This window comes from Bacillus sp. AFS040349 (assembly GCF_002577655.1).
Taxonomy (GTDB): Bacteria; Bacillota; Bacilli; order Bacillales; family Bacillaceae; genus Metabacillus.
Map to the genome: position 1 here is coordinate 1 of NZ_NUMC01000081.1, position 43666 is coordinate 43666.

Sequence of the window (43666 nt, forward strand, 5' to 3'; positions counted from 1 at the left end):
ATCTAATTTATCAAATACATTATTATCTACTTTCATTTTTTCAGCTCCCTCTTAATATTTATTCCCGATGTGAAGTTCATAAAACACTTGCTCCGACAAATAAAAAACCTCCCCATTTTCCAAAGAAAACTGGGAGATTATTTTACTATTCTATAAAACTTTGCTATCCTCTTTAATAAAATTCTCAACCGCAAATGCAGAGACTCCAAGTACAGTAGAGTACTGTTCAAGCTTTGAAAAGTCTAGCTGTAGCTCATTTTGATGATGAGTAAGTGTATGGTTTTCAATTGTGGTCTTGATTGGTTCTTCTATCCATTCTCTAGCTAAAGCTAATCTGTTTCCGATAATAACCTGATCCGGGTTGAAGGTATTGATGATATTGTTAATTCCAATGCCAAGGTATTTACCGACTTCCTTAAAAAGGCCTTGGGCAGTTTGATCATGATTTTTGGCTAGTTCTAAGACTGTTTCGATGCTGCTTCCAGCTTGTTCTAGTAGTGCATGTTCTGATGCGTAAGCTTCCCAACAACCTTTGCTGCCGCAGTTGCATGGCTTACCGTTCATGTCTATAATCATATGACCCATTTCACCAGAGAATCCGTTTTTACCTTGATATAGCTCTCTATTTAAAAAGATACCTACACCGATACCGATACCTGCACTTATATAGACCATATTTTCGTAGTCTTTTCCTGCTCCGAATTTTTGCTCACAGAATGCTCCAGCGTTGGCTTCATTTTCGACTATTACAGGAACTTCAAATAACTCTTCTAAGTCTTGTTTTAAATCGGAGTTTTTCCAACCTAAGTTAGGTGCAAGAAGGACTGTTCCCTCTTTGTTTACAATTCCTGGAACACCTACACCTATGCCTACAACACCATATCGACTTTGAGGCAAATTAGTCATTAGTGAATGAATCATACTTTTTACAAGATTCATAATAGTAGGGTAGGGAGTTTGGGTGACTGTGTGATTATTTTCAAGAACTATGTTGCCTTTTAAGTCAGTTAATACAGATAATACATAATTTGCACCGATATCAATTCCAATCGAATATCCTGCTACTTTATTAAAATGTAGAATAACAGGACGTCGTCCACCACTGGATTCTCCTGGTCCAGATTCGTAGATAAGTTCTTCTTCTAATAATTCATTCACTAATGATGAAACGGTTGCTTTGTGTAGACCGGATATTTGGGCAATGTCGGCTCTTGAAATAGGTTCTCTGTGCATAATAAGTTGTAATACGAGAGCTTTATTATTTTTTTTCACAAGATGTTGATTCCATGTAATCGTTTCCACTTTTAAAAACTCCTTATCTGATCTTTATTTATTTTACCATTAAACTTAGTTTGTTGGATATACAAACTTAAAATTTGGTGATATAATGACCACAGATATGAGGGAGCTTATGATATAGAAAAATGTAATCGCTTTAATAAGTACATAAGCCATGATCTTTGTTAGTAGATTGTATTTATTTATTAAATTTTTGGGGAGTGGGAACAAAATGCCAAAAAACATGTTTTTTAATGCACATCATTCACCAATCGGAGCCTTTTCAAGTTTCACACTTGGATTCTATGGAAATGGGGGAGGTTTGGATTTAGAACTTGGCCGTTCGCCAAAGAAAAATGTTTATGTTGGTGTTGAGACGATCGATCAGGAAGGGATGTATCAGGCGCTGCCCTTTTATGAAGTAGAAGATGACGAAAGTAAGCGCTATGATATTGAAAATATGGACCCAGATCCAGATAAACCAAGCATCATTATTCCCTATTCAAAAGATGAAATTCAACGTGACTTTCAATTAGGAACAGACACTTGGCGAGCCGGGGACTTATCTTTTACAGTCTATACCCAAGCTCAATCTGTACCCGAGCCATCTTCTGAAACAGATGATGAGTTGAAGAAGACTATCATTCCTGCTGTTTGGGCTGAATTAACAGTAGATAATACAAAAGGAACTAAGAGTCGCCGAGCTTTCTTTGGGTATCAAGGAAGTGATCCTTATAGCTCCATGCGTCGATTAGATGATACATGTGAGGGGATTGCGGGGATTGGTCAGGGGCGTTTAACAGCAATAACATCAGATAACCCTGAAGTAAAGTCAGCTCTTCACTTTAGTATAGAAAATATTTTAACAACTCCATTTACAGAGAACTGGACTTTTGGTTTAGGACCTGTTGGAGCACTAGTAATGGATGTTCCTGCTGGAGAAAAAAGAACATATAAATTTGCAGTTTGTTTCCACCGTTCTGGCTATGTAACAGCTGGAATGGATGCATCTTACTACTACACACGTTATTTTACCAATATTGAATCTGTCGCAACTTTTGCATTAGAAAATTTTGATGAGTATGCTAGTCGTGCAAAAGAGGCTAATAGATTGGTAAGTGATTCTGCATTATCTGAAGACCAAAAATTCATGATGATTCATTCGATTCGAAGCTACTATGGCTCAACTCAATTATTGGATGCTGATGGAGAAGCATTCTGGGTTGTGAACGAGGGTGAGTATCGAATGATGAATACATTCGACTTAACAGTAGACCAAATCTTTTTTGAATTAAAAATGAATCCATGGACAGTTAAAAATGAGTTAGATATGTTTGTGAAACGCTTCAGTTATGAAGATAAAGTTCGCTTTCCAGGTGATAAAACTGAATATCCGGGCGGAATCAGTTTTACACATGATATGGGAGTAGCAAATACAATTTCTAGACCACACTATTCTTCTTATGAGCTATATGGTTTAGATGGGTGCTTCTCACATATGACCTATGAACAATTGGTTAACTGGGTACTATGTGCATCAGTTTATGTGGAACAAACGGGAGACAAAAATTGGTTAAATGATAACTTAAATATTTTTGTTCAGTGCTTTGAAAGTATGTTGAATCGTGACCATCCTGAAGCTGATAAACGAGATGGGATAATGGGACTTGATTCAACACGTGTTATGGGTGGAGCCGAGATTACAACTTATGATAGTTTGGATGTTTCACTTGGCCAGGCTAGAAATAATATATATCTAGCTGGAAAAACATGGGCATCATATGTAGCACTTGAGAAACTGTTTAGAGAAAATGATCTAACAGATGTATCGAAAGTAGCTGGTGATCAAGCTAAAAAGTGCGCAGCTACAATTGTTTCTCATGTTACACCTAACGGATATATACCAGCTGTCATTAAAGAAGGTAATGATTCTAAAATCATCCCGGCCATTGAAGGGCTAATCTTCCCATATTATACAAATAACCATGATGCATTGGATCCTAATGGACGATTTGGAGAGTATATTCAAGCTTTACAAACTCATTTGGAAACAGTGTTAACAGAAGGGATCTGCTTGTTTGAAGATGGAGGTTGGAAAATCTCATCTACAAGTAACAACTCTTGGCTAAGTAAGATTTATCTATCTCAGTTTATTACTCGTGAGATTCTTGGTTGGGAATGGGATGAAACAGGGGAGAGAGCAGATGCTGCCCATGTAGCATGGTTAACTCATCCAACTCTATCAGTTTGGAGCTGGAGCGATCAAATCATCTCAGGTGAAATTGCTGGAAGTAAGTACTATCCACGCGGAGTTACTAGTATCCTATGGCTAGAGGAATCAAAAAAATCTGCTTCATTAGTGAAGACAACACAAGAAGCTTAATAGAAATGTGCCGGTCTCTTGAGCACTTATAAGAGGGATCGGTACAAAATTTTAATAAGGTGAAAAAAAAATTCAAATATCTTAGTTTATCGAATAGACAAACTAAGTATAGAGTGATATAATCTGATTAAAGAAAGGTTACAGATTAATAGATTTAAGAAAATCTGTTGTAAGCATTTACATAATTGCGTGTAACCGATTACTAAACCAACTACTAGGAGGAATAACCCAATGGCTTATTTCGAGACAGTTAACAAAATTCAATATGAAGGTGCAAGATCTACAAATCCATTTGCATTTAAGTATTATAATCCTGAAGAAAAAATTAACGGTAAAACAATGGAGGAAATCCTTCGTTTCTCAGTTGCATACTGGCATACATTTACTGCTGATGGATCTGATCCATTTGGTGTAGGTACAGCAGTCCGCCCTTGGAACCATTTATCAGGTTTAGATTTAGCAAAAGCACGTGTTGAAGCAGCTTTTGAACTTTTTGAAAAATTAGATGTTCCATTCTTTGCTTTCCATGATGTTGATATTGCTCCAGAAGGTAGCACATTAAAGGAAACAAATGAAAATCAAGATGTTATCGTAGCAATGATTAAAGAATATATGAAAACAAGTAAAGCCAAATTGCTTTGGAATACAGCTAACATGTTCACAAATGCAAGATACGTACATGGTGCAGCAACTTCTCCAAATGCAGATGTGTTTGCTTACTCTGCAGCAAAAGTTAAAAAGGGTCTTGAAGTAGCGAAAGAGCTTGGTGCAGAGAACTACGTATTCTGGGGTGGTCGTGAAGGATACGAAACACTACTTAATACAAATATGAAGCTTGAGCAAGATAACTTAGCACGCTTTTTCCACATGGCAGTAGATTATGCAAAAGAAATTGGTTTAGAAGTTCCTTTCTTAATTGAACCAAAACCAAAAGAGCCAACAAAACATCAGTATGATTTCGATGTTGCGACTGGATTAGCATTCTTACAGAAATATGATTTAACAGACCATTTCAAATTTAACATCGAAGCTAACCATGCTACATTAGCTGGACACACATTTGAGCATGAATTAAGAACAGCTCGTATCAACGGAATGCTTGGCTCAGTTGATGCAAACCAAGGTGATACCCTTCTTGGCTGGGATACAGATGAATTCCCAACTGATCTATATACAAATACATTAGCTATGTATGAAATCCTGAAAAATGGTGGCCTAGGTAAAGGTGGATTAAACTTCGATGCGAAGGTAAGACGTGGATCATTCGAAGCTGACGATCTTTTCCATGCTCACATTGCAGGTATGGATGCATTTGCAATCGGATTAAAAGTTGCAAACAAATTAATTGAAGATAAAGTACTTGATAGCTTTGTTGAAGAGCGTTACAGCAGCTTCACTAAAGGAATTGGATTAGAGATTGTTGAAGGAAAAACAAACTTCCATGAGTTAGAAAAATATGCTCTTCAATTAACAGATATTAAGAACACATCTGGTAGAACAGAGCGTCTTAAAGCATTAGTTAATCAATATATTCTTGAAACTCTTTCTGGAGTAACTGTTTAATAAGTAATTTAATGATGAAAAAATGAGGATGTCTCACTAACAGTATAAGACCCTACAAACACATGAATAGGCTTAGTATAAGCCGTTTATGTGGGTGGTCAGGTACTTATGAGTCATCCTCATTTTTATAGAAAAGGATGATACTGGATGAAATACGTTATTGGTGTTGATCTTGGAACAAGTGCAGTTAAAATTTTACTAGTAAATCAAAATGGTGAAGTTTGCCAAGAGGTATCAAAGTCATATCCTCTTATTATTGAAAAATCCGGTTATAGTGAACAAGATCCTGAGGAATGGGTGGATAAAACAAGAGCTGGTTTAACTGAACTGATCAATCAATTTGATGGGGATGTAAAAGATATCGAGGGAATCAGCTTTTCAGGGCAAATGCATGGTCTTGTTTTGCTTGATAAGGAAAATCAAGTGGTTCGTAATGCTATTTTATGGAACGATACACGAACAACGAAACAATGCCAAGAGATTTATGAAGCTGTTGGGACAGAACGTTTATTAGAAGTAACAAAAAACCCTGCTTTAGAGGGCTTCACTTTACCGAAGATTCTTTGGGTAAAAGAGAATGAACCAGAGAATTTTGAACGTTCTAGTGTATTTTTGTTACCGAAAGATTACCTTCGTTTCCGTATGACAGGGGCCTTACATATGGAATACTCTGACGCTGCAGGAACATTATTGTTAAATGTAGCAGAACGCAGCTGGAGTAACGAAGTATTAGACAAATTTAACCTTTCTGGAGAATTCTGTCCTCCGTTAGTGGAATCTCATGCTCTTGTTGGTACTGTAACAGCAGAATATGCACAACAAACAGGACTAGCTGATACAACAAAGGTTTTTGCTGGCGGTGCAGATAATGCATGTGGTGCAATTGGCTCTGGAATCTTATCAGAAGGAAAAACTTTGTGTAGCATTGGAACATCTGGTGTAGTACTTTCTTATGAAGAGAGAAATGACCTGGATTTTGAAGGAAAGGTTCATTACTTTAATCATGGTGAGGAAAATGCCTATTATACCATGGGAGTAACCCTTGCAGCAGGGTATAGTTTAAGCTGGTTTAAAGATACATTCGCAAAGAATGAAGCATTTGAACAATTTTTAGATGGAATTGATGAAGTACCAGCAGGAAGTAATGGACTGTTGTTTACTCCATATATCGTTGGGGAAAGAACTCCTCATGCTGACTCAACGATCCGTGGGAGCTTTATTGGAGCCGATGCTGCTCATGAACGTAAACATTTTGTTCGTGCTGTGCTTGAGGGAATCACGTTTTCATTAAATGAATCTATTGAAATTTTTAGAAACAGTGGAAAGAATATTGATTCAATCATTTCCATCGGTGGTGGAGCGAAAAATGACACATGGTTACAAATGCAGGCTGATATTTTCAATGCGAAAATTGAAAAGTTAACAAGTGAACAAGGTCCAGGAATGGGAGCAGCCATGCTAGCAGCATATGGTTGTGGTTGGTACTCATCCCTAAAAGAATGTGCAGAAGAGTTTATTCAACCATTAAAAACATATCAGCCTATTCCTGAAAATGTAGAAGTCTATCAGAAATTATTTAAAGTGTATCAACAAGTTTATACTCAAACTAAGGGAATGAACGAGCAATTAAGAGAGTTTAGAAAGTGATATGTTCTGAGATGGAACATACCAAATCGTACTGTTGAAAGAACAGTACTGATTACTTTCTTTTTTAACATACTAGCCTTAAGTGGTCATTACAAAATATGGTTTCCTGAAAAATAACAGATGAAAAGCCACTCAAGTTTTTACTTGAAGGCTTTTCTTATTTTACATTCATAGGAAATATCTAGGAGGGGAAAACATTGAAGCTTAAGCAAAATCAAAAACTTCTATTTATTGGAGATTCCATAACAGATTGTGAACGTGTGAAGCCTGAAGGTGAGGGATTGTTTAATGCACTTGGAAAAGGCTATGTATCGTATATTGATGGGCTACTTCAGGCTGTCTATCCGGAGTTAGGTATCCGAGTCGTTAACAAAGGAATTAGCGGAAATACAGTAAGAGATCTGAAAAACAGATGGCAGGAGGATGTACTTGAACAAAAGCCTGATTGGTTAGTTATCATGATTGGGATTAATGATGTATGGCGTCAGCTTGATACACCGTTTATTAAGGAAGGTCATGTGTATCTTGATGAATATGAGGATACGCTTAGGAAACTTGTAACAGAAACCAAGGCTCACGTAAATGACATTGTCCTTATGACACCTTTTTATATAGAAAATAATGAGCAAGATCAAATGAGGCACATGATGGATCAATACGGTCTTGTTGTAAAGGCAATTGCTGAGGAAACAAACTGTCTATTTGTTAATACCCAGGAGGCTTTTCAGGTTGTGTTAAAAGAGCTTTATCCAGCAGCACTGGCTTGGGATCGAGTTCATCCTTCTGCTGCAGGTCATATGGTTCTTACCCGTGCATTTTTAAAAGCAATAGATTTTGATTGGAACCAACATTAGTAGCTGTATTTATAACAATAGCTTACAAATAAAAAGGAGGGGACGTAATTGACTGAAAAATTAATGATTAACGAGGTATCTACATCGGAAAAGCAAATTGCTATTACATTTGACGATGGACCAAACCCATTCTTTACTCCACAAGTATTAGATATTTTTTTGGAAGTAGATGGGAAAGCAACCTTCTTTATGATTGGCGAACAAATAGAGAAGTGTCCAGAACTTGTGAAGAAGGCTTTTGAACTTGGACATGAAATAGGAAACCATACATACACACATCCTAAATTATCACAATTAAGTCGGGAGGATTGCTTTGAGGAGATTGAACGGACCAATAAATTAATAAAGGATTTAGTTGGGCATAAGCCTGTTGTTTTTCGGCCTCCTTACCTGGATTTCAATGATGAAACTGTATCTGTTTTAAATCAAATGGGATATCCAATAATTGGAGCTTTAAATATGGAAGCGAAAGATTGGGAGATGCCCGGTGTAGACTTTATTTTAGAGAAAACAAGGTATTGTGTGAAAAATGGTAGTATTCTTATTTTTCATGATGGCTACGGGGATCGCTCACAAACGGTCGAAGCGGTACGTATACTTGTTTCTGAACTAACGTCTCAGGGATATAAGCTTGTTACGGTTAGTAAGTTATTAAACCACTCATATGCAGAGTAAAAAAGAAATCAATTCCCTTTCGGCTACTATCCATTTTTGTAATATAGTGAACATAGCAACTTTTACAGAGCGAAAATATTTACTATAGTATAGAAAAAGCAAGAAGTAATTCAGGTAATCGAATAAAACTAATATATAATTTTAGTATTTTAATATGTTAACGTTTTCATAAAAATGAGTTATAGTTAGTAAAATGATCTAAAACAAAGGACGATTCAATTATGTTCACAAAGTTAAAAAAATGGAATACGTTACGAAATCAAATATTAGTTGTCTTTTTAGCAGTTATGGCTGTGGTGTTATTGATTGTTAGTCTTTTAACATTTAATCAGGTTTCCACTTTATTAAAAAATAATGCTGATAAACAAATTCACCAAACAGTATCTGAGGCAAATGGGAGATTAGAATCTTTATATAAACAGATAAGTACAGCCTCTAAATTTGTTATGACAAATTATAATATACAGAGGATTTTGACGAAGAGTTTTGAAGGGGAAGAAATTTCTTTTACTGAGCGGCAACAAGTAGAAGGAATTGTTAACACGATTCAAACAAATACAGATGGGATATTTTCTTTTGAACTATATACAAGTGACTTAAAAAGTTTATTACCAATACCAAAAGATAATGCAACTTTATTTTCTAGAATTGATGCAAGATGGATAAATCAAGCAAATGATGCTAACGGGGGATTAGTATGGATAGGTGATGACCCAAGTAATTCTGATAATATTCTCGCTCTAAGAAGAGTGAATCTAATGGGAAAAGACTATGCAAATGGTGGTTATTTACTCATTAGTATTTATCGGGATTATTTTGAATTTGCTAATCAAGAAGAGTCAAATCAATCCAATCAATACTCAATTCTATTAGATCAAGCCTTAAAGCCTATTCTTTCAAACTACCAACATTCTATTAATCCGATTATAAAGAATAACGATCCAACGATCACTTTAGAAAACCAGGAATATATGGTAACAAAGCAGACATCTAATGAAACTGGCTGGACACTAGTTATTTTAACACCTATTAAAGCTTTAACTGAGGGTATCAGTGTGTTGCGCACAGGGATTATCATTTCTGGGGTGATTGGATTTATTATCTTTTTTATCAGCTCCTTATTTCTATCAACGTTTATTACAAGTCCTATTATTAAACTAACAAAAACCATGCAGCAGGCAAGCTCAGGATCTCTGACGATGAATCCTAGTGTAACGACCGTAAATGAAATAAATGAACTAAATAGTACGTATAATCAACTTGTTAAAGAAACAAATCATCTTATTAAAATGGTTTATCAAAAAGAAATTACCCGAAGTCGAAGCGAATTAAAAGCATTACAAGCCCAAATAAATCCACATTTCCTTTTCAATACCTTGGATGCTCTGAAGTGGGAGCTTGAGGATAAAGAGCAGGAAGATTTGGCTGAGTTTGTTGTTGCTATGTCTGAATTGTTTCGATATACCATCACAAAACAAACAGATGGAGATTGGGTAACAATGAAAGAAGAACTTCAGCATATTGAAAACTACATGGAAATTATGAAAATGCGCTTTGGAGACCATGTAAAGTGGATTCTGACAATCCCGAGAGAGCTTGAGCAGGTGAAAATACCAAAGCTATTGATTCAACCTTTAGTTGAGAACGCTGTGTTACATGGGGCAGGAAATAAGCTAGATCCTTGTACGATATCGGTTTCTGTACAACCAATGGAGGACAAGGAATACCTTCAAATTCTTGTGGAGGATGATGGTTCGGGAATAAACAAAGAAAACCTGGCTGCCATTAAACGTACCATGCAATTAGGAGGGGTTTCTTCGATTAAAAAGGGGACAGGAATTGCTATTTCTAATGTACACAAACGCCTTGAATTATATTATCAAGATCGTTTAAAAAGTGGACTTACCATAACGAGTGAGGAAGATACTGGGACAAGGGTTTCATTTATCATACCTGTTAACGGGGAGGAAGTACGATGATTCATTCAAAGACAATTCTAATTGTGGATGACGAACCTAGAACACGTCTTGGGCTACAGAAGAATTTAAATGCTTGGGCAAATGGAAACTATCATGTGTTAACAGCTTCTAACGGGGAAGAGGCAATTGGGATTATGACAAATCAACGGGTTCATATTCTTATTACCGATATTCAAATGCCAGAAATAACAGGCTTAGAATTACTTCAAATTGCAAAAGAACAGGATATCCATCCTGTTATCATTGTGATTTCAGCGTATTCTGAATTTAAATATGCCCAGGAAGCCCTTCGTTTAGGGGTTATTAATTATCTGCTAAAACCAATTAGTAAAAAAGCTTTAATTGAGGCTGTTGAGGATGCTGTACAGACAGTTGAAAAGCAGGAGCGAGCAGGAATGATTGAAAAAGTAGTGGATAAAAAGCTTGTTACTGCGGATACTCAAAACTCAACAAATCCTGAAGCAATTAGGGAGGCAATTGAGTATATCAATCAAAACTTGAAAAATGAATTATCTCAAAAGGAAGTAGCGGATCATGTTCATTTAAATCCAAGCTATTTGAGTGTTTTGTTTAAAGAGCATGTTAAGTTCACATTTAGTGAATATGTCACGAGAAGAAGAATTCAACGAGCAAAGGAATTATTAATTTCTACCAATTTACCTATCTATGATATTGCAGAAGAATCTGGGTATAAAACCCCGAAATACTTTATTAAGATATTCAAGGAACTTGAAGGTATGACACCCAGTGCATACCGAAAAAACAACAATGAAAGGGCTTTCTAAAAATAGTGGTATTTTTCCTAATCGTTGTGACCTATTTTTCAGAATGATCTGACTGTACACTATAAATGTAAGGTAAATAAAACTAAAGTCATAGGGGGTAATTAGTTTGTTTAAAAAGAAAGCGGTTGCAGTTGTTATGTCTGTTCTTATGCTTGTTTCTTTAGCACTTGCAGGTTGTTCTTCCTCAAGTTCTTCAGAAGAAGGTGGTAGTGGTAGTGCAGATGAAAAGAAAGTAATTAAATTTATGCATTTATGGCCAGAAGGAAGTTCAAATGCTCAGTTTTCAATTGTAAAAGATATTATTACTGAATATGAAAGTGAACATGACGTTAAAATTGAAACAGAAATTTTAAATCCTGATCAATACAGAGAAAAGCTAAAAGTTCTTGCTTCATCAAATGAGTTACCAGATATCGGTATGACTTGGTCTGATGGATTCATTCAACCTTATGTAGAAGGTGATATGTTAGCTCCACTAGACGATATCGTTGATAGCAGTAATCTTAAAGATGCTTTTATCCCAGGTGTAAAAGAATCATACGCAGTTGACGGAAAAACTTATGGTCTTCCTTTAGAATTAAATATTTCATATGTTTTCTATAACAAGGAAATCTTTGAAAAGTACAACCTAGAAGTTCCAACAACTTTTGAAGAATACAAGAATGTTGTAAAAACATTAGCTGATAATGGAGTTACTCCTGCTACTGTAGGTGCAAAAGATGGTTGGCCAGCATCATTCTGGTTTATGTATATGGCAGACCGCATTGGTGGTTCTACAATCTTAACTGATGTTATTGATGGAAAAGCAAAATTTGATGATCCTTCAATTGTTAAAGCAGCAGAAGAAATTCAAAACCTTGTAGATATGGGTGGATTTGTAAAAGGTGCTAGTGCGTTATCAAATGATGATGCAAAAGGTTATTTCATGAACGAACAAGCAGCAATGTTCTTAACAGCTACTTGGGAATTACCAAACTATACAACTAGCCCAGATGTAGCTCAAGAGTTTAAAGATAAAATTGGTTACTTCAAGTTCCCAACTTATGAAGGTGGTAAAGGAACTGAAATTAATAGCTATGTAGGTGGTCCTGGTGTTGGATTATTCGTAGCAAAAGATTCTAAGGTTCAAGAAGAAGCAAAAGACTTCACTGCATTCTTAGTTGAAAAATGGGGAGAAAAAGCTGTAACAGATGCTGGTGTTATTCCTGCAACAAAAGTTGATACATCTAGTTTAGATCTTGCTCCAATGTATATTGACATCTTAAAAGATTTAAGCGAAGCATCAAATGTTACAACATATTTTGATACTCAATCAAGCCCAGCTGTGTCTGAACTACACCATGATTTAGTAACTGCTCTATTTGGAAAACAAGTAACTCCGGAAGAATTTGTTAAACAACATGCGGATGAGCTTGCAAAAGAGCAAAAATAATCCGAATCATTGAATTGAAGTAGAGGGCATGTGAATTGCCCTCTATACTGTTTTGAAACTATCTTTACAAACCCTCGAACCTATTGAAAATACTTAGTCTACATTTGATTAAGAAGGGAGTATAAGAAATGAAAAATGTAATGTCGAACAAATTAGTAATCAGCCTTTATGTACTTCCTGCTTTGCTGCTTATTCTTCTATTAATTTATATCCCAATTGTTTTAACTGGCTATTATGGTCTTATGGACTGGAACGGCATAGGTGGAATGACATTTATTGGTTTAGACAACTATATTGAATTAGTAAAAGATAAAATGTTCTGGCAAAGTACCTGGCATTCTATTTTACTAGGGCTCTTCTCTACTATTAGCCTTGTTGGTTATTTAATTTTATCGCTTATTTTAGCAAGTAAAATTAAAGGTGCTAACTTTTTAAGAAAGATCTACCTTATTCCAATGTTGTTATCTTCTGTAGCAATTGGACAATTATGGGCAAAGATGTTTGATCCAACAAATGGAATGATTAATAGATTATTAGTCATGATAGGTGTGGATAATCCACCAATATGGTTAGCGGATGCGAACATTGTTTTATATGCACTCTTTATTCCAATCGTTTGGCAATATGCAGGATTTTATATCATTATCTTCTACGCAGCATTGAAAAACGTTCCAGAGGAACTTATTGAGGCAGCTAAAATTGATGGAGCTACACCAATTCAAATTGCTTATAAAATCAAAGTGCCATTAATTTCAGGTGTTATTAAGGTAATGGTCATTTTAGCAATCGTTGGTTCTTTAAAATACTTTGATTTAATCTTTGTATTAACTGGCGGTGGACCAAACGGTGCCAGTGAGGTTATGGCATCCTATATGTATAAGGAAGCATTTAGTAAATATAACTTTGGCTACGGAAGTGCGATTGGATTTGGTTTATTAATTATCTGTCTTGTGATGACATGGTTGATTCAAAAATTAATTTCTTCAAAAGAAGATATATACTAGGAAAGGGGAGTAATAACAATGTCAAATGTTTTAAATGAAACACAAAAAAATACGACCCTATCTGCTAATTATAAAACAAATAAATCACTTGGAAGAAGAATTGGGTATGGAATTCTTTACTTAATTCTAGGGATCATTGCAATAGTCCAAGTCTATCCGTTAGTCTGGTTATTTATGTTTTCACTAAAAACAAATCAAGAGGTATTTGGAATGTCCCCATTTGCACTGCCACAAGATCCACAATGGGGAAACTATGCGAAGGCTTGGACAACAGGTAATATTGATGTTTACTTTTTTAATAGTGTACTATACACCGTTTTAGCCGTTATTATCACTGTTATTCTTGCTAGCTTTGTAACATTCGCTATTACAAGAATGTATTGGAAATTAAGTGGATTAGTGCTTGGTTTGTTTATGGCTGGATATATGATTCCGCTACATTCAACATTAATTCCACTGTTTAATATCTTTAAATCAGTCAATCTAATTGATAACCCAGTTTCAATTATCTTGTCGTATGTTGCATTTAATTTACCAATTACGATCATGATCTTAACAGGTTTTTATAGATCAATTCCTAGGGAGATTGAAGAAGCAGCTGTTATGGATGGATGTTCTATTCATAGAATCTTCTTCCAAATTACACTTCCAATGACGGTGCCTGTTCTTTCAACAACTGTTATTATTAACATGATTTATAACTGGAACGAATTTGTATTTGTAAATACTTTCTTAAGCTCTGATAAATGGAAAACCATTACAGTTGGAGTAAACAACTTTGTTGGGCAATATTTAACAGATTGGGGAGCAATTGGTGCAACATTAATGATTAGTATTATCCCAGTATTAATTGCTTATTTCATTTTAAGTGATCGAATTGTTGAAGGAATTGCAGCAGGTTCAGTAAAAGGTTAATAGCGGGGCTAACTCGAACAGGAGTTGGCCTTTTTACTGAATAAAAAAGGTATTGAATAAATCACTAAGGCTTCAACAGAAATGTTGAGGTCTTTTTTCATGAAGTTAAATTAATTCTACATTCTTGAGGCAGGTCATTTAAAAGCTATGGAGAACTATTATGGACATGATGTACTATACATATAGGTTTAATGTATAATTGGAAAATATTAGACTGCTACAAAATTATGTATTATTTTCCCTATAAATATATTACGATATACGAAGAGTCATAGAAAGGAAGTTTAAATTGAAGAAGAAAAGGTTATATATTTTAATTGGTATTTTCATTATTGGAATAAGTATTTTCCTTTTAAATTATATTGAATCTAATAGAAATAATCGTGTCAGTGGTTCTTTTTCAAGCCGTACAGTTGAGGAGAAAGTATCAACTAACACAGAAGAAACTGGAGAAAATAGTGAATTTGATCAAAAGGCTAGAGAATTAGTTGAAAATCAATTTTCTTATTTTCAATCAATTGTTAATGGTCAATTTTTTGTTCAGTCTAGACAAAATGGCCCTAAAGATCAGTATTCGGAAGATTGGGTTACAGAGAGTGTTAAGAATGAACTACAACAACGAGTTTCAGAAATTGATGAATTATTGCCTGAACAATTAGATTCCAGTAATGCTGTTGCTCAAGATTTGCTACAAGTATTAATTCGAATAAATCAGGCATATAGTCAATCTGAAAGTCAGAAAAATATATACCACGTTTATAGGATTTTATATGAGCTAAATGGTGAATTAAATGATTATAAACTGGAAGAAGGTATGTTTGATCCAGAAAATGATTGGTCACAGGTATTTAGCGAAGTGGAAGAAGAGCAGAAGGAAGTAAAAAGTGAAGCAGAATTACAGGTAGAAATCGAATCAGCGTTAGAGGCCGAGGATGAACAAACTACAGAGTAATACGTATTAAAGACTCTTATAAACAAACAACAGCTAATAAAGAAAATAAAGCTTCATGGTCGGGATTGAAGCTTTATTTTTTACTCTTCTTTTGTAAGGGGTTTAATCATAAACTTTGTATTTGAAAGTATGACATTCATTATAGATATGTGCAGAAAAAACTAAGTTTTTAAGGAGATCTAAAGTCATGAAGGAAGAATTAAAATACATTGGGCAAAAAATTGTTGAGAATGACTTAGAACTTGCTAAAAAAGTTGTGTTTCAAAAGGATTCCATTCTGATGAAGCAGATTGAATTATCGAAGTTGCCAATAGCAGAACGTATTAAGTATAGAGCCATTCTCATTCGTTATTTTGGTAAGGCTCTTTATGGTAACCTTGATGAGATAAGAGAAAAGGTGATCTGTTGGGGAAGAGAGGCTGCACAAATTGCGATAAGGGATAATATTTCTTTAAGCAGCACATTAAGAGGGATTTATTTATATCGAACTGTAATCTGGGATGCTTTTACTGAAGAGTTGAATAAAAGGGAATTTGCTCCAATTACAATGCTTGATGTTTCTAAAATTATTGATCCGTTATTAGATTTAGTCTGCGAAATTATTGGTGAGGAATTTGAGAAACATAACCAGAAGTTAATGGAGGTGGCTTATACAGCACTTGAGGAACTCTCTGTACCTGTAGTTCCTATTGTAAAAGGTATTGTAGTGCTTCCTATAGTTGGGGCAGTAGATACACATCGTGCAAAATTGATTATGGATATCTCATTACATGAATCTGCTAGATTAGGTGTGTCTTATCTGATTTTAGATGTGTCTGGTGTGCCGATTATTGATACAATGGTTGCCAATCAATTATTTCAAGTTGTAAAAGCATTACAATTAACAGGTGTAGAAGTTATCATAACGGGAATTCGCCCGGAAATTGCTCAAACTGTTGTAAAGCTTGGTATTCATTTTGGAGATATTAAGACTAGGGCCACAATGATGCAGGCACTATATGAACTTGGTATTACAAAATCCTGAAATGATAAGAAAGAGGATGAGCAATTAAGCTCATCCTCTAATTAGACCATATTTCAATTTGTATTAATGATTAGCCGCAAATTCTTTCTTTTGATCTTCTGTTTCATCATCGTTATTTGTTGTTCTCAATGGAATCTCTTTTAGGAAAAGAGTGACAATGAATGCCAATGAAACAATACCAGCAGATACGATAAATACAGTTGTTAAAGAAGTATTTAAAGCTTCTTTTAATAATTGGATAAACTGGTCAAAGAAAGGCGTCATTTCTGCAGGTAATTCTGAGCGAATGGCTTCTAATTGTTCTGTATCCATTAATACTTGTGGATTTTGTAATTGTGCCATGTTTTCAGCCATTTCAGGGGGTGGGGCAGGAACACCTTCTCCTTGAGTACTCGCTAACTCATCTGCCATTTTGTTTCCCATAACAGATCCTAACATAGCAACCCCAATTGTACCCCCTATTTGTCTGAATGTCTGCATCGCTGATGTTGCAACACCAAGGTACTTATGACTTACAGCATTCTGTACAGTGATATTAAACACAGGCATATTGACGCCAAGTCCAATTCCTACAACAATCAATTGAAGAATTAATCGTGTGAGAGTTGATTCAACTTCCAGTGTAGAATTTAACACAAGTCCTACTGCCATGATTATTAATCCAAGAAGGGCAAAAATCTTATATTTTCCTGTCTTCGTAATTAAGTTACCTACAATAATACTCGAGGTAACCATTGAAATGGTCATGACCATTTCAACTAATCCAGAGACTGTCGCTGACTCCCCTTGAACTCCTTGAACGTAGAATGGAACATACATAATTGTACCGAACATTCCCATTCCCATGAGCATTCCCGCTATATTAGATACAGAGAAAACACTGTTTTTAAACAAGTAAAGAGGAAGAACAGGGCTTTTAACTCTTAGTTCAATCATGATAAAGGCAATTAGAGATATGATTGTAAGCGAAAATAAGCCAATTATTTCAAATGAAGCCCATTCATACTTATCTCCTGCCCAGGTAAACCCTAGTAATAATGAAACAATTGTAATTGTTAATGTAATCGAACCAAGAAAGTCGATTGATTCTCTCTCTTTTGCTTTTTGAGATGGATATAATTTAAATATTAAAGCAAAGGCAAAAAATCCGATCGGGAGGAATACCCAGAAAATCCAGTGCCAGTCAAAGTTATCAACAATATATCCACCGAGTGTTGGACCGAATAAACTTGAAAGTCCGAATACGCCACCAAGAAGTCCTTGCCATCTCCCGCGTTCACGAGGGGCGAACAAATCTCCAACAGTTGTGAATGCACAAGACATAATCATCCCGCCACCAAAGCCTTGAAGCCCGCGGTATAAGATTAATTGAACAATATCATCTGCAGTTCCGCATAAAAAAGCACCAATCATAAAGATGGTTATACCAATTAGTATAAATATTTTTCTACCGTATATATCAGACAATTTACCAACTAACATAGCAGTAATTGTAGATGTTAACATATAGACGGTAAATACCCAGTCAAAGTATTCCATTCCGCCTATTTGAGAGACGATTTTTGGTAAAGCAGTACCTACGATTGTCATGTTAACTGCAGCAAAAAACATAGCTGACATAATGGCAATCATAATCATAACTTTTTGTTTGTTTTCTAAGTGTTCCATTAGTTACCTCCTGTATACAACTCAGTTATAAGTGAGCGAAGCTTTATTGTGGTTTGAGTTAGACCTACTTCCTTTTCAAAGTAATGTAAAAGAACATCAATTAAAAAGCTTCGAGGCTTTTGGGCCTTTAATTCATCTTTTAACAGATTAAGAGATGAAGAAAGATTATTTTTTATTTCTTCATTGTTATAGTTACTTATGTATTGTTCGATAATCAAAAATTGTTTGGCAATCTCATCCGTTTTAGAGATAGAGGAACTATTAGTAAGGTTTAAAAAGTGTAAAATTCTTTCCTCTGTTAAAAGTGGATCAGGTCTAGTTGTTAACAAATCATTTACTATTGAATCTAAACGATCAACTATATAGGTTGATATAGCTAAAACGTTAACTTTTTCATTTTTATTGGCAAGGATGGAGAGAAATTCCTTTATTAATCCTTGTAAAGTTATAGTTAGGTCCCAGCAATATAGATTAATATGATTCCCATATGCCTGAACAAGGCACTCCTTTTGCCACTGTGTAATTCTGAATCTCATCTTTTGCATTAATAATCTAAAGTCACTGTTTTCAGAAAGTGGCACATCCTTTAACTGCATGAGGATAAAATCTTTTCGCTCAATAAAGTCTTCAATTTGTGTACTTAATTGCTTGAGTAAGAGTTCTCTTGGTGATAATGATTCATCAGTGGAATAACGAAATGCTTTTTTAAACATCATATTTTGGTGATACTCAAACACCTCTATAAATAATTCTTCTTTAGATGAAAACATCTTATATAAAGATGCTTTTGACATTGAGCATTGTTCCGCAATTTCTTGAACTGATGTTGAAAAATATCCTTTTTTAGAAAAAATTTTAGTTGCAGCATCGATTAATAGCTTCCTCTTTTCGTCCAATATCTACTCACATCCTTTTAGAGAAAACTGAATGGTTTATATAGAAAACTAATGAGTTCATGGTGAATTTTAGAGCAGAGACAAGCTTAAGTCAAGAATAAATATGAAATTATTGATTGCTAATAAAAAAACAGCGAATTCTCGCTGTTATGTTGCCAATGAAAAAGGAAAACTGATAATAAATATTGACCCTGTTTCGTCACTTGTTACTTTCATTGATCCACCGTGACTTTCAATAATTTTCTTTGAAACAGATAAGCCTAATCCAGTGCCATCATCCTTTGTAGAGAAAAATGGATCAAATATATGAGGTAAAAGAGAAGGTGGGATGCCTTTACCATTATCACGAAACAAAATCTGAATATGATGATCAACAACAATAGTTTGAATCGTTATAATTAGAGGTTGATCAGATCTAGCTTGAATAGCATTTATGAATAAATTCATAAACACTTGAAGTAATTCCTCCCGATCTCCTTTAATCATCACTTTTCTGGTTAATGGATCAAGGGTGTAATCCAGCTTTGTGTTATATAGTAATGCCTCACTTTCTAGAAATTTCCCTAAATATTCTTTGAGAAACTGATGCAGGTTGATCATTTGTTTAGTGCTAACTGAAGGCTTTGCAATACTCAAGAAGTCACTAATTATTTTATTTGCTCGATCTATCTCAGGAATGAGAATATCAGAGAATAGTTGTGACACTTCTATGTTGGTTTTATCTTTTAGCAATTGTAAATACCCTCTGACTGTTGTAAGGGGATTTCTAATTTCATGTGCTATGCCAGCAGCAATTCTTCCGGCAAGCGCTTGCTTCTCAGCTTCTTTTATGACGTTAAGAAAATAAAAAGTACCTAATACTCGTTTAATCGACCCGTCTGTATTCCATAAAATACGAGTATTAATAAGCCCGTAATTTACATCTAATACTTCTTTATCTTTCATTTCAATTCCTGTTCGTAACGTTTCAAGTAGTTCGATTTGTTCGTCTGGAAGTTGTAGGAGCTCTCTTATATGTTTACCAATTATTTTATCCCGGTCTACACCTAGATCTTTAGCAGTTTGGAGATTACATAACGTTATGAGTCCATCACCATCAACAAAAACAATATGGTGCGGAACAAAATCAAAAATAGAGGAAAGGAAGAGTTCAGTTTCTGCAAACTGATCGTAAGTGGTTGAAATAATAAATTCATCACGGGTATGTGAATTAGTATTTGCTTTTTGAATAAGTATTTGTTTGGAGTTAACTTTTTTAGCAACTAACTTGCTATGTTGTTTATTTACATATGTAAACGAAAAAGGAAGTTCACTTAGCAGTTCTTTTAGTAAAGCATTTTCGTTTTTTAATTTTTCAATTTCGAGGTCACGCTTATGCTTATCTACCATTTTTTTTCTCCTTGTATGACTCATTTACAATCATTATAAGGTTAGTATAACCTATTGATTTTTTCAATTGTTAGTTATTGCCCATAGCGAATACCATTATCATGGGATTAAACAATTGCATTAACACCCATTCGAACTGACTGTTTGCTGAATAGGATAATAAGGAAACTTTCTAAAGGTGGTCATACAAATGGGAGAGGTTGAGGAGAAGGTACATGAGCTTGAGATGAAAATTCATGAGCTAGAACAACAAATAGAGCATATAGAAGAATTTCATTCGAATTCTTTAGATGAGAATGATGTAAGAGCTGTTGTTGATGGTCTATTAGCTGAAAAAAATATTGCGACACAAGAAGAAATTGAACGTCAACTCAACAAAAGTCATTTATCATTAATTAAATGGATTCTTGGTACCGGATTAAGTGTCGGAGCGTTAGTTGTAAGTATCGTCCGGTTTTTTTAATAGATGAATTGAAAAAAGGGCAACATTTTAGTTGCCCTTTACTATCTATTTTAGTAATGATAATATCCTCTGCCGAAAGGACCGTCATCAAGGACAGCTCCACCTAGAAGCCCTGCACCAAGACCTAGAAGTCCAGTAGTAAGTGGTCCTACACCACCAGCGCCATAACCACCGAATCCAGGACCATATCCAGCACCGTATCCGTATCCGGCACCAGGGTAACCTCCGAAACCAGTGCCATAACCTCCATATCCAGCACCAGGATAACCACCGAATCCAGGACCTGCACCATAACCGCCGTAACCAGGACCTGCACCATAACCACCTGTGAAACTGCCAAATCCACCTGGATAACCAAAGCGTCCATCTGTAAATCTTGCATCTCTATGTCTCATTTCATTTCATCCTTCCCAAATGTTATTTCAGTTTCTCTGTACTATATGTGTTTACCTAGCCACTTGGGAATATGTTTAGCAAGAATGGGCGATTGTCTATTGAATTGAAGTATGAATGTACTCTCTCATATTAGGTTTAATTCGGCACACACGTAAAGAATTACTAAAACATCTGGGGAAAATATAAAAGGCCTTGATTATCATAATAAAAGATTATATAATGTTAAAGTGAATTATGAAGAATGTTCGACATGCTTCGACATTATTTTTAAAAAAGGTATTGCATCACGTAAATACTATTGTTATAATATATTTATTCGCGGGTGTAGTTTAGTGGTAAAACCTCAGCCTTCCAAGCTGATGATGAGGGTTCGATTCCCTTCACCCGCTCCATACATAATAATTGGTTACAACGCAGTGTCTCGTTTCTTAGATAAACGATGCATTGCGTTTTTTATTATGTCCTTGAATTTGCTCTAGAATAATTGAAAGTAACTCGAAGGATATATCCTTCGAGCTACTTGATGATCTTATATGTTGCGTCTCCGCCATGTATTTGTGTAAACATACTTGATAATGCTTGTAACAGTTCTAAAGATTTTTCTTCAGAAAGAGACGGGTTTAAATAAACAATATGTAGAGCTTCTGTTGTGTTAGATGTTACAGCGGTTCTCTTTGAATCAACATAAGGACTGCCAAATGGACCCTGATGATCCTCTGAAACTAATTTGTTATGAAAAGAAACTTCACGTTCATTGATGGCAAGATAGATATCCTCTTCACTACCTATCTTGATTTTAACATCCCCAGTAAGCTTATCTTTATCATAAATCCCTAGGGGAATTTGATATTGAAGAGATAGAAAGTTATTTAAGTCTACTGCAGAGTTGAAGGGTTGAAGATATTGCTGTTTCTGAACTCGTCGATATAATGCTTCACTTGAAGGGCGGTATCGGTTAGGGTCTGTTCCTATTGTTTTAAATAGTTGTCGCCATTCTTGGATGGCTTGGATATCTGTTACTTTCTTATCAACATAATCAAAATAAAGCGATTCTTGGAAAAGCTGTAATCTTCCTTTAAGCATTTGAGGAGAATCACCAACATGAATATCCTGATATTCTACAATACCAATTTTAAAGTCTTTGTTAAGTTGGTTAAGCTGACCTTGAACGGTAATTTCCATTAATTCATACCTCCACAAACATTGAATGTGGTGTTATTTTACCATAATAGAAGAAAAAACTTAGAATATGTGACCTTTAAAGGAGGGAAGAGCAATGAATATTGAAGAATTTAAGAGGGAAGTTATTGAATACAGTAAAACAATTGGCATCGATAAGATTGGATTTACAAGCGCAAATATGTTTGAAGAGCTAAAGCAAAGGTTGATTACACAAAAGGAGCTTGGCTATCAATCTGGCTTTGAGGAGTCAGATATTGAGAAACGTGTTGCACCTATTAAGCTTTTGCCTAAGGCAAGTTCAATCATTTCCATTGCTCTTGCTTATCCTTCAAAAATGAAAAATGTTCCCAAAAGTACAAAAGAAGAAAGACGTGGTATTTTTTGTCGTGCCTCCTGGGGGCAGGATTACCATGATGTGTTGCGTGACAGGTTAAATAAAGTAGAAATGTTTTTAAAAGAAAAAGTACCTGATATTCAAGTGAAATCGATGGTTGATACAGGTGAGCTTTCCGATCGTGCAGTTGCGGAACGGGCAGGTATTGGATGGAGTGGGAAAAACTGCTCTGTTATCACGCCTGAGTTTGGTTCTTACGTTTATTTAGGTGAAATGATTACAAACTTTCCATTTCCACCAGATACTCCAATGGAAGATCAATGTGGTTCATGTACAAAATGCCTCGATGTTTGTCCAACAGGTGCTTTAGTACAAGGTGGTCAGCTTGATTCATCTAAATGTATTGCTTTTTTAACACAAACAAAAGGTTTTCTGCCTGAAGAATACCGTACGAAAATTGGAAATCGCATCTATGGTTGTGATACGTGTCAAACAGTCTGTCCTGTTAATAAAGGAAAAGACTTTCACCTTCATCCAGAAATGGAGCCGGATCCTGAAATCGCAAAACCAAAATTAAAGCCGATATTAACAATAAGTAATCGAGACTTCAAAGAAAAATTTGGACATATATCTGGTTCATGGAGAGGCAAAAAGCCTCTTCAAAGAAATGCGATCCTGGCTCTTGCGCATTTTAAAGATACAACCGCGTTAGATGATTTAATTAAAGTGATGCACGAAGATTCAAGGCCTGTGATTAGAGGTACCGCAGCATGGGCAATAGGAAAAATAGGGGAAGTTTCAGCAGCACACGAGCTACAAAAAGCATATGAAAAAGAAGAAGATTCACAAGTGAAAGAAGAAATCACGAAAGGCTTGTCCTTTCTTCTTACAAAAAAATAAGAGGATGTTTTAAGGCGGTATTCTATTCTCCGCCTTTTTATATTTTCTTTCCTCGATTTGATTATTTTAAAGAATCCGTGGCCAATGAAACAAATCATTATTTGTTAATTGGCTTTACATAAAATCATAGATAAAAACGAAATAACATGACTAAATCTTAACACCTTCTACATACGTTTTAATAAATACGTTATGGTGGTGATAATCGTGAAGCAGCTAATTTCTGAGTTAAATGAAGCCAAACTTCAAATGCTGATAAATGCTAAATATATAAAAAACGAAAGAAATGATACTGAACTACAGGCAATACAACGGAAACTTGAATTTTCTGGAAAGAGGAATACAGAAATCGTTAAGGGCAGTACAAAAATAAATATTACGAATATTGATACAAGAACAGAAGATCTGAAAGAGGCAATGTATACATGTCATTCGAAGTGGCTTAATAAACAAAATGACTTTTTTTATCTTGAAGAAAGAATTGAGTACCGAAAGGCTAGTATCTATAAAGATGAAATTGTTGAAGATCTATTGTTGAATCACGAAGGAGACAATGACAGATCCAGTATTCAAATCATGCATGATAATGATAAAAGGAATAAAGATTCTTCGTATCGTTACGACCGAATGGCGGCTGTTCAATATGCTGAACGTTGGTGGGATAGTACGAATCCTAAATATAAAAACTTTGATGTTAATTGCACGAACTTTATTTCACAATGCTTGCATGCAGGTGGTGCCCAGATGAGGGGATATCCTAACCGTTCTTCAGGGTGGTGGATGCAAAACAATAACTGGAGTTACAGCTGGTCTGTTGCGAATGCAATGAATAATTTCTTATCTCAATCCAAAACTGGTTTAAGAGCAGAGCGAGTAAAATCACCGGATAAATTAATGCCTGGGGATGTTATTTGCTATGATTTTCAAGGAGATGGTCGTTTTGATCATACAACGTTTGTCGTAGCGAAAGACGATGAGAATATGCCTTTAGTAAATGCACAAACTTATAACAGCCGCATGCGTTATTGGGCATACGAAGACTCGACGGCATACACACCAAATATAAAGTATGCTTTTTTTCGAATACTTGATGATACTAGTTCAAAGTAACAATGGTATAATGGCTATTGAAAATAAATGTTAGTATTTTTCATAGAAACAGATGAGGTGAAAAAATTGGCTTTACATGTTGTACTTTATCAACCAGAGATTCCTGCAAATACAGGGAATATTGCACGTTCATGCGCAGCAACCAACACAACTCTACATTTAATTCGTCCATTAGGATTTTCTACAGATGATAAAATGCTGAAAAGAGCTGGTCTGGATTATTGGGAGTTTGTAAATGTTGTCTATCATGACTCTCTTGATGAATTATTTGAAAAATATAAATCAGGAGAATTTTTCTTTTTAACAAAATTTGGCCAGCAGCCGCATACTACGTTTGATTACAGTGATCTTAACAAAGACTATTTCTTTGTATTTGGTCGTGAAACAACCGGCTTGCCAAAGGATTTAATTCAATCCAATATGGATAAATGCTTACGTCTACCAATGACAGAGCATGTGCGTTCATTGAATTTATCTAACACTGCAGCTATTCTTATTTATGAAGCATTAAGACAGCAGAATTATCCTGGTCTAATGCTGGACTTTCATAACTAAAGGCTAAGCGCAGGAGTTAAACAACAAATAAAAAGGGTGACTCAAACGGTATAGATCTTATCAAAAGGTCTATATCATTTGGGTCACCCTCTTTTTTATTCAACTTACTTTTTTACGCCTGGCTTGCCTTCGTATCCAGCTGTAAAAATAGCTGTTAAGAATGCTAAGCTAACACCGAGAATTAAAATAAAACCCATCGTTTTACCTCCTCTACTTATCAACAGAGAATGAAGGATCTATGTATAGTTTCCCTCTTATAGCTAGTATTATTATAACTTAATTAAGATGTGATGTGAATGAGGAACAAAGAAAAAGATTCTAGCTTTTTCTTAACAAGAACGAATGTTAAAGGACATCCTCGCATAAAGTGTATTAAACTGCACGAATTAGAAACAAGTACGACCAATGATGAAGGAGGTCCTTATGGATATCTTAAAGAAGATTGAAAAGTACAGGGAAGATGAGCAGCGCTTAAAGTGGGAAGGAACCTTCGTAGAATATTTGGAGATTGTCAAAGAGAAACCGTGGGTTGCCCAATCAGCACATTCCAGGGTTTACAATATGATTAAAGATGCTGGGATTGAAGAAGTTGATGGAAAAAGAAAGTATAAGTTTTTTGATCACCAACTATATGGATTAGAAGACGCGCTTGAACGTCTTGTTGAGGAGTATTTTCATCCTGCTGCTAAACGCTTAGATGTAAGAAAACGGATTTTATTATTAATGGGACCTGTAAGTGGAGGTAAATCAACTCTTGTAACGATGCTGAAAAGAGGGTTAGAAGCCTATTCTTTAACAGATCGTGGTGCAGTTTACGCGATTAAAGGCTGTCCGATGCATGAGGATCCTCTTCACCTGATTCCCCACCATCTAAGAGATGATTTTTATGATGAATATGGAATTCGTATTGAAGGGAACTTATCTCCATTAAATGTGATGAGACTAGAGCAAGAATATGGTGGTCGAATTGAGGACGTAAGAGTTGAACGTGTCTTCTTATCCGAAGATAAACGTACTGGTATTGGTACATTTAGTCCTTCAGATCCAAAATCACAGGATATTGCAGATCTAACAGGTAGCATTGACTTCTCTACAATTGCTGAATATGGTTCTGAATCAGATCCACGTGCCTACCGTTTTGATGGAGAATTGAACAAAGCAAACCGTGGCATGATGGAGTTCCAAGAGATGCTAAAATGTGATGAGAAATTTTTATGGCATTTGCTATCATTAACACAAGAAGGTAATTTTAAAGCTGGTCGTTTTGCGCTAATTTCTGCAGATGAGTTAATTGTTGCCCATACAAACGAAACAGAATACCGTTCCTTTATTTCGAACAAAAAGAACGAAGCCCTTCACTCACGAATTATTGTCATGCCTGTTCCGTATAACCTAAAGGTTACAGAAGAAGAGAGAATTTATGAAAAAATGATCTCTGAAAGTGATGTATCTGATGTTCATATTGCCCCACATACATTAAAGGTTGCTGCTATGTTTACCATTTTAACTCGCCTTAAAGAACCAAAACGCGGAGATATTGATCTTGTTAAAAAGATGAGATTATATGACGGAGAAAGTGTTGAAGGCTTTAACTCTGTTGATGTTACTGAGCTAAGAAAGGAATATAACGATGAGGGCATGTCCGGAATTGACCCGCGTTATGTGATCAATAGAATTTCATCTACGATTATTCGTAAAGAAGTGCCATCCATTAACGCTTTAGATGTATTAAGAGCGTTAAAAGAAGGTCTTGATCAACACGCTTCTATTTCAAATGAAGATCGTGAAAAATATTTGAATTTTATCTCTGTTGCTCGCCAGCTATATGACGACATGGCGAAAAAAGAAGTACAAAAAGCATTTGTTTATTCGTATGAGGAATCAGCTAAAACCCTTATGGATAACTATCTAGACAATGTGGAGGCATACTGTAATAAAAACAAGCTTCGTGATCCATTGACAGGTGAAGAAATGAACCCAGACGAAAAACTAATGCGTTCAATTGAAGAGCAGATTGGTATTTCAGAAAACGCGAAAAAAGCCTTCCGTGAAGAGATTCTTATCCGCATTTCAGCCTATGCACGTAAAGGGAAGCGTTTTGATTATAATTCACACGAACGTTTACGTGAAGCTATTCAAAAGAAACTTTTTGCAGACTTAAAAGATGTGGTGAAAATTACGACTTCATCCAAAACACCTGATGAGCAGCAGCTTAAGAAAATTAATGAAGTGGTGGCACGTCTTATTGATGAACATGGCTATAACTCAACTTCTGCGAATGAATTATTGCGTTATGTAGGAAGCTTATTAAACAGATAAATCTGAAATGCTTACGGCTGGCTGACATCTAAGTTGTCAGCTTTTTTTATTATCATCTAGAGTTACGTGGTTTCACTAAAAAAATGGACGGGTATTAATAACCTATAACAAATGAGGTGAATTCAATGAAAAAATCGTTAAACACAATGATTCGTAACATGGATGATTTAAAGCAGCAATCAAAGATTATGGACAATATGAAAACCAATAAAGAAATCAAGCAAGAGGGGAAAAGTCCAGATCCCTTACAATATGTAAAAAAGAATACTAAGAATTAGAGGGGGGCATCCAACTTGGGTGTCTTTTTTAAATCTTTTTAAATTAAAGATACAGAAAGAAAATTGAAGTGGGAACTTGTCTTATTTTTAATGATAACATGGTAATTTTCTAAATTATTTGTCAATAAATCAATTCTTTCGCATAGGATAGAGTAATCCACAGAATTCAAAACGGAATGGAAAAACGAAAGTATTCATCCACGTTAATGTATGCTGAGGATTAAAAATGTGTGACACTTTTTTACAACTAATTTTGAAATTTTTGATGAAATGTATGACAGATGAAAGAAACTAAAAAATTATCGGAGGGGGAACTGTAAATATGTCTAATCAAGATCAGAATTTTGTTATTTCACAAGAAGATTGGACCCTCCATCGCAAAGGCCATGATGATCAAACACGCCATCAAGAGAAAGTACAGGAAGCTATTCGTAATAATCTTCCAGATCTTATCACAGAAGAAAGCATTGTAATGTCCAATGGGAAAGATGTAGTGAAGATTCCAATTCGTTCACTGGACGAATACAAAATTCGGTATAACTATGATAAGAATAAGCATGTTGGCCAAGGCGATGGAGAGAGTCAGGTCGGTGATGTTGTAGCAAGAGATGGATCACAAGCAGATGCTAAGGGTCCCGGCAAGGGTCAGGGGGCCGGAGATCAAGCAGGAGAAGATTATTATGAGGCTGAAGTATCTATTTTAGAGTTAGAAGCAGCATTATTTAAAGAATTAGAGCTTCCGAATTTAAAACAAAAAGAACGTGATGATATTGTGATTGAAAACATTGAGTTTAATGATATAAGAAGAACAGGCTTAATGGGAAATGTTGATAAGAAAAGAACCATGTTATCTGCATATAAACGTAATGCTATGGCGGGGAAATCAAAATTTCACCCAATTTATCCAGAAGATTTAAAGTTTAAGACTTGGAATGAAGTTGTAAAGCCTGAATCAAAGGCTGTTGTCATTGCGATGATGGATACGAGTGGTTCAATGGGCCTTTGGGAAAAATATATGGCTAGAAGCTTTTTCTTTTGGATGACAAGATTTCTTAGAACAAAGTATGAGAAAGTAGATATCGAATTTATTGCCCATCATACCGAAGCAAAGGTTGTTTCAGAGGAAGATTTCTTCTCGAAAGGGGAAAGCGGGGGAACGATTTGTTCATCTGCATATCGTAAAGCTCTTGAAATCATAGAAGAAAAATACCAACCAGCAAGATACAATATCTATCCTTTCCACTTTTCAGATGGTGATAATTTAACATCAGACAATGCCAGATGCGTTAAGTTAGTAGGAGAGCTTATGAAGGTTTCCAACATCTTTGGCTATGGAGAAGTTAATCAGTATAATCGTCATTCAACCCTAATGTCCGCATATAAGAATATCAATGATGAGAAGTTCCGCTATTATATCCTCAAACAAAAAGCAGATGTTTTCCAAGCAATGAAGAGTTTCTTCAGAAAAGATGAAGATAAAAAGTATGCATAACAACCTTGCCCCAATAACTTATTGGGGCTTCCTTATTTGGAGAATGGTGTACAAACAATATCTTCCTTACAAACATTTATTTTTTTAGGACAAGCTAAAACTATAGTTTTTCGTCCCGGAGGTTGATATCTTTGGAAATATTTATTTTAGCAGTTCTTATTATTTTGAACGCTTTTTTTGCAGCTAGTGAGATTGCCTTAATTTCACTAAATGATAATAAAGTAAAGCTAATGGCAGAGAACGGTCATAAAAAGGCTATAATGTTGGATAACTTATTGTCTGAACCTAGCAGGTTTTTAGCTACGATTCAAATTGGAATAACACTCGCTGGATTTTTAGCAAGTGCCTTTGCTGCGGAAAGCTTTGCAGGAAGACTTGCAAAAGCATTACATGATATAGGAGTGCCAGTGTCAGAAAGATTATTGGGTACTATATCTGTGATTGTTATTACACTTTTATTATCATACTTTACATTAGTTTTAGGTGAACTGGTTCCTAAACGACTTGCTCTTCAAAAGGCTGAAGCTATTTCCATGTTTGCTGTTTTGCCTTTAACCATCTTATCAAAGGTCTCATCACCTTTTGTGAAGTTGCTAACTGCCTCAACTAATTTCATTGTCCGACTATTTGGTGTTGATCCAGATGCAGATGATGAAAATGTAACGGAAGAGGAAATCCGAATGATGGTTGATGTTGGCAAGGAAAGAGGAACTATTCAAGAAGCTGAAAAAGTGATGATAAACAATATATTTGAATTTGATAACAAATCTGTTTCTGAAATTATGACACATCGAACAAACATTGTTGCGATTCCTCTTCATTTTACACTTAAAGAAACTGTTCGATTAGTGAATGAAGAAAAATACACGCGATTTCCAGTGTTTGAAGAAAACATTGATCATATTGTCGGAATACTCCATTCAAAGGATCTCATTCAATTTGTTGAAAATTGTGATGAAGATTTATTCAAAATGAAGGAATTACTACGTGCTCCTTACTTTATCCTGGAATCAAAGCCAATCGATGATTTATTTAAAGAGATGCAAATGAATAATATTCATATGGCGATTGCAATTGATGAATATGGTGGAACAGATGGGGTTGTAACAATAGAAGATGTAATAGAGGAGATTGTAGGAAATATCTTTGATGAATATGATGAAATAGGGCTGGATTATGAAGAAATTATTAAGCTTGAAGATCATGTTTACTTAATTCCAGGAACAACAAACCTCTATGTTGTTGAGGATCTTCTGGATATTGAAATTTCAAATGAAGACTTTGACACAATAAGTGGGTTTGTCATAGGTCAGCTCGGGTATATACCTGATGAAAATGAAAAGCCTCAAGTCGAATATAACAATATATTGTTTGCAGTCGAAGAAATGCATGATAAGCGCATCCAAAAGGTAAGGGTCACTTCTTTAGAAAATCAAGAACTGGAAGAGGAATAATGTCAGCCAATTTCTATTATGAAATTGGCTTTTTTCTTTAGAATAAGGGGATTTTCACACATAACTCTTTAATTAATCAAACGTTTGTTTAAAACCCGTTTAAAGGATTTTAACTAACTTAAATTGTGTTTTAAGAAACGTTCTATTTTTTTTGTATAATCGCAAGAAGTTTTCGCAAACTACATATGTCAATAGGATTAATTTACATATAGTAGATTTTACTATGTGAAATAACACAGAGAAGGGGGCAATTCAATTGGTAACATCAATTAAGAGAAAGCTGTTTACGTTAACGAGCGTATTTGTTGTTTTTGCATCTATATTATCTGGTTGTAATACAGCTGAAGAAGCACCGGAAGATACTGCAGAAAACGGTGGCGGTGGAGCTGCAACGGAAGGTGAAGGTACTTATTTAGAAAGAGCTTATGCAGGTGAATTTGATGGAACTAAGGTTACAATGTTTGGTCCTTTCACAGATGCAGACCAAGTAAAATTTGAAGATAGCATTAAAGAGTTTGAGGAAAAAACAGGAATTGATATTCAATATGAAGGATCAAAAGAGTTTGAAGCTACAATCTCAATTCGTGTAGAAGGCGGAAATCCACCAGATATTGCCGACTTCCCTCAGCCTGGACTATTATCTACATTTGCTAAGCAAGGTAATGTAATTGATGTTTCAACATTTATGGATCAAGAAAAATTAAAAGAAAATTACAATCAAAGCTGGCTCGATATGGCAACAATGGAAGGTCCAGAGGGCGATGTTATGGCTGGAATCTGGAATCGTAGTAATGTGAAAAGCTTAGTATGGTATCCAAAGGCTGAGTTTGAGGCTGCAGGATATGAGGTGCCTGAGACTTGGGATGAAATGATCGCGTTGTCAGAGCAAATTGTGAAAGATGGCGATAATCCTTGGGCAATTGGTATTGAAAGTGGAGCAGCAACAGGCTGGGTGGCAACTGACTGGATGGAGGATATTATGCTTCGTACAACATCACCTGAAAACTATGATAAATGGGTCAATGGTGAGCTTCCATTCTCTTCTCCTGAAGTGAAAAATGCGGCTGAAAAAATGTCTGAAATTTGGTTAAATGAAGATTTTGTTTATGGTGGAAGAAAATCAATTGTGACAACAAACTTTGGGGATGCTCCAAAGCCAATGTTTGATGAACCACCTAAAACATGGTTACACCGACAAGGAAGCTTTATCACGAGCTTCTTCCCAGAAGGTACTGTAGCGGGTGAGGATTACGATTGGTTCTACTTACCTCCTATTGACGAACAATATGGTAAGCCTGTTCTTGTTGCTGGTGATATTTATGCAATGTTTAATGATCGTGATGAAGTTCGTGCAGTCATGGAATTCTTTACAACAGGTGAGTCAATTAAATCATGGATTCAATCAGGTGGAGTTGTAGCACCTATGAATGATGCTGACCCTGAATGGTATACAACTGATGTTGAGCGTCGAATGGCAGAATTAATTCAAGAAGCAGATACTCTTCGTTTTGATGGATCGGATTTAATGCCAGGAGCAGTTGGCGCAGGAAGCTTCTGGAAAGGAATGACTGATTACATTAGTGGTACGGTGGAACTTGATCAAGCGCTTAAAGAAATAGATGCAGGTTGGCCGAAATAAAGAATTTTTTCCTTATACTTTAGGCACTATCAGTAGGCATAAGGTTTTTTAGAAATAAGCCAAGTTTTCAAAAAAAAATTGTGCATTCTAAGGACTGGACATAATGTCTGGTCCTTCATTATTAAATTGATTTCATTTGAGAACGTGGTAAGGATTTTTACCTTAAGGAGGTAACCCGAGTGATATGGAAAAACAAACATCACCTTCAGTAGCAAAGCTTGTTTTATTAACAATTGCTGTATTTGCAGGGAACTTACTCATTCATTATGGTATATTTCTTTTTCTACGTGATACAGAGATGCCGGCCCTGCTTTATGCAATCTTGGCTATCATTTGGGGAGTATTCGGAGTTTATACCATTTACTACACACTTAACTGGGTTGTTGAACAATATCCTGTGAAACAAAGGCGTATTGTCCAGCCGTATGTATTCGTTGGTCCTGCCGTTCTTTTGTTAGGATGGCTGATGTTTATACCAACTCTTCGTACATTATATTTAAGTTTTTTTGGCCCAAACTCAGACAGTTTCGTAGGCTTATCAAATTATTTGGCGGTGTTTACGGACCGTCTTTTGTTAACAGCCTTGCGTAATAATTTGTTGTGGGTCCTATTTGGGGCAACACTTTGTATCGTGCTAGGGTTATTGATTGCTGTTTTAGCTGATAGAAGCAGCTATGAAAAAATTGCGAAGGCTATTATTTTCATGCCAATGGCTATATCGATGGTAGCTGCTGGGGTGATATGGAAATTCATTTACTATTACCAGCCAGGAGATCAGCAAATAGGTTTGTTAAACGCAATTGTTGTGGCGATTGGTGGAGAACCTCAAGCGTGGACAAGTATGAATCAGCCTTGGAACAATATGTTTTTAATTGTGATTTTAATTTGGATGCAAACTGGCTTTGCGATGGTCCTATTTTCAGCAGCGTTGAAGGGAATTCCAAATGAGTTACTTGAGGCTGCACGTGTAGACGGAGCAACAGAGGTTACAATCTTTTTCAAAATTATTATTCCATACATTTCAGGTACGATCTTAACTGTTTCAACAACCATTATTGTGTTTACATTAAAAATCTTCGATATCATCATGGTTATGACAGGTGGTCAATACGAAACAGATGTAGTTGCCACGCAGTTTTACCGCCAATTCTTTATGTACAGAAACTTTGGATATGGCTCAACGTTAGCGATTGTTTTATTGATTACAGTCATTCCAGTTATCATCATCAATCTAAAACAATTTCGCAGGCAGGGGGGATTTTAGGATGAAATCAAACAAAGGGTCAAAGTGGCTCGTCAATTTAGTGTTAGCCGTCATTTGTCTGATTTGGCTGATTCCAACGGCGGGACTATTTATTTCCTCCTTTAGACCAGCGGCCGATATATTAGATTCAGGATGGTGGACTGTATTTCCTCATAGAGACTGGGTAACAGAGGATCAACTCACACTCGATCCTGATACAGATTTAAGCAAGCCGATTGCGGTAGAAGGTAAAACCTATACAAATGATGAACTAGCTAGTGGTGTTGTTTTAGATGGTAAAAGACTTATTTGGGAAAACAAACGTAAAAGACTTCTTAATGTTCAAACGAAACAATGGACAATGAATGCAGATTTTACGTTAGAGAATTATCAAACGGTTCTTGGCGGTAAGCAGTATGTGATCACCCTTCCCGGTGGTGGAACAAAAACAGAAAAAGGAAGTAATTTAACACAGTCATTTATTAATACATTTACGGTTTCCATTCCAGCTACCATTATCCCGCTGTTAATTGCTACCTTTGCTGCGTATTCCTTTGCGTGGCTGAAATTTAGAGGCAGCAGAGCGATGTTTGTTGTTGTCATTGCGTTGCTTGTTGTTCCATTACAGGTTGCGCTCATTCCTATATTGAAGGATTATACAAATATTGGTTTAAATGGTAGTTATTTAGGAATATGGCTTGCACACACCACATTTGGATTACCGTTAACAACCTACTTTCTTTATAACTATATTAGTCAGTTGCCACGGGATATTTTTGAGTCAGCCTTTATAGATGGTGCGAGTAATTTTACGATTTTTACAAAATTGATTCTTCCATTATCTGTTCCTGCTTTAGCATCGATCGGAATCTTTCAGTTCTTGTGGGTATGGAATGATTATTTAGTTGCATTGGTGTTCTTAGGAAGTCAGCCAGATGTTCAAGTTCTCTCAATGAGAATTGCAGACATGGTCGGATCACGTGGAGATGATTGGCACTTACTAACAGCAGCAGCCTTTGTTTCAATGATCATGCCGCTTACAGTTTTCTTCTTATTACAACGTTTCTTTGTAAGAGGATTATTAGGTGGCTCTGTAAAAGGATAAAACTAAGTGCAGGAATAAAGCCAGTAATGATGAGTTGTTCATACTGGCTTTAAGCCTGTCTATTTTTTATTGATGAAATGGAGTTGAAAATGCGTGACGTGGAAAATTGAACGAAATAATCTATCACAGCAGGAACTATTAAATCTAGAAAGTTTATTCTCTTTGGCAAATGGCTACATCGGTATCCGCGGGAATTTTGAGGAAGGATATTCGGAAGAGTTCGTTTCGATACGTGGAACATACTTAAATGCCTTTCATGATATAACAGAGATTACATATGGTGAAAAGCTTTATGCTTTTCCAGAAACTCAGCAAAAACTGGTGAATAACATTGATGCTCAAACAATTGATATCTTTATAGACAAAGAGCACTTCTCACTATTTGAAGGTGAAGTACTTTCATATAAGCGGGTGTTGCATTTAGATCAAGGCTATACAGAACGATTACTTCATTACAGAACTCCTAGTGGAAAGGAAGTGAAATTGCAGTTTCGCAGGATCGTATCGTTCTCTGTAAAAGAACTTTTTGCAATTGAATTGAAAATTGAGCCGGTAAATTTTAATGGAGAAGTAAGGATTGTTTCAAAAGTAGATGGAGATGTTTCGAACTATGTTAATAGAAATGATCCGCGTGTCGCTGCAGGACATGCAAAATTACTTTCAGTAGAGAATATTGGGGAGAAGGATGACATCATTTTTGTTGAAGACAAAACGACAAATTCGGATCTTAAGGCTGCTTGCACGACAAAACATATCTTAAATGTTCAAGGAAATAAGACTACTCAAATTCAAGATAAAAGAGTAGAAGTTATCTATACTTTCGAACTCGACCAACCGGTTGAATTTGTAAAATATAACGTTTATACAGATACATTAAGGCATGAACGTGATTTGGTTGAAAAGGGTATAGAGATTCATGGCAATCTTTCAAATCAATCTTTTGACCAGCTCATTCAATCTCAGAAGAACTATCTTGATGAATTCTGGAATGTGGCAGATATAAAAATTGAAGGTGAGGAAAAGCTTCAGGAGGGCATTCGTTTTAACCTTTATCAACTTTTACAATCTGCAGGAAGAGATAAGTACAGTAACATTGCTGCAAAAGGTCTTTCAGGTGAAGGATATGAGGGACATTATTTCTGGGATACCGAAATTTATATGATTCCTGTTTTTTTACTAACAAAGCCAGAGTTAGCAAAACAATTACTGATCTATCGATATTCAATCTTGGATGGAGCAAGACAAAGGGCCAAAGAGATGGGGCATTCTAAAGGAGCCTTATTCCCTTGGAGGACCATTTCAGGATCAGAGTGCTCGGCATATTTCCCAGCGGGCACTGCGCAGTATCACATAAGCGCTGATATTGCCTATAGCTTTATCCAATATTATTTAGCAACAAAAGATATCAATTTTATGGTGGAATATGGTGCAGAAGTTTTAAGTGAAACAGCAAGATTGTGGATGGATACAGGTCATTTTTATCAAGATGAATTTAGAATTGACGATGTAACAGGTCCTGACGAATATACATGTCTTGTTAACAATAATTATTATACAAACGTTATGGCAAAACATAATTTAAAGTGGGCTTACTCCGTTTACAATCAGGTGAGAAAAGAGGATCCAACTTCTTTTAAAGAGTTATCGCAACGCTTAGATCTCACTGAAGAAGAAGCACGAGACTGGAATCAAGCAGCTGAAAAAATGTATTTACCTTATGATGAAGAATTGGGGATTAATCCTCAGGATGATACATTCTTAAAAAAAGCTGTTTGGGATTTTGAACATACACCGAAAGAAAAGTATCCATTGCTTTTACATTATCACCCACTAACACTATATCGCTATCAAGTGTGTAAGCAGGCTGACACTGTACTTGCTCATTTTTTATTGGAGGACGAGCAGTCGTTTGAAACAATAAAAGCATCTTACGATTATTATGAAAAAATTACAACCCATGATTCATCTCTATCCTCTGCGATCTTTAGTATTATGGCAGCGAAAGTAGGTTATTACGAGAAGGCCTACGACTATTTTATGGAATCTGCGCGTCTTGATCTTGATAATACTCACGGTAACACTAAGGATGGCCTACATATGGCCAATATGGGTGGTACATGGATGTCAATTATTCATGGTTTTGGAGGAGTTCGTGTGAAAGAAAGTGGGCTTTCCATTCATCCTGTATTACCGGAGCAATGGACACAATATGAATTTACGTTACATTATTTACAGCGCCAACTTCGTGTGAAAGTAGAACGTGAGCAAATGACGGTTTTCCTTGAAAAGGGCGATCGTCTTGACCTTACTGTTTACGGAAAAAACATAACATTAGAGGAAGGAAAACAATATACAGGTGAAACTTCCAATTAGGAGTGATACAGTTGAGTAAATTAAAGGCTTTTATTTTCGACTTAGATGGTGTTATAACAGATACAGCTGAATATCATTTTCTTGCATGGAAGGCTTTAGCTGAAGATCTAAACATTTCTTTTACAAGAGAAATAAATGAAGAGTTAAAAGGAATTTCAAGAATGGATTCCCTTGAGAAGATCCTTCAATTCGGTGGAAAAGAGCAAGGATTTTCAGAGCAAGAAAAGCTGGAGTTAGCAACAAAGAAAAACGAACATTATGTTGAGTTAATCAATAAGATCACTCCTTCAGATATACTACCGGGAATTGAAAAGTTACTAAGAGATATTAAACAAGCTAACTTGGGAATCGCGCTAGCATCAGCAAGTAAAAATGCCAATATGGTATTAGAAGCATTGAAGCTCAAGGATCAATTTGATTATATTGTTGATGTAACAAAAATTAAAAAAGGAAAGCCTGATCCAGAGATTTTTTTAAAGGCAGCTGAATTGCTAAAAGTTGATCCTTCATCATGTGTGGGAGTAGAAGATGCCATTGCCGGTGTAGAAGCAATAAAAAGTGCAGGTATGTATGCGGTTGCAGTTGGACCGAAAAGTTCCTTCCAAAAAGCTGACCTTGTTTATGAAACAACGGAAGCTCTGTCATTTAAGGAGATTAAAGAAAGATTTGAAGAGTGAAAAAAGGAGAAACCAATGATTGAAAAACAAAGAATTAATGAAGCAGAAAAAGCAGTAAAGGTATTGCAGGAGGAAGTTTATCAACATGAATGGCGCTTGCATTATCATGTTGCTCCAGTAGCCAATTGGATGAATGATCCTAACGGGTTTTGCTATTTTAAAGGTGAATATCATCTGTTTTATCAGCATCATCCTTTTGCTCCAAAATGGGATTCTATGTATTGGGGACATGTGAAGAGTAAAGATCTTGTCAATTGGGAGCATCTTCCGCCTGCTTTGGCTCCAGGTGAAACATATGATAAAGATGGCTGCTTTTCAGGAAGTGCGATTGAAAAGGATGATAAGCTCTATTTAATGTACACAGGTAATGTGTGGACAGGTGAAAATTATGATGAGGAGCTAAAGCAAGTTCAAGCGCTGGCTATAAGTGAGGATGGAATTCATTTTGAAAAGCTGTCAGAAAACCCAGTTATTACAGAGGCTCCAAAAGGTGACATCCATCCATTTCATTTTCGTGACCCAAAGGTATGGAAGCATGATGATCTTTATTATGTTGTGTTAGGTTCAAAAACACTGCAAAATACGGGACAAGTATTAATGTATCGTTCCAAAGATTTGATACATTGGGAATTCGTTAATATTTTGGCTAAAGGTGAGGGTAACTTCGGGTACATGTGGGAATGTCCTGATTTATTTACTTTAAATAATAAAGAAGTTCTCGTGATGTCTCCACAGGGAGTAAAACCTGAAGGGAATTTATATCATAATTTACATCAAGCTGGCTATGTTATTGGTGAGGTGGACTATGAAAAAGGAATTCTTTCTCATGGTGACTTTCAATTGTTGGATTATGGCTTTGATTATTATGCCCCTCAAACAATGGTTGACCCAGAAGGCAGAAGAATTGCTATTGCGTGGATGGATATGTGGGAAAGTGAGATACCGACCCAAGCACACGGGTACACTGGTGCTATGACATTACCTCGTGAGTTGGAACTAAGAGGTGATAAAATCTATTGTCATCCAGTAAAGGAAATTGAAAAGCTCAGACAAGCTGAAGTAATACACAAACAAATTACGTTTTCCGGAGAAACCTCACTTGAAGGTATTGCAGGCGATTGCATAGAGCTAGACCTTTCACTTCGAGTCCACCATTCATCAGCATGCGGAATTCGTCTTCGTGTAGATGAAGATGCTGGTGAAGAAACAGTCATCACCTACTATGGTGACAAAGGAATTCTCGAACTGGACCGTAATGAATCAGGGAAAGGGCCAGGTGGGGTTAGGAAAACACATCTACAATTACAGGATCACATGCTTCACTTAAGAATTTTCATTGATAAATCCTCCGTAGAAGTTTTTGTGAATAATGGTGAGCAAGTACTAACTGCTAGAATATATCCATCTGAAAATAGTACGAACATTCGCTTATTTTCAGATGAAGAAATTGAAATTGTTCAATTAAAAAAGTGGGATTTAAAGCGGTCTATATAATAGTAAAAAACCTTTCAACATTAGTTGAAAGGTTTTTTATTTTTAGAAGTAAGCATAATTTGTCAATTTCGACATAAACATTTATTATTTTTGTAGAACAAAAATAAAATGTTGAGGAGAAATACACAATGGAACTTGAACAACAAAAAGTTCAACAACAAAACAAAGCATTTATCGTGTTTATTTTAGGGACACTTGCGGCATTTGCTCCTTTGTCGATTGATATGCATTTACCAGCGTTTCCAATCTTAACAAATGAATTTCATACTAGTGCATCAATGATTCAGCTAAGTTTAACGTTCTTTTTACTTGGAGCTTCTTTAGGTCAACTTTTTACAGGGCCTTTAAGTGATGTGTTTGGAAGAAGGAAGCCACTGTTAATCGGTTTATCGATCTACGCAGTCACTTCTCTTTTATGTGTTTTTACTGATTCTATTGAACTATTTATTCTTTTGAGGTTGATACAAGGATTAGCAGGATCTGCAGGAATGGTTATTTCAAGAGCCATTGTCAGAGATCTTTATTCCGGTAAAGAAATGACGAAATTCTTTTCATTATTGGCTTTAGTGAATGGAATGGCACCTATTCTTGCTCCTGTCATTGGAGCACAACTTCTAAAGTTTTTTCCATGGCAGGCTGTATTCATAACCCTGACAATGATTGGTGCTGTGATCTTTGCCTTTGTTCTTTGGGGATTAAAGGAAACCTTGCCTGTTGAAGAAAGAAGCCAAGGTGGCTTCCTGCAAACACTTAACACGTTCCGCCAACTACTTACAAATCTTCATTTTATGGGGTATGTTCTTTCATTTGGATTTGTAGCTGCAGCAATGTTCGCTTACATCTCAGGGTCATCCTTTGTTATTCAGTACGTATACGGAGCTTCTGCGGATACATTCAGTATTGTCTTTGCTATTAACGGCATTGGGATTGTCATTGCCAGCCAAGTAACAGGAAAGCTTTCAGAATGGATTGAAGAAAAGAAGCTTCTTTTAGCAGGTGTGTTTATGTCATTTACTGGTGGTCTTAGTTTATTACTTCTCATTTTATTAAAGGTAGAATTGATGTTCATCCTTCCATCACTGTTTTTAACAGTCTCTAGTGTAGGTGTTGTTAATACAACTAGCTTTTCTTTAGCTTTGCAGAATAATAGAAACATAGCAGGCAGTGCCTCTGCATTATTAGGTGTTATGTCATTGCTAGTAGGTGCTATTGTTGCTCCCCTTGTAGGAGTTGCTGGTGAAGATACGGCAGTGCCGATGGGAATTGTTATATTTATATCCAGTTTAGGAGCGGTTCTATCCTATTTCTTTCTCGTAAGATCAAGAAAACTAGCTTAGGTCTATTAAAAAACCAATTTACAAGAAACGAGAGAAAAGGTTATCATTTTCTTGGATAGAAAATTGCAAATGAGTATGGGAGAGAATAAATGAAGGAATTAACGTTTACATCTTATAACCAGTTTCAGCAATTTATTGAACACAAAGCGATGGAAAAAGCGATTATGAAAGGTCTTCATGGGGAAGAATTAGAAACATTTAAAGAGGATTTCCTACAAAGAGCTGATACAATGTGGAAAGACAACGATTGTGATCATTGGGTTGAAAAGCATGGTTATGTTGTAATAAATGTGTGGAAAGACGGTGTAGGCAAGCGTAAAATGACGAGGGGAAGACCGAAGAAACTCGATTCTGAGAAGTACCTTCATTCCATTCATGTTCGTTTGGATGAAGAGGCATACCGTAAGCTCAATCAATACTGTGAAGACAACAACATAGATGTGTCAGAAACAATCAGGAAGTTAATAAAGTCGCTTTAGAATTCTGGAGTTACAATAATATTTAGGTAAGAAAAGCAGTGGTCTTAATTGAGATCACTGCTTTTTGATACCAAAAGTATCACATTGTTAGGGGAGGGAAGAGGTAGATTGGAAGGCGTAGGGGGGATAAGCTCTTAGCTTGATATTGAATCTGCAGGGACTTTTGATGGTTTGATAATAGGAGGTTTGTGGCAGATCTGTTTGAGGAGATTGGTGTCTCGGTACTAAGGGAATTGGGACAGAAAGGTCTTCCGTCAGAAAGATGTGCCTCGAAACAGAGAGAATCGGGACAGAAAAGGTCTTCCAGCAGAAAGATGTGTCTCGATACAGGTGGAATCGGGACAGAAAAGGTCCTCCAGCAGGAATATGTGTCTCGATACAGGGAGAATCGAGACAGAAAAGATCCTCCAGCAGAAAGAAGTGTCTCGATACAGGTGGAATCGGGACAGAAAAGGTCCTCCAACAGGAAGATGTGTGTCGATACAGGAGGAATCGGGACAGAAAAGGTCCTCCGTCAGAAAGAAGTGTCTCGATACAGTGGGAATCGGGACAGAAAAGATCCTCCAGCAGAAAGATGTGTCTCGATACAGGTGGAATCGGGACAGAAAAGGTCTTCCAGCAGAAAGATGTGTCTCGATACAGGTGGAATCGGGACAGAAAAGGTCCTCCAGCAGAAAGATGTGTCTCGATACAGGTGGAATCGGGACAGAAAAGGTCTTCCAGCAGAAAGAAGTGTCCCGATACAGGAGGAATCGGGACAGAAAAGGTCTTCCGGAAGAAAGATGTGTCTCGATACAGTGGGAATCGGGACAGAAAAGGTCTTCCGTCAGAAAGGTGTGTCCCGATACAGGTGGAATCGGGACAGAAAAGGTCCTCCAGCGATTAAGTCCGTATAATTGTGTAAAAACAAAAAGAGTCAAATTAATTCCTTTTGGTCACAATGGTTATCAGCGACGAAAAACCTTGTGGAGGAATTAATTTTGACTCAATTTCAGTTTAACCTAAATCTTGACAATTTAAAAGAATCTGTAATGAATTCTGATATTGATGCTGTCATCAAAGCTTCAATCGTCCTTGTGTTAAATTCTGTGATGGAGAAAGAACGAGATGACCACTTACAGGTTGGAGCTTATGAACGTTCTTCTGAACGTTTTGATTCTCGAAATGGCTACTATGATCGTGACCTTATTCTAAGTATTGGTAGAGTAAGTTTAAAAGTTCCTCGTACACGTAAAGGAGACTTTTCACCATCCGTCTTTGAAAAATATGCACGGTGTGACCAGGCGTTTGTCCTTTCTATGCTTGAAATGGTTGTAAATGGAGTTTCTACTCGAAAAGTAAAGAAAGTTGTTCAGCAGCTTTGTGGAGAAAGTGTTTCAAAATCGTTTGTATCTTCCCTCACAGAAAAGCTAGATCCAATCGTACAGGCATGGGCAAATCGCCCGTTAAATACAATCTATTATCCTTATATCTTCGCGGACGCCATGTATATCAAAGTTCGTGAACATAATCGTGTTGTGCCTAAAGCTGTTTATATCGCGACTGCCATAACGGGAGATAACCAACGAGAAGTACTAGGTATAAGAGTAGATCATGTGGAAAGTTATGATGCATGGAAGGCATTTCTTCTACACCTTCAATCACGAGGTGTTCAATCCCCTAAACTATTCATAACCGATGCACACGCTGGCCTAAAGAAGGCTCTAAAAGAGGTGTTTGTTGGAACTGTTTGGCAACGCTGTACAGTCCATCTAAAGCGAAACATCTTTAATGTGATGCCAAAGAAAGGGATTGAAGAAGAAAAACTAGGGTTAAAGAGAATCTTTGAGGCTGTCAGTGTTGAAGATGCACGACAATTTAAAGATGAATTTATTGAACGTTTTGGAGAAAATCCTAAGATCGAGAAAGCCATTCAAACATTAGAGGATGGCTTCGAAGATGCCGTTCAATACTTAAATGAACCAGTTAGGTTTCAACAATTTATAAGAAGTACTAATTCATTGGAACGCCTCAATCAAGAGGTTCGAAGAAGAGAACAAGTTATCCGTATATTTCCGAATACTCAATCTGCATTTAGATTGATAGGAGCTGTTCTTATGCAAGTCAATGAGGAACAAGCAAAGAAGCAAATTACAAGAGGGAAACCAAGAAAAATGTAGGCCAAAACCACTATCAAAATCTAGTGGTAATTCCTAATTTCGAATTGACATTGAGCCTCCAGCGGGCATGATGTTAAGCCAGGAAGCCAGGAGTTTTACAACCCCTGGCTTGCCCTCCAGGCTATCATGCCCGCCCCTCAATGTAAATTCGAAATAATTCTTGCTTACTATACACGTTTTAAATAAGTTGAAAACCATTGTTGACACTTTTACACAAGAATATGGACTTGACT

36 protein-coding genes and 1 tRNA gene are annotated in these 43666 nt (G+C 36.1%); 31 read left to right on the forward strand and 6 right to left on the reverse strand.

The window, feature by feature from the left end; genetic code table 11:
• Positions 1-150 precede the first annotated feature (150 nt).
• Entirely contained in the window at positions 151-1302 is a 1152-nt protein-coding gene (locus COD11_RS17395; protein WP_098798170.1) for an ROK family protein, read from the reverse strand.
• A gap of 208 nt (positions 1303-1510) precedes the next feature.
• Between COD11_RS17395 and COD11_RS17400 the strand changes: the two genes are divergently transcribed.
• From COD11_RS17400 to COD11_RS17455, 12 genes are all read left to right on the forward strand, one after another.
• Entirely contained in the window at positions 1511-3661 is a 2151-nt protein-coding gene (locus tag COD11_RS17400) for a glycoside hydrolase family 52 protein (RefSeq protein ID WP_098798171.1), read from the forward strand.
• A gap of 231 nt (positions 3662-3892) precedes the next feature.
• Complete coding sequence (xylA, locus tag COD11_RS17405) at positions 3893-5224, forward strand: xylose isomerase (RefSeq protein ID WP_098798172.1); 1332 nt, start codon at positions 3893-3895, stop codon at positions 5222-5224.
• 147 nt (positions 5225-5371) lie between these two features.
• Positions 5372-6871 carry a xylulokinase gene (gene xylB / locus COD11_RS17410; protein ID WP_098798173.1) on the forward strand — a complete coding sequence of 500 codons (1500 nt, stop codon included), beginning with the start codon at positions 5372-5374 and terminating at the stop codon, positions 6869-6871.
• Between the two features lie 197 nt (positions 6872-7068).
• A complete protein-coding gene (locus COD11_RS17415) occupies positions 7069-7725 on the forward strand; it encodes an SGNH/GDSL hydrolase family protein (RefSeq protein ID WP_098798174.1) in 657 nt (218 codons plus the stop codon).
• Positions 7726-7788: 63 nt separating this feature from the next.
• Entirely contained in the window at positions 7789-8400 is a 612-nt protein-coding gene (locus COD11_RS17420; RefSeq protein WP_098798198.1) for a polysaccharide deacetylase family protein, read from the forward strand.
• Positions 8401-8621: 221 nt separating this feature from the next.
• Positions 8622-10379, forward strand: a complete 1758-nt coding sequence (locus COD11_RS17425) for a sensor histidine kinase (protein ID WP_098798175.1) — start codon at positions 8622-8624, stop codon at positions 10377-10379.
• Complete coding sequence (locus COD11_RS17430) at positions 10379-11164, forward strand: response regulator transcription factor (protein WP_098798199.1); 786 nt, start codon at positions 10379-10381, stop codon at positions 11162-11164. Before COD11_RS17425 ends, COD11_RS17430 begins: the two co-directional genes overlap by 1 nt.
• 136 nt (positions 11165-11300) lie before the next feature.
• The gene (locus COD11_RS17435) at positions 11301-12596 is read left to right on the forward strand and encodes an extracellular solute-binding protein (protein ID WP_098798200.1); all 1296 of its coding nucleotides are present in this window, start codon (positions 11301-11303) and stop codon (positions 12594-12596) included.
• A 128-nt stretch (positions 12597-12724) separates the two neighbouring features.
• Positions 12725-13600 carry a carbohydrate ABC transporter permease gene (locus COD11_RS17440; RefSeq protein ID WP_098798176.1) on the forward strand — a complete coding sequence of 292 codons (876 nt, stop codon included), beginning with the start codon at positions 12725-12727 and terminating at the stop codon, positions 13598-13600.
• Between the two features lie 18 nt (positions 13601-13618).
• Positions 13619-14515: a carbohydrate ABC transporter permease gene (locus tag COD11_RS17445; RefSeq protein ID WP_098798177.1), complete on the forward strand. Its 897-nt coding sequence runs from the start codon at positions 13619-13621 to the stop codon at positions 14513-14515.
• Positions 14516-14804: 289 nt separating this feature from the next.
• Entirely contained in the window at positions 14805-15467 is a 663-nt protein-coding gene (locus COD11_RS17450; RefSeq protein ID WP_098798178.1) for a hypothetical protein, read from the forward strand.
• A gap of 187 nt (positions 15468-15654) precedes the next feature.
• The gene (locus tag COD11_RS17455; RefSeq protein WP_098798179.1) at positions 15655-16491 is read left to right on the forward strand and encodes an STAS domain-containing protein; all 837 of its coding nucleotides are present in this window, start codon (positions 15655-15657) and stop codon (positions 16489-16491) included.
• Positions 16492-16554: 63 nt separating this feature from the next.
• Here COD11_RS17455 and COD11_RS17460 read toward each other — a convergent pair whose 3' ends face one another.
• The 3 genes from COD11_RS17460 to COD11_RS17470 form a co-directional block, all read right to left on the reverse strand.
• Positions 16555-18159: an MDR family MFS transporter gene (locus COD11_RS17460; RefSeq protein ID WP_098798180.1), complete on the reverse strand. Its 1605-nt coding sequence runs from the start codon at positions 18157-18159 to the stop codon at positions 16555-16557.
• Positions 18159-19055: a TetR/AcrR family transcriptional regulator gene (locus COD11_RS17465; protein ID WP_176551128.1), complete on the reverse strand. Its 897-nt coding sequence runs from the start codon at positions 19053-19055 to the stop codon at positions 18159-18161. Before COD11_RS17465 ends, COD11_RS17460 begins: the two co-directional genes overlap by 1 nt.
• A gap of 147 nt (positions 19056-19202) precedes the next feature.
• Positions 19203-20444 carry a two-component system sensor histidine kinase NtrB gene (locus tag COD11_RS17470; RefSeq protein WP_098798182.1) on the reverse strand — a complete coding sequence of 414 codons (1242 nt, stop codon included), beginning with the start codon at positions 20442-20444 and terminating at the stop codon, positions 19203-19205.
• Between the two features lie 190 nt (positions 20445-20634).
• Between COD11_RS17470 and COD11_RS17475 the strand changes: the two genes are divergently transcribed.
• Positions 20635-20907: a hypothetical protein gene (locus tag COD11_RS17475; protein ID WP_098798183.1), complete on the forward strand. Its 273-nt coding sequence runs from the start codon at positions 20635-20637 to the stop codon at positions 20905-20907.
• A 50-nt stretch (positions 20908-20957) separates the two neighbouring features.
• On the opposite strand, the gene COD11_RS17480 is transcribed toward COD11_RS17475, so the two are convergent.
• Complete coding sequence (locus COD11_RS17480) at positions 20958-21302, reverse strand: hypothetical protein (protein WP_176551129.1); 345 nt, start codon at positions 21300-21302, stop codon at positions 20958-20960.
• 319 nt (positions 21303-21621) lie between these two features.
• On the opposite strand from COD11_RS17480, the gene COD11_RS17485 reads away from it, so the two are divergent.
• A tRNA-Gly gene (locus COD11_RS17485) sits at positions 21622-21695 on the forward strand.
• A gap of 124 nt (positions 21696-21819) precedes the next feature.
• On the opposite strand, the gene COD11_RS17490 is transcribed toward COD11_RS17485, so the two are convergent.
• The gene (locus COD11_RS17490) at positions 21820-22485 is read right to left on the reverse strand and encodes a B3/B4 domain-containing protein (protein WP_098798184.1); all 666 of its coding nucleotides are present in this window, start codon (positions 22483-22485) and stop codon (positions 21820-21822) included.
• Between the two features lie 94 nt (positions 22486-22579).
• On the opposite strand from COD11_RS17490, the gene queG reads away from it, so the two are divergent.
• The 17 genes from queG (at position 22580) to COD11_RS17570 (ending at position 43433) form a co-directional block, all read left to right on the forward strand.
• Positions 22580-23719 carry a tRNA epoxyqueuosine(34) reductase QueG gene (gene queG, locus COD11_RS17495; RefSeq protein WP_098798185.1) on the forward strand — a complete coding sequence of 380 codons (1140 nt, stop codon included), beginning with the start codon at positions 22580-22582 and terminating at the stop codon, positions 23717-23719.
• Positions 23720-23926: 207 nt separating this feature from the next.
• Positions 23927-24829: an amidase domain-containing protein gene (locus tag COD11_RS17500; RefSeq protein WP_231308960.1), complete on the forward strand. Its 903-nt coding sequence runs from the start codon at positions 23927-23929 to the stop codon at positions 24827-24829.
• 57 nt (positions 24830-24886) lie between these two features.
• The gene (gene trmL / locus COD11_RS17505) at positions 24887-25384 is read left to right on the forward strand and encodes a tRNA (uridine(34)/cytosine(34)/5-carboxymethylaminomethyluridine(34)-2'-O)-methyltransferase TrmL (protein ID WP_098798201.1); all 498 of its coding nucleotides are present in this window, start codon (positions 24887-24889) and stop codon (positions 25382-25384) included.
• A 423-nt stretch (positions 25385-25807) separates the two neighbouring features.
• Positions 25808-27703: a PrkA family serine protein kinase gene (locus COD11_RS17510; protein WP_098798187.1), complete on the forward strand. Its 1896-nt coding sequence runs from the start codon at positions 25808-25810 to the stop codon at positions 27701-27703.
• 125 nt (positions 27704-27828) lie between these two features.
• Positions 27829-27981 (forward strand): hypothetical protein, encoded by a 153-nt coding sequence (locus COD11_RS26970; protein ID WP_176551131.1) that lies wholly within the window; start codon positions 27829-27831, stop codon positions 27979-27981.
• 322 nt (positions 27982-28303) lie between these two features.
• Positions 28304-29473 carry a sporulation protein YhbH gene (yhbH, locus tag COD11_RS17515; RefSeq protein ID WP_098798188.1) on the forward strand — a complete coding sequence of 390 codons (1170 nt, stop codon included), beginning with the start codon at positions 28304-28306 and terminating at the stop codon, positions 29471-29473.
• A gap of 125 nt (positions 29474-29598) precedes the next feature.
• Positions 29599-30927 carry a hemolysin family protein gene (locus COD11_RS17520; protein ID WP_098798202.1) on the forward strand — a complete coding sequence of 443 codons (1329 nt, stop codon included), beginning with the start codon at positions 29599-29601 and terminating at the stop codon, positions 30925-30927.
• 256 nt (positions 30928-31183) lie between these two features.
• Positions 31184-32566 carry an ABC transporter substrate-binding protein gene (locus tag COD11_RS17525; protein ID WP_231308965.1) on the forward strand — a complete coding sequence of 461 codons (1383 nt, stop codon included), beginning with the start codon at positions 31184-31186 and terminating at the stop codon, positions 32564-32566.
• Between the two features lie 184 nt (positions 32567-32750).
• Positions 32751-33830, forward strand: coding sequence for a carbohydrate ABC transporter permease (locus tag COD11_RS17530; RefSeq protein ID WP_098798189.1), 1080 nt, complete (start codon positions 32751-32753; stop codon positions 33828-33830).
• A gap of 1 nt (position 33831) precedes the next feature.
• Positions 33832-34914: a carbohydrate ABC transporter permease gene (locus COD11_RS17535; protein WP_098798190.1), complete on the forward strand. Its 1083-nt coding sequence runs from the start codon at positions 33832-33834 to the stop codon at positions 34912-34914.
• 93 nt (positions 34915-35007) lie between these two features.
• Positions 35008-37287 (forward strand): glycoside hydrolase family 65 protein, encoded by a 2280-nt coding sequence (locus COD11_RS17540; protein WP_098798191.1) that lies wholly within the window; start codon positions 35008-35010, stop codon positions 37285-37287.
• 11 nt (positions 37288-37298) lie between these two features.
• Positions 37299-37964, forward strand: a complete 666-nt coding sequence (gene pgmB / locus COD11_RS17545; protein ID WP_098798192.1) for a beta-phosphoglucomutase — start codon at positions 37299-37301, stop codon at positions 37962-37964.
• Positions 37965-37979: 15 nt separating this feature from the next.
• The gene (locus tag COD11_RS17550; protein ID WP_098798193.1) at positions 37980-39458 is read left to right on the forward strand and encodes a glycoside hydrolase family 32 protein; all 1479 of its coding nucleotides are present in this window, start codon (positions 37980-37982) and stop codon (positions 39456-39458) included.
• A gap of 128 nt (positions 39459-39586) precedes the next feature.
• Positions 39587-40795 carry a multidrug effflux MFS transporter gene (locus COD11_RS17555; RefSeq protein ID WP_098798194.1) on the forward strand — a complete coding sequence of 403 codons (1209 nt, stop codon included), beginning with the start codon at positions 39587-39589 and terminating at the stop codon, positions 40793-40795.
• A gap of 89 nt (positions 40796-40884) precedes the next feature.
• Entirely contained in the window at positions 40885-41274 is a 390-nt protein-coding gene (locus COD11_RS17560) for a ribbon-helix-helix domain-containing protein (RefSeq protein WP_098798195.1), read from the forward strand.
• A gap of 188 nt (positions 41275-41462) precedes the next feature.
• Positions 41463-42170, forward strand: a complete 708-nt coding sequence (locus COD11_RS17565) for a hypothetical protein (protein WP_098798196.1) — start codon at positions 41463-41465, stop codon at positions 42168-42170.
• 84 nt (positions 42171-42254) lie between these two features.
• Positions 42255-43433: an IS256 family transposase gene (locus COD11_RS17570; RefSeq protein WP_098798197.1), complete on the forward strand. Its 1179-nt coding sequence runs from the start codon at positions 42255-42257 to the stop codon at positions 43431-43433.
• Positions 43434-43666: the final 233 nt, after the last annotated feature.

Excerpts from the sequence above, each read along its gene's own strand:
- COD11_RS17400 (WP_098798171.1), top strand. The coding sequence starts at position 1,511 with ATGCCAAAAAACATGTTTTTTAATGCACATCATTCACCAATCGGAGCC.
- xylA (WP_098798172.1), top strand. The coding sequence starts at position 3,893 with ATGGCTTATTTCGAGACAGTTAACAAAATTCAATATGAAGGTGCAAGA.
- xylB (WP_098798173.1), top strand. The coding sequence starts at position 5,372 with ATGAAATACGTTATTGGTGTTGATCTTGGAACAAGTGCAGTTAAAATT.
- COD11_RS17420 (WP_098798198.1), top strand. The coding sequence starts at position 7,789 with ATGATTAACGAGGTATCTACATCGGAAAAGCAAATTGCTATTACATTT.
- COD11_RS17425 (WP_098798175.1), top strand. The coding sequence starts at position 8,622 with ATGTTCACAAAGTTAAAAAAATGGAATACGTTACGAAATCAAATATTA.
- COD11_RS17435 (WP_098798200.1), top strand. The coding sequence starts at position 11,301 with ATGTCTGTTCTTATGCTTGTTTCTTTAGCACTTGCAGGTTGTTCTTCC.
- COD11_RS17440 (WP_098798176.1), top strand. The coding sequence starts at position 12,725 with ATGAAAAATGTAATGTCGAACAAATTAGTAATCAGCCTTTATGTACTT.
- COD11_RS17445 (WP_098798177.1), top strand. The coding sequence starts at position 13,619 with ATGTCAAATGTTTTAAATGAAACACAAAAAAATACGACCCTATCTGCT.
- COD11_RS17455 (WP_098798179.1), top strand. The coding sequence starts at position 15,655 with ATGAAGGAAGAATTAAAATACATTGGGCAAAAAATTGTTGAGAATGAC.
- COD11_RS17460 (WP_098798180.1), bottom strand. The coding sequence starts at position 18,159 with ATGGAACACTTAGAAAACAAACAAAAAGTTATGATTATGATTGCCATT.
- COD11_RS17470 (WP_098798182.1), bottom strand. The coding sequence starts at position 20,444 with ATGGTAGATAAGCATAAGCGTGACCTCGAAATTGAAAAATTAAAAAAC.
- COD11_RS17475 (WP_098798183.1), top strand. The coding sequence starts at position 20,635 with ATGGGAGAGGTTGAGGAGAAGGTACATGAGCTTGAGATGAAAATTCAT.
- COD11_RS17480 (WP_176551129.1), bottom strand. The coding sequence starts at position 21,302 with ATGAGACATAGAGATGCAAGATTTACAGATGGACGCTTTGGTTATCCA.
- COD11_RS17490 (WP_098798184.1), bottom strand. The coding sequence starts at position 22,485 with ATGGAAATTACCGTTCAAGGTCAGCTTAACCAACTTAACAAAGACTTT.
- queG (WP_098798185.1), top strand. The coding sequence starts at position 22,580 with ATGAATATTGAAGAATTTAAGAGGGAAGTTATTGAATACAGTAAAACA.
- COD11_RS17510 (WP_098798187.1), top strand. The coding sequence starts at position 25,808 with ATGGATATCTTAAAGAAGATTGAAAAGTACAGGGAAGATGAGCAGCGC.
- COD11_RS26970 (WP_176551131.1), top strand. The coding sequence starts at position 27,829 with ATGAAAAAATCGTTAAACACAATGATTCGTAACATGGATGATTTAAAG.
- yhbH (WP_098798188.1), top strand. The coding sequence starts at position 28,304 with ATGTCTAATCAAGATCAGAATTTTGTTATTTCACAAGAAGATTGGACC.
- COD11_RS17530 (WP_098798189.1), top strand. The coding sequence starts at position 32,751 with ATGGAAAAACAAACATCACCTTCAGTAGCAAAGCTTGTTTTATTAACA.
- COD11_RS17535 (WP_098798190.1), top strand. The coding sequence starts at position 33,832 with ATGAAATCAAACAAAGGGTCAAAGTGGCTCGTCAATTTAGTGTTAGCC.
- COD11_RS17550 (WP_098798193.1), top strand. The coding sequence starts at position 37,980 with ATGATTGAAAAACAAAGAATTAATGAAGCAGAAAAAGCAGTAAAGGTA.
- COD11_RS17555 (WP_098798194.1), top strand. The coding sequence starts at position 39,587 with ATGGAACTTGAACAACAAAAAGTTCAACAACAAAACAAAGCATTTATC.
- COD11_RS17560 (WP_098798195.1), top strand. The coding sequence starts at position 40,885 with ATGAAGGAATTAACGTTTACATCTTATAACCAGTTTCAGCAATTTATT.